We start from the raw sequence: 55936 nt of genomic DNA, 5'->3' as shown, positions 1-55936 counted from the left end.
GAAGACGCAGAAACCATTCGCCAGTTCGCCGACCGCCTCCAGGCCGACGTGCGGCGCCCGGGCTTCCGTACCGCCTTCGCCCAGTCCCCCGCCGGCGTCGACGGCTTCGCCACGGCGTGGCTGACCCAGGCCCCCCTCCCCGAAGGCCGCGGCTATCCCCAGGTCGCCGCACAACTCGGCCGGGACCGGGTGCGCGATCTGCTGATCGGGGCCCTGGAGATAGACGAACTGGCCGTACGGGCCTACGCGCGCGGCGCCGGAACCGGCCGGGCCCTCCTCGGCGAGATCACCGCGGACGCCCCGCAGCACCGGGCCTGGCTCCTCACCTCCCGCCTGGCCGAGGACACCGTCGCCACCTACCACCGCCTGGGCTGGCACGAGGTCCCCGCGCTCCCCGGCACCGAAACGAACGTGGTCGTCTTCCTCTCCCCAAACCACCCGGGCCACCCCTGACCCCCCCGGGCCCCGCGGCCGGGGCCGGGGCCGGGGCCCTGAACCCTCCCGGCCCCCGAACCACCGGGGCCGCCCCTGAGCGTCCGGCCCACCGAGGCAAGGCCTTGAGCACTGCGCGGGCCACCCAGCCCAGCCCCGAGCCTCCTCGGACCTGGCCCGGATCACCTGGGCCGCCCCTGGTACCCGCCATCCACAGCCACCCGAACGAGACGACTGGACACCCCCGCTCCGGGCATACCGGGGCCATGATCAACCACAAGGCATCCGCACCGATCGCCCGCCGCCAGCTGAACCTCGCCACCCGTCACCAGCTCACCGCGGCCGGCGTACCCGACACCACCATCACTTCCCGCACCCGCCCCGGCGGCCCCTGGCAACGCCTCCTGCCCCGCGTCTACCTCCTCCAGACGGGCCCGCCCGACCGGCGCCAACACGCCCTGGCCGCCGTCCTGTACGCCGCCGAACCCACCGCGGATCCCCTCACCGGCGACACCGCGGCCCTCACCGGCGGAGCCGCCCTCGCCCTCCTCGGCGTCCGGGACGCCCCGCACACCCCCACCGACGTCCTGATCCGCAGCCCGCGCCGGCTCACCGCCACCCCGCGGGTCCGCCCCGTGACGACCTCCCGCTGGCCCGGCACCCTGACCGTCGCCGGAGTGCCCAGCGCCCGCCCGGTCCGCGCCGCCGCAGACTTCGCGGCCCGCTGCCCGGACCCCGACCGGGTCCGCTCCGTCCTGGCCCAGGTCGTCCAGTCCGGCTGGTGCCACCCGCACGACCTCCACACCGAACTCCGCGGCGCCCGCCTCCTGTCCCGCCCGGCGGTCCGGGCCGCCGCCGGGGAACTCCTGGCCGGGGTCCGCTCGATCGCCGAGGCGCAGGCCCGCGACGTCCTCACCGCCACGGACCTCCCCACCCCGCTCTGGAACGCCCGCCTCCACACCCCGGACGGCGCCTTCCTGGCCAGCCCGGACGCCTACTGGCCCGACGAGGGCGTGGCCCTGGAGATCGACTCGGCGGAGTACCACTACACCCGCGACGCCTGGCACACCACCCTCCGCCGCCGCCTCCGCCTGGAGGCCCACGGCGTCCTGGTGGTCAGCGCCACCCCGTCGATGATCCGGGACACCCCCGAGGAAGTCCTCAACGCCCTCCGCACCCTCCTCACCCTCACCACCCCCCGCCCCACCCCACCCACCCTCACCGCCCGCGGCCACGTCCAGCTGGCCCTGTCGGTCTGACCGAAGGGGCGACGCGTGGCCGGCCCAGAATGGTGCCGTGGAGAAACTCGCGACGACGGCCGCTGTGCGGGCCCGGATGAGCAGGCAGAAGAGTCACGACACCTCCATGGAGGTATCGCTGCGCAAGGCGCTGCACGCGGCCGGGGTCCGTTACCGGATCCACCGCAAGCCGGTGAAGGGCGTACGACGGGAGGCGGACATCGTCTTCGGTCCCGCCCGCGTGGCGGTCTTCGTGGACGGCTGCTTCTGGCACGGATGCCCCGTCCACGCCACATGGCCCAAGAACAACGCCGATTTCTGGCGCACGAAGATCGAGGGCAACCGGCGACGGGACGTCGACACCGACGCCCGTTTCGCCGAGGCCGGTTGGTTGGTGCTTCGCGTCTGGGAGCACGAGAGCGTGGAGGAGGCGGCGGCACGCGTGCTTCGGGCTGTCGCCGACCGCCGCGCCGTCCGCCTCTCGCCGCGGCGCGGGACGGCCTGACCACCCGTCGGCTGGAGGGTGGTCCGGGGCGGACCCGTCCGGGACCGGATCAGGGCGTGTTGCCCCCGTGGCATTCCGTGTACGGCTTCCCCGAGGTGCACCAGCAGGGGGCGGTGGGGGTGGGGGGCCAGGGGGTGGCTTTGCCTCGGGCCGCCAGGGTGGTGGCGTATTCGGCCAGGAGGGACGGGGAGGCCGGGGAGGACTTCTCCGAGGCGGCGAACGCCTCGTACGAGGGGACGCTGCCCGTGACGATGCCGAGGTTCGTGGTGCCCGAGGCGGCCAGGGCGCGGAGGGAGGCTTCGACCTTGGTGAGGTGGGCCTCGTGGGAGGGGTACTCCGACGTGAGGGTGGGGTAGCTGGTCAGGAGCTCCGACAGTTCGCGGGCCGGCCAGTGGAGGATGGCCACCGGGAAGGGGCGCGAGAGGGCGGCGCGGCGGTCGCCGAGTTCGGCGCGCAGGCGGGCGATCTCGGCGCGGAGCTCGGCCGGGTCGTTGGAGCCGAGGGCCCAGATGCGCTTCGGGTCGTGGAGCTCGTCCAGCGGGATCGGGCCGATGTGGCGGGTGTCGGCGACCATGTCCCAGTCGTCGTGGGGGAGGGCCAGGAGCCGGCGGACGCGGTGGCGGCCCGTCAGGAGCGCGGTGGTGGCCTGCGTGAGGGGGGTGTCCTCCGAGGTGAGGAGGGTCGCCGCCTCCGTGAAGCACTCGTGGGAGGCCTCCAGCTCGTCGTGGGATTCGAGGGCTTCGGCGATCACCTCCCAGGGGGCCGGGTCGGTCGGGGCCGCGGCGCGGATGCCGGAGATCAGGGCGCGGGCCTCGGCCTCGTGGCCGTACTCCCACAGGTTCGCCGCCTGGCGGGCCTTGATCAGGTGGGGGTTGGCGGGGGAGGCGGAGAGCAGGCGGTCGTAGAGCGCGCTCGCGCGGTCCCTGGCGTCGCCCAGTTCGAGGTGGGCGGCGGCCTGGAGGAGCAGGGGCTCCTGGTCCTCGGGGTAGCGGGTCGCCGTGCGGATGAGGCGCTCGGCTTCGGCGATGTGCTCTGCAGGCGTGTCGGGGCGCATGGTTCACACCGTACTGCCGCTGGTCAGTTGAGGGGGGAAGTCTTAGGGTGCCGGCCGTGCGGGATCGGGTGCGTGTCGTGGTGCAGGGGCGCGGTCGGCGGGCGGGGCGGGCCGGGCTCGCACGGCTGCTGTGGGTGGGCGCCGAGGTGATCACCACGGTGGGCGTGGTGGTGGCGTTGCTGGTGGTGCACCAGGTGTGGTGGACGAATCGGCAGGCCGCGGCCGGTGCGCGGGAGCAGGTGCGGGCTCTGGAGAGGGGATGGGCGGACGGGGAGAGCGAGGGGAGCGGGGGCGAAGAGGTCGGTGAGCGGCCCGGGGAGGAGGTCCGGCAGGGGGAGGGGGCTGTCGAGGGGGGCTTGAGCGGTGGTTCGGGTGGTGGGTCCGGCGGGGGCGCGGTGGGGGGTGCGTCCGCGGCGAGCGGTGGCGGGGGGAAGGGCGGCGGGAAGCCCGCACCCGTGGCTTCCGCTCCGGCGCGGGACGAGGCGTACGGCGTGTTGCGCATCCCCCGGCTCGGGCTCGCCGTCCCCGTCGCGGAGGGGATCGACCGGCGGGCCGTGCTGGACAAGGGGTACGTCGGGCACTACCCGGGGACGGCCCAGCCGGGGGCGGAGGGGAACTTCGCGCTGGCCGGCCACCGGAACACCCACGGGGAGCCGTTCCGGTACCTGAACCGGCTGCGGGAGGGGGACGAGGTCTCCGTCGACCTGCGCGGGCGGCGGTACACGTACGTGGTGGGGAAGGTCTTGGCGGAGACCAGCCCGGGCGACGTGGGGGTCATCGCGCCGGTGCCGCGGAGCGCGGTCCGTCCCGGGTACGGGTATGAGGGCGCCGGGTCCTACATCACGCTGACGACGTGCACGCCCGAGTACACCTCCCGGTACCGGCTGGTGGTCTGGGGGACCCTCAGGAACGTTGTCAGTGCGACCCGTTAGTGTGGAGCAGCTGTCGGTCGCGAGTTCCGGTGAGGTGGGGGGTGGTTCGTGTGGGGCGCCGTGAGGTGCGTCGGTTCAGCGTGTCCTCCTTCCTGTTCCACGAGGGCTCCCGCGTCGCCCGGCTGCTCGTCGCGCTCCTGCTGCTCGGCGGGGTCCTCGGGCTGCTGTCCGGGGAGCCCGGGCTGGCGGCCGGAGTGGTCGTGCTGGCCGCGGCGGTCGCCATGGGCGCGGCCCTGCTGGCGGCGTGCCTCGTGCGGCCCGTGCCGCCGCACCGCATACGCACCGCGATCCGTGATCGCGAGCAGCGCACGGCCTTCCTGCCGCAGCGTGATCCCGACGCTTCGGGCCGGTCGCGGCCCAGGGCGCCCGGCCGTCTGGTCCTGACGGCCGCGTAGGGGCGCGCAGTGTCCACTGCCTTCCGCTCTTCCTTCGACTGAACGCTGTTGCCGCCCCTCGCGGGTCGTCACGCCGAAATGCCTCTTTTCGACGTTCGACGAGACCCCTCGGAGGGCCCGCGTGTCCGTTTTCACCCATCTTGTTGTCGAGCTGGGCCGGCTCCTGGAGCCGGTACTGGCCGAGTCCGCGACCGCTGCCGCGATCGTGCTGTTCACCCTGCTCGTACGGCTCGCCCTCTTCCCGCTGGGCCGGGCCGCCTTCCGTGCGGCGACCCCGGCGGCGGGGTGCCTGCCGGTGCTGCTCCAGCTGCCGGTGTTCTTCCTGATGTACCGGTCGTTCTCCTCGGGGGACGAGCTGCTCGCCCACCGGCTCTTCGCCGCGCCCCTCGGGGCCCGCTGGTCCGGGGCGCTGGAGGCGGGCGGTGTGTTCGGGGCGCAGGGGCTGGTGTTCCTGGGGCTGTTCGCCGCGATCGCGGTGGTGGCCGCCTGGAGTGCGGTACGGGGGCGGCGGGCCGCGGCGGCCGCGCCCGCCGTGGCGCCGGTGCCGCCCGCGGTGAAGGGCGCGGGGGCGGCGCCCGCCCCTACCGCGGAGCAGCTGGCGGCGGTGCGCAGGCTGGGCGGTGTCCTGCCCCTGCTGTCGTTCGGGACGCTGATCACGGCCGCCGTCGTACCGCTGGCCGCCGGGCTGTACCTGCTGACGACGACGGCCTGGTCGGTGGCCGAGCGTGCCTGGCTCCAGCGCCGGGCGGCGGGCGCGGCGGCGGGAACGGCGGCGGGGGCGAAGCCGGGGGTCTGAGCGGCGGTCCGCGGTGCCGCCCGGCCCGGCCCGGCGGGAACGGGGCGAGCCGGGTCGGAGGGGCGCGTTCCAGTACGTGAACAGGGTCTTGCGGATGGGGCGGACATCTTGGAGGATCAGCCAATCCTCCGATGGCCGCAACCCATCGGCCGGCCCCGGGCACGCCCGCGGGCCGACCACCCACGACCACGGGAGAATGCCCATGAAGCTGCTGCGTGTCGGACCCGCAGGGTCGGAGCGCCCCGCGCTGCTGGACCGGGACGGGACCCTTCGGGACCTGTCCGGCCTGATCACGGATGTGGACGGGGCCCTGCTGGCCGACGACTCCGTGCTGTCCCGCGTACGGGACGCCGCCGCGGGCGGGGAGCTTCCGGTGCTCGACGCGGAGGGGCTGCGCGTGGGCCCGCCGGTCGGCCGCATCGGCAAGGTCGTGGGCATCGGTCTGAACTACTTCGGGCACGCGGCCGAGATCGGCGCCGAGCCGCCGGCCGAGCCGATCCTGTTCCTGAAGGCCCCGGACACCGTGGGCGGCCCGGACGACACCGTGCTCATCCCGCGCGGCAGCGTGAAGACCGACTGGGAGGCCGAGCTCGGCGTCGTCATCGGCAGCACCGCCCGCTACCTGGGCTCCGCCGAGGAGGGCCTCGCGCACGTCGGCGGGTACGTGCTGGTCAACGACGTGTCGGAGCGCGAGTTCCAGATCGAGCGCGGCGGCACCTGGGACAAGGGCAAGAACTGCGAGACGTTCACCCCGCTCGGTCCCTGGCTGGTCACCGCCGACGAGATCCCGGACCCGCAGGTGCTGGACGTCAAGCTGTGGGTCAACGGCGAGCTCAAGCAGGACGGCAACACCTCGGACCAGATCTTCCCGGTGGGCGAGGTCGTGCGGTACCTGAGCCAGTTCATGACGCTCCACCCGGGTGACGTGATCGTCACGGGCACCCCGGGGGGCGTGGCCATGGGCCGGCCGGAGCCGAAGCCGTACCTGCGGGCCGGTGACGTCGTGGAGCTGGAGATCGAGGGGCTCGGGCGTCAGCGCCAGGAGTTCAAGGACGCGTAGGTGACGTAGCGCCGTACGGCAAGCAGGAGGGCCGGGCCGCCCGAGGCGGCCCGGCCCTTACCCGTGCGTGCGGTGTCAGCCTTCGGCGGACGCGCGACGGCGGCGTCCCGCCACCACCAGGCCGGCGCCCGCGGTGAGGGCGGCCGCCCCCGCGCCCGCGGCCCAGGTGGTCCCGGAACCGGCGCCGGTGCTCGCGAGCGGGGCGGAGGAGGAGCCCCCGGCCGGGGTGGTGCCGCCGTCGCCCTTGCCGCTGCCCGTGGCGACGGCCGGCCGGACGCCGCCCTGGCCCTGGCCCTGGGTGTCGCCGGTGCCGGTGCCGGTGCCGGTGCCCGTTCCGGTTCCCGTGCCGTGGCCCTCGTCCTTGGCCCGCGCCACGTGCTGGCCGGTCTTGAGGAACGCGGCGCGGTCCTCGGGCGTGCCCCCAAGGGCGGCGAGCGCGGCCTTCTTCAGCTCCGGGCCCGCCTTCCCGACCATGGCCGAGATCAGCACCTGGTTGTCGACGTCGCGCAGCTCGTGCTGGGTGGTCGCCACGAAGGTGCGCAGCTGCGCCGGGGTCGGGTTGCCCTCAAGGAGCTTGATGATCCCCTCCTTGAGACCCGGCCCCGCGTCCTTGATCATCCCGAACAGGGCGACCCGGTCGTCCTCGGCGCGGACCTGGTGCTGGCCGGTCGCGACGAACGCGCGGATCTGCTCGCGCGTGCCGTGGTCCAGCAGCTCGTTCACGGCCTTGGTCACGCCCCGGCCGGCGCCGTTGAGCATGCGGGTCAGCTCGGCCCGGTCGTCCTTGAGGCGGGCCGCGTGCTGACCCTCGTTCAGGAACGCGGTGTACGCCTCCTGGCTCTCCTTGCGGAGGGCCTCGACCGCGGCCGCCTTCACGGCCGGGCCGCCGGAGTTGTGGATCCGGGAGATCTTGACCTCGTCGTCGGTGAACTGCTCCTCCGCCAGCTCGACCGTCAGGAACCGCCGCATCTGCTCGGCCGTTCCCTTGAGCGCCTTCGCGGCCGCCTCGCGGACGCCGGGACCACGGTTCGGGTCGGCCAGGAGTGCCTCGATCGCCGCCCGGTCCTTCGCCGCCTGGGGGTCCTCGGCGGGCGTGCCGGCCGGCTTGTCCGCCGCCGGCTTCCCCTCGACACCCTGGTCGGGCGCGGTCGGGGACGACGGGTGGGACGGCCCGCCGGCCGCTCCCTCGGCGGCGAAGGCGGGCGAGGAGAGCAGGACGGCCGGCGCTATCGCGGCGGTGGCCACGATCGACGCGATCCGGGGCAGCTTCACAGGTGGGGTTTCCATTCTTCACATGCGTGATGATCGGCAGCCTGTGCAGGATAGATCGTTTGTTCGCATGGAAACCGTCGATTTTGCGACAAGGTGGATCAGAGGGTGACGACCGACCCCTCATGGGACGACGTGCGCGCGGCCTCCAGCACCGCCAGGCAGTCCGCCGCCTCGTGTGCCGTGACCGGGGCCGGGCCGCCCGTGCGCAGTGCCTCCGCGACCGCGGCGTAGTAGGCGGGGTAGTCGCCCGGAACCGTCGGCACCGGGTCCCCGCCGCCGGTCAGCGGGGATTCGCCGGACCCGACCCGCCCCCACAGGTGCTCGGGCTCCTCGCCCCACGCCGCCCCGTCGGGACCGCCCGGGCGCAGTCCCTCGCGCAGGGCGGCCTCCTGCGGGTCCAGGCCGTACTTGACGTAGCCGGCCCGCGAGCCGAGGACGCGGAAGCGCGGTCCGAGCTGGGCGGCGGTGGCGCTGACGTAGAGGTGCGAGCGGACGCCGTTCGCATGCGTGAGCGCGATGAACGTGTCGTCGTCGGCCTCGGCGCCCGGGCGCCGCACGTCGGTCTCCGCGTAGACCCGTACGGCCGGGCCGAACAGCACCAGCGCCTGGTCGACGACATGGCTGCCGAGGTCGTACAGCAGCCCGCCGATCTCCTCCGGCGCACCCGACTCGCGCCAGCCGCCCTTGAGCTGGGGGCGCCAGCGCTCGTAGCGGGACTCGAAGCGCTGGATCTCGCCGAGTTCGCCGTCGGCGAGGAGGCGGCGCACGGTGAGGAAGTCGTTGTCCCAGCGGCGGTTCTGGAAGACCGAGAGGAAGGTGCCGGTCCGCTCGGCGAGCGCGGCGAGTTCGCGCGCCTCGGCGGCGGTGGCGGCCAGCGGCTTGTCCACGACCACGGGGATCCCGGCGGTGAGGGCGGCGGTGGCGAGGGGGACGTGGGTCTTGTTGGGGGAGGCGATGACGACGAGGCCGAGCGGGTCCTCGGCGTCACCCGCCCGTTCCCACAGCGCGTCGGCGGTGGCGGCGACGCGGACGCCGGGGTGGGCGGCGCGGGCCTGCGCCTGCCGGCCGGGGTCGGAGGTGACGACGGTGTCGAGGACGAGGCCCTCGGTGGCGGAGACGAGCGGCGCGTGGAAGACCGAGCCGGCGAGTCCGTAGCCGATGAGCGCGACGCGCAGGGGTGTGCCGGGAGTCTGGGGGATGCGGGGGGAGGCGTTCATGCGTCCACTTTGGCAACAGTGTTGTGTAAGTGCAAGGAGGGTGGACAATGAGGGGGTGAACAGGGGAAACGTCGGGGGCGGTCGGAGTCGGGGCGGCGGGAGCGGTGGCGGCCGGGGCGGGGTGAACCTGCCGGTGCTGCGCGGGCACAACGAGGCCCTGCTGCTGGACCTGCTCCGCGCCGCGGGCCCGCCGGGCCTCGGGCGCGCCGAGCTGGCCGAACGGGCGGGGCTCACCCCCCAGGCCGTCAGCAAGATCACCGCCCGGCTCGCGGCGGAGGGCCTGGTGGCCGAGGCCGGCCGGGACGCGTCGACCGGAGGCAAGCCCCGGACCCGGTTGAGGCTGGTCCCGGACGCCCGGCACGCGGTGGGGGTGCACCTGGACCGCGACGAGCTGCGGGCCGTACGGGTCGACCTGGCGGGCGCCCTCGTCGCGGAATGGAGCGGCCCGCTGGACTTCGGGGCGGGGCCGGAGGCGGCGGTGGACGCGGCCGTACGGGCGGTCGCGCGCGTCTCGGGCGGCGCGGAGGCACCGCCGCTGGCGGGAGTGGGCGCGGCCGCGCCCGGGCCGCTGGACTGGCGGACCGGGGTCATGGGGCGGGTGACGGGGTTCCCGGAATGGGAGGGGTTCCCCTTGCGGGAGGCGCTGTCGGGGCGGCTGGGCGTGGCGGTGGTGGTGGACAAGGACACCAACGCCGCGGTCGCGGCGGGGGGATGGGCCCGCGCCGGCGGGGCCGATGGGGTTGAGGGGGCCGGAGAGGCTGGAGGGCCGGGCGGGGCTGGCAGGGCCGAGGGCGTTGGCACGTCCGGCTTCGGCGGGAGTCCGGACCCGGGCGGGCCGGACCCGGGCGGGCCGGACCTGGGCGGGCCGGACCTGGGCGGGCCGGACCTGGGCGGGCCGGACCCGGGCGGGCCGGGGTCGGGCCTGGGTGGAGCGGGCCTGGGCGGGCCGGGGTCGGGCCTGGGCGGGTCGGGTCTGGGCCGGGCGGGCTTCGGTGGGGCAGGCCTCGGCGGGGCGGACCTCGGTGGGCCGGGCGTGCGCGGGCCTGAGCAGGGCGGGCCGGGGCCGGCCTCGTCGGGCCGGGGCGGAGTGGACCCCGTGCGGCCGGGCCCGGGAGGGCTGGGGTCCGGCTCGTGCGTCTACCTGCACGTCGGGACCGGGCTCGGGGCGGGGTTGCGGCTCGACGGTGCGGTGTACCGGGGCGCGCGGTCGGGCGCGGGGGAGTTCGGGCACCAGGTGCTGCGGCTGGACGGCCCGCTCTGCCGGTGCGGGGGCCGGGGCTGCCTGGAGGTGCTCTGCCTGGAGGCGGTCGCCCGGGGTGACCTCGTGGAGGCGGCGCGGGTGCTGGGGGAGGGGGCGGCGAACCTGGTGGCGCTGCTGGACGTGGACCGGGTGCTGTTGGGGGGCCGGGTGGTTGCGGGGGCGCCGGAGGTGTTCGTCGGCGGGGTGCGGGAGGTGCTGGCGGGCCGCGCCCTGACGGCCGACCCGCCGGTGGTCGGCCTCGCACCGGCCGGGGTCGCGGAGGGGGCGGCGGAACTGGCCCTGGCACCGCTGTTCGGACACGGCTGACCCGAGCGACCCGTCCCCGGCCGGGGCGGTGCCGGTACCGCCGGGCCCCGCCGTGCGCGCCGGTGGTGCGGGACGTGTCGGGCACGCGGTGGCGGCCGGGGCGGGGTGTGCCGCGCCCGCTGCGGCGCGGCGGCTCGGGCCGATTGCCTGCCCCTGCCGCCCCCCCACCGCGCAGTCCCGCGCCCTGCCGCGCCGCCCCGCCCCGCGCCCGGGGGCGATACCGCTGGGGGCCGTTGCCGGGCCGTTGCCGGGCCGGGGTGGGCCGGGGCCATCCGGGGGGAAAGCGGGAGGTGTCGGGCGTGGGGGTGGGGCCTGGGGGTGGGGGCGTGGGAGGGTGCGGGCACGGCGGGGTGATTGTCGCCTCGTCCGATCATTACTCCGTCCGGCGAGCAGCGAGGTCTTCCATGCGACTGCGCAACGCCCCCGCCCTCACCGCCCTCCTTCTCGCCCTCTCCGCACCTCCCGCCACCGCGGACACCGGCACCGGCGGCGCCCCCCACCCCGCGCCCGCCCCCGCCATGCCCGCGCCGGCCCTCCCTTCGCGGGCCCGTGCCACCTGCGGGGACGGAAAGAGCAGCGCCTTCCCGATCGGGGCGCGGATCCGCGGGGGCCCGGCGGTCTACCGGGCCGGCGCCGGCCCGCAGAGCTGGCTGCTGGACCTGACGAACACCACCGGCGCCACCTGTACCGCCATCCACCCCGTCATCGTGTTCACCGATTCCGCCCGGGCCCTGCGCCCCGCGCACCTGCGCATGGAGTTCGAAGCCCCCGGCGGCCCCTTCCCCGTCAGCCTGGAGCGCAGCGACCGCGACGAGATCATCGCCGTGTTCGACGGCAAGGACGCCTTCCCGGGCTTCTCCGTACCGGCCGGCGGCTCCACCACCGTCAGGGTGCAGCTCGCCTTCGCCCCCGACGCCCCCCTGGGGGAGGTCGTCGCCGACGCCGCGCTGGTGCAGCGGAAGGGGGACGACGGGGAGTGGGTCGGCGAGGCCGGGGGGTACCGGTTCTCCGTCGAGGGCCCCGAGGAGCCGCAGGACACCGTCGCGGCGGGGTCGCTCGCGCACACGGGCCCCCGGGAGTGGGCGTACGGGGCCGGAGCCGTCGCCGCCGTGGCCGCCGGGGCCGGTCTGCTGCTCGGCGCCCGCCGTCTGCGCCGGAGCCCGCACGACCCCCGCCCGCCGCGCTGAACCCGAGTACCGCCGTGCCCGGCCGGGGTCGCCGGCCCCACCCCGCTGCCGCGCCCCCCGTACACCTCCCGCACGTACAGTCCGACCGTGGAAGAACAGATCCGGCACCCCGCCCCCCACCGTCCCGGCTCGCCCGTGCGGTCCGGGATTCCCGAGCACGGGCGCATCCCCAAGTACTACGCCGTCAAGGCCCGCATCGCCGATCTCCTCGACGAACTCGGCGAAGGCGGCGCGCTGCCCACCGAGCGGGATCTCGCCGAGCGGTACGAGGTGGCCCGCGAGACCGTGCGGCAGGCGCTGCGGGAACTGCTGCTGGAGGGGCGGCTGCGCCGCTCCGGCCGGGGTACCGTCGTCGCCGGACCCAAGTTGGAGCAGCCCCTCTCCCTCGCCAGCTACACCGAGGGCGTGCGCCGCCAGGGCCGCCGCCCCGGACGCCACCTCATCGGACTGGAGCGCTTCCCCTGCCCGCCCGAACTCGCCCCCGGCATCGGCGCCGGGGCCGGTGAGCCCGTCTGGCACCTGGAGCGGGTGCTCCTCGCCGACGACGAGCGCGTGGGGCTGGAGAGCACGTACGTCCGGGTCGCCCGCGCCCCCCGCCTCGACGTCGATTTCCAGCCGGACTCCTCCTTCTACGGATACCTCCGCGACAGCCTCGGGATCTCCTTCGGGGACGCCGACGAGAAGCTGGAGACCGTGTTGGCCACCCCCCGCGAGGCCCTGCTGATCGGCACCCCGCCGGCCCTCCCGATGCTGCTCATCCACCGCTTCTCGCGGGACCGGGACGGCCGGCCGCTGGAGCGGGTGCGTTCGCTCTACCGTGGCGACCGGTTCAGCTTCACGACCCGCCTGCGGCCCGAATAGGACCCCGAAAAAACAGAACAACACCGCCTGACCCAGACCCATTGACATCACGGAACGATAACGGGTCTAGTCCAAGCGTCGAGGGCTGTTCACCGCCCCGCTTCCCGCCCGATCCTCCGGGGTCACGGGCCGCCCCGACGGTGGACGGCGTGAGAGTCATAGTCGTCGGAGGCGGCGTGGTCGGCACCATGCACGCCTGGCAGGCAGTCCAACGCGGCCACGAGGTCGTCCAGATCGAGCGCGAGGCCGAGGCGCGCGGCGCCTCGCTGCGCAATTTCGGCCAGATCTGGGTCAGCGGCCGGGCCGGGGGCGAGGAGCTCGACACCGCCCTGCGGGCCCGCGAGCTCTGGGAGCGGATCGGCGCGGAGGTGCCCGGCCTGGGCTTCCGGGCGATCGGCTCCCTCACCCCCGTCCGCAACGCCCGCGAGTACGCGGTCGCCGAGGCGGCCGCCGCCCGCCCCGACGCCGCCGCCCGCGGCTACGAGCTGGTCACCGCGGCCGAGGCGCGGGCGGTCAACCCGGCCCTGCGCGGCGCCTTCGAGGCCGCCCTGTGGTGCGAGCGGGACGCGGCCGTCGAACCGCGCACCGCCCAGCTCCACCTCCGCGAGGCCCTCCGCGCCTCCGGCCGCTACACCTTCCTGCCCGGCCGCGAGGTCCGCGACCTGGCCGGCCCCGCCGCCGTCCGCGACGACCACGGAGACGTCCACCGCGGCGACGCCGTCGTCCTCGCCACCGGCGCCTGGCTCTCCGGCCTGGTCCGTGAACTCGTCCCCGACCTGCCGGTGCGCCGCGTCCGGCTCCAGATGATGCAGACCGCCCCCCTCGGCGAACCGCTCACCACCTCCGTCGCCGACGCCGACAGCTTCCGCTACTACCCCGCCTACCGGGGCGACGCCCTCGACGCCCTCAACGCCGAGCAGGCCCAGTCGCCCGTCGCCGCCGCGCACCGGATGCAGCTGCTGATGGTCCAGCGCCACGACGGCGGCCTGACCATCGGCGACACCCACGAGTACGAGCACCCCTTCGCGTTCGACACCCTCGAAGACCCCTACGACCACCTCACGGGGGTCGTCGAGTCCTTCCTGGGCCGCCCGCTGCCGAAGATCAGGCACCGCTGGGCGGGCGTGTACGCGCAGTGCACCGACACCGGCCGCGTCGTCCACCGCCAGCGGGTCGGCGAAGGGGTCTGGCTCGTCACCGGACCGGGCGGCCGGGGCATGACCTGCTCGCCCGCCATCGCCGAAACCACCGCGAACGAACTGGGCTGGTGAGCCGTATGACCGAAACCCGCACCCCCGGGAAGCTGATCGTCCTCGACATGGCCGGTACCACCGTGGCCGACGGCGGACTCGTCGAGCGCGCCTTCGCACGCGCCGCCGAACGCCTCGGCGTCGAGCCCGGCACCCCCGCCCACACCGAGCAGCTCCGGTACGTCCGCGACACCATGGGCGAGTCGAAGATCTCCGTCTTCCGCCACCTCTTCGGTACGGAGGACCGCGCGCGGCTCGCCAACACCGCCTTCGAGCAGGCCTACGCGCAGCTCGTCGACGACGGCCTCGTGACCGAGGTACCCGGCGCCCGCGCGACCGTCGAGCGGCTGCGGGCCGACGGCCACACCGTCGCCCTCACCACCGGCTTCGCCCGCGTCACCCAGGACGCCATCCTCGACGCCCTCGGCTGGCGGGACCTGGCCGACCTCACCCTCTGCCCCGCCGACGCGGGCGGCCGCGGCCGCCCCTACCCCGACATGGTGCTGGCCGCGTTCCTGCGCACCGGCGCCGTCGCCGACGTCCGCGAGACCGTCGTCGCCGGGGACACGGCCTACGACATGCTCAGCGGCCGCCGCGCCGGAGCCGGCACCGTCGCCGGCGTCCTCACCGGCGCCCACGACCGCGCCGCGCTCACCGCTCACGGCGCCACGCACGTCCTCGGCTCCGTCGCCGAACTCCCCGCCCTGCTCACGGAGTCGTCGTGAGCGGCATCCGCTTCGACTCCGTCTCGGTCGCCTACCACGGCACCACCGTCCTGGACCGTCTCGACCTGACCGTCGAGCCCGGGGAGGTCATGGCCCTCCTCGGGCCCTCCGGCTCCGGCAAGACCACCGCCCTGCGCGCGGTCGCCGGGTTCGTCCGGCCCGCCTCCGGGCGGGTGCTGATCGGCGGCCGGGACGTCACCGCCCTGCCCCCGCACAAGCGGGGCATCGGGATGGTCGTCCAGCAGTACGCGCTCTTCCCGCACATGCGGGTCGCGGACAACGTGGCCTTCGGCCTGCGCGCCCGGAAGACCCCCAGGGCCGAGATCCCGGCCCGGGTCACCGAGGCCCTGGAGATGACGGGGATGGCCGCCTACGCCCGTCGCCACCCCCGCGAGCTCTCCGGCGGACAGCAGCAGCGGGTGGCCATCGCCCGCGCCCTCGCCATCCGCCCCGGGGTCCTCCTGCTGGACGAGCCCCTCTCGGCGCTCGACGCGCAGCTGCGCTCCGGGATGCTGGCCGAACTGGCCCGGCTGCACCGCGAACTCCCGCACGTCTCCATCCTGTACGTCACCCACGACCAGATCGAGGCCCTCACCCTGGCCGACCGGATCGCCGTCATGGACCGCGCCCGCCTCCAGGACTGCGGTACCCCGCAGCAGCTGTACCGGGCACCGCGTACGGAGTTCACCGCGTCCTTCGTCGGCAACGCCAACCTGCTCCCGGTGACGGTCGCCGACGGCGGCGCGGTCTTCGCGGGGCGCCCGCTGACCCTCGACCGGGGCCGCGCGGCCCCCGGATCGACCGCGACCCTGTGCGTACGGCCGCACCTGCTGGGGCTCGGCGAGGGCCCCAACGCCCTGCGCGGCACCCTCGCCGAGGTGCAGTGGCGCGGCGCGACGCACCGGCTGTACGTCGACATCGGCGGGCACCGCGTCAAGGCCGACCTCCCCGAGCTGAAGGAGACCCCGGCCCTGGGGGACGAGGTCACCCTCCACTTCGAGCCCCGCGACGCGGTGCTCCTGACGGCGGGGGTCACCGATGCCTGAACCCGCCCTCCCCCCACCCACCCCACCCCCGGCCGCGCCACCCGCCGCCGAGCCTGGCGCCGTACCGGCCGCGGCGCCGGCTGCCGTACCGGCTGCCCTGCCGGCCGCGGCGCCGGCTGCCGGAGCGGCGCCCGTGCCCGGTCCGGGAGCGGGCCGCCCGGCCCGGCCCGCCGTGCCCGAGCCCGTACGGCCCGAGGCGCCGACGGCCACCCCGCCACCGGCCCCGGCCCGCACCGCGGCCCCGCCCGGGCCCCGGAAGCCGCCCCGGGAAGCGCCCCCGCAGGGGAGTCGGCGTCCGGCCCGGGCCGTGTGGGCGCTGCCGCCCGTGGCCCTGCTCGGGCTCGTCTTCCTCTACCCCCTCGCCCTGGTCGTCCGGCAGTCCCTGACCCCCGACAACGGTGGCGGCCCCTTCGACGCCTACTCCGCCGTCCTCGCCTCCCACGCCTTCCGCGAAGCCCTCGGCACCACCGTCTGGCTGGCCCTCGCCTCCACGGCCGGCTGCCTCCTCCTCGGCTTCACCCTGGCCCTGATCATCGCCTTCGTGCCCTTCCCCGGAGCCAGGGCCGTCGCCAAGTTCATCGACGTCTTCCTCTCCTTCCCCTCTTTCCTCATCACCCTCGCCCTCCTCTTCATCTACGGCACCGTCGGCATGGCCAACGGCCTCTGGACGGAGGTCCTGGGCGGCGCCGAAGGCCCGTTCCGCTTCCTCACCACCCCCTGGGGCGTCCTCCTGGCGGAGGTCACGTACTTCACCCCCTTCGTGATGCGCCCCCTGCTCGCCGCCTTCTCCCAACTGGACACCGCGCAGCTGGAGGTGGCCGCGGGCCTCGGCGCCCGCCCCGCCCGGATCGTCCGGCAGGTGGTCCTCCCCGAGGCCCTCCCCGCCCTCGCGGCGGGCGGCAGCCTCGTCCTCGTCCTGTGCCTCAACGAGTTCGGGATCGTCCTGTTCACCGGCGCCAAGGGCGTCACGACCCTCCCGATGCTCGTCTACGGCAAGGCCATCCTCGAATCCGACTACCCGGCCGCCTGCGTCGCCGCCGTCGTCAACATCGCCCTGTCCATCGGCCTGTTCGGCCTCTACCGGGGAGTGGGCAAGCGTGCTGGTGCATAGCAGGGGCGGCCGCCGGGCCGCCTGGTTCCTGTTCGGGATCCTCTTCGTCCCCCTCTTCGCCCTGCCCCTCCTCGTGGTCGTGGCCGCCTCCTTCGCCACCCACTGGTCCGGCGCCTTCCCCTCGGGCCCCACCACCGAGAACTACGCCTCCGCCGTCCGGGGCGAATCCCTCCAGGCCCTGACCACCTCCCTGGTCACGGCCCTGGCCGCCGGCCTCCTCGCGCTCGCCGCCGGCACCTGGGCCGCCCTGGCCGCCGCAGCCCTGGGCCGGCGCGGAAAGCGGCTCCTGGACGCCCTGTTCATGCTGCCGGTGGCCGTGCCGTCCGTGGCCGTCGGCCTCGCCGTCCTCGTCGCGTTCAGCAAGCCCCCGCTGCTGCTCAACGGCACGAGCACGATCGTCGTCCTGGCGCACACCGTCCTCGTCACGGCGTTCGCCTACCAGTCGGTCTCGGCGGCCCTCGTGCGTCTCGACCCCGCGTACGAGCAGGCGGCCGCCTCCCTCGGCGCCCGTCCCGCGTACGTGCTGTGGCGGGTCAGGCTGCCCCTCCTGCTGCCGTCCCTCACGGCGGCCGCAGGACTCTGCTTCGCCCTGTCCATGGGCGAGCTGAGCGCCACGATGATGCTCTACCCGCCGGACTGGACGCCCCTCCCGGTCCGGATCTTCACCGCCACCGACCGGGGTTCGCTCTTCGCCGGATCCGCCGTCGCCGTGGTGCTGATGGCCACCACCCTGCTGGTCCTCCTGGCCGTCTCCCGGATCCGCACCCGGGCCTCCTACCGCTGACCCCCGCCTTCCCCCCGCCCCCTTCCCCCGTAAGGAATCCCCGTGTCCAGAGCGCTCCTGCTCCGTACCGCCACCGCCCTCACCGCCGGCCTCGCCCTCGCCGGCACCCTCACCGCCTGCGGCGGCTCCTCCACCGCCGCAGGCTCCGGCTCAACGGGCGGCGGCGAGAAGACCGTGACCGTCTACAGCGCCGACGGCCTCAAGAGCGACAAGGGCGACGGCTGGTACGACAAGGTCTTCGCCGACTTCACCAAGAAGACGGGCATCGAGGTCAAGTACGTCGAAGGCGGCTCCGGCGAGATGGTCCAGCGGGCCCTGCGCGAGAAGACCAACACCCGGGCCGACGTGCTGATCACCCTGCCGCCCTTCATCCAGCAGGCCGACGGGAAGGGCCTGCTCCAGGCCTACGCCCCGCAGGGCTCCGAGAAGGTCAGCGGCGCCGTCAAGTCCGCCGACTCCAAGTGGACCTCCGTCGTCAACAACTACTTCGGCTTCGTCTACAACAAGAAGGAGCTGAGCTCCGCCCCCAGGACCTGGGAGGAGCTCCTCGACACCAAGTACAAGGGCAGGATCCAGTACTACCCCCGGCGTCGCGGGCGACGGCACGGCCGTCCTCGTCAAGTCCCTGCACGACTTCGGCGGCAAGGACCAGGCGATGGACTTCCTCAGGAAGCTCCAGGCCAACAACGTCGGCCCGTCCTCCTCCACCAGCAAGCTCGCGCCCAAGACCGACAAGGGCGAGCTGCTGGTCGCCAACGGCGACGTCCAGATGAACTTCGCCCAGTCCAGGTCCATGCCCAACCTCGGCATCTGGTTCCCCGCCAAGGACGGCGGCAAGCCCACCACCTTCGCCCTGCCGTACGCGGCCGGCCTGGTCGCCGGGGCCCCGCACGCCGACAACGGCCGGAAGCTCCTCGACCACCTGCTCGGCGAGGACGCCCAGAGGCTGGTCAGCGAGGTCGGCGGCGGCTTCCCCGCCCGTACGGACGTCAAGCCCACCGACGCCAACGCCATCGCGCTCACCCGGCTGATGACCGGCGTCGAGGTCTTCGAGCCGGACTGGGCCGACATCGACAAGAACCTCACGGGCTACGTCGACGCCTGGAAGTCCGCGACCGGCAGCTGAGCGGCCCCGCCGCCACGAGGACCGAGTACGCCCGCCCCCGCTGGGCCGTCCGGGCCGTGGACGCCCCCGGCGCCCGCGGCCCGCGCCCGCTAGGGTGGTGGTACAGACCACAGACCCACAGGTCAGAGGCGACCAGAGCGGAGAGAAATCCGTGGCAGAGCGCAAGCCGATCGAATCCTGGCTCACCGACATGGACGGGGTCCTCATCCACGAGGGCACCCCGATCCCGGGCGCCGATGCCTTCATCAAGCGGCTGCGCGAGTCCGGCAAGCCCTTCCTGGTCCTGACCAACAACTCCATCTACACCCCGCGCGACCTCCAGGCCCGGCTCAGCCGCATGGGCCTGGACGTGCCCGTGGACAACATCTGGACCTCGGCCCTCGCCACCGCGAAGTTCCTCGACGACCAGCGCCCGGGCGGCACGGCGTACGTCATCGGCGAGGCGGGCCTGACCACCGCCCTGCACGACATCGGCTACATCCTCACCGACCACGAGCCCGACTACGTCGTCCTCGGCGAGACCCGCACCTACAGCTTCGAGGCCATGACCAAGGCCGTCCGCCTGATCAACGACGGCGCCCGCTTCATCTGCACCAACCCCGACGAGACCGGCCCCTCCACCGAGGGCCCGCTCCCGGCCACGGGCGCGGTCGCCGCGCTGATCACCAAGGCGACCGGCAAGCAGCCGTACTTCGCCGGCAAGCCCAACCCGCTCATGATGCGCACGGGCCTCAACGCCATCGGGGCCCATTCCGAGACCAGCGCGATGATCGGCGACCGGATGGACACCGACGTGCTGGCCGGCCTGGAGGCGGGCATGGAGACCTTCCTCGTCCTCACCGGGCTCACCACGGTGGAGGACACCGAGAAGTTCCCCTACCGCCCGACCCACACGGTCGACTCCATCGCGGACCTCGTCGACCTGGTGTAGCCGTCGGCCCGATGTGGCCGTTGGTGCGTACGGCTGACACGTACGGGCCAAGAGAGCGCCGCTCCGGATGCGGAGCGGCGTGCCGCGCGTGAACCTCCTCATGAGGAGGTTCACCATGCGAAGTTCTCTGCTCGCTCTCCGTGCCGCGACGGTGGCCGTGACCCTGGCGGCCTGCGCCGCCGTGACCGCCCCCGCCGCCCTCGGGTTCGAAGGGGACCGCGGCGGTGTCTCCGTCGAGCCGAACCCGGTCGGACCGGGGGAGCGGGTCAAGATCCGCGTCCGGGCCTGCGAGGGCGACTGGGCCGTGGCCCGTTCTCCCGTCTTCGACTCGGAGGTCCGGCTGCGCAAGGGCCACGAGGACCCCCGCACGCTCTTCGGCGAGGCCGAGATCCGTCACCACGCCGACCCCGGTTGGCACGAGGTCCGGGTCCGGTGCGAGGGGCGGGACGAGGGTCCGCGCGGCTCCCTGGAGATCCGTCGCGGCCACCACCCCGAACCGCACCACTCGCCCGTCTGGCCGGTCCACGCGGGTGGCGGTGCGATGGCCGCCCAGGTCGCCGAGACCACCCGGCTGGCGTCCGCCTCCGCCGCGAAGAAGAGCCACCACGGCGACGGCCCCGGCCTGCCGCAGACCGTGGTCGGCGCGGTCCTGGCCGCCGCGGCCACCCTCGCCGTCGCCGGGCGCGCCCTGGCCCTGCGCCGCCGCCGCAACCACGGATGAGCGGGCTCGGGTCCGCCGCCGGCGGCCGGCTGCTGACCTTCACCGCCTGGTCGGTGCTGGTGCTCGGCCTCTGGCTGTGGGGCAAGGAGGTCACCGGGGTGCCGTCCGGCCCGCTCCCGGGCCGGGCCGGCGGCCAGTCCGGCCCGGGCCTGCCGGCCGCGCGGGCCCCGCTGACAGCGGCGATGCCCGCACGGGTCGACGTGCCGTCGCTGGGGGTGCAGGCGCCGGTCATCGCGCGGGGCCTGGACCGTCAGGGGGCGGTGGAGCCGCCGCCGTACGAACTGCCCGGCACGGTGGGCTGGTGGGGCGCGGGACCCGCGCCCGGCGCGGCGGGGGCGGCGCTGATGGTGGGGCACGTGGACACGAAGTCCAAGCCGGCGGTCTTCTTCGGCCTGAGCACGGTCAAGCCGGGGGCGAAGATCCGCGTGGCGCGGGCGGACGGGACGGTCGCCGAGTTCACCGTCGAGGACGTACGGGTCTACGAGCGGGCCGGCTTCGACCCGCACGCGGCGTACGGGCCCCGGGTGGGGGGTCGCGCGGAGCTGAGGCTGGTGACCTGCGGGGGGAGCTACGACAAGGCGGCCGGGCAGTACTCGGCGAACGTCGTGGTCTCTGCGTACCTGACGGGTGCGGGGACCCGGGCGGGCGCGGCGGCCTAGCGTCGGCGGCCCGTCGCCCTCATGGAACGAGGAAACCCCCGCAGCTTTCGCTGCGGGGGTTTCCCCTTGTCTGTGCGCCGCCAGGGACTCGAACCCCGGACCCGCTGATTAAGAGTCAGCTGCTCTAACCAACTGAGCTAGCGGCGCTTGCTGACAGGGAAAACTCTACCCCACTTCCAGGGGTGCTCGTGACCAGCCGCGCCCGCGCTGTCCGATTAACCCATGTTTGAGGGTTTTGTCGTGCACGATATGTCTGGGCCGCACCTCATCTGACGCTCCGTCGGGTGCGTGAGCGGCCCGGACCGCCGACGAGCAGGAGCGATCGGGCCCGATCCGGACCGATCAGGGGAGTGGACGGAACCGCATGACGACGCAGCCTCCGGTGCACGTACAGATGCCGATGCCGATGCCGATGCCTGTCTTCGAGGAGTACGAGCCCGCCCGGGACTGCGCCTGTCCCGGCTGCGTGCGGCGGCGCCGGACCCTGGTGCGGGGGCGGGCCATAGCGCTGCGGGAATGCGGGCTCCCGGCCGTGCGCGGGGCCCGCCGGGCGCTGGTACTGGCCACGGCGGCCGGGGTGGTCCTGGGCGGCGGGCCGGCGGCCGCGCTGGCGGCGGACCACCCGGCCCCGCGGGACCCCCGGCCGTCCGAACCCCTGCCGGGCCCGGAGCGCGCGGCGCCCCCCGCTCACGGGGCGGGTGCCGCGCACGCGGCCGGACCCGGCCCGTCCGCCCGTGACACCCCGGGCAGCCCGCAGGGCGGCCGGGCCCCGCTGCACGGGCGCCCGCGCCCCCCGGCCTCCGGGCCGGGCCGGCCGGGCGCGCCGTCGCTGGCGCGCCGCATCGACCGGGCCACGATCATCAACCGGGCGAAGCTGTGGCTGGAGGCGCAGGTCCCGTACAGCATGTCCGAGTACTGGACGGACGGGTACCGCCAGGACTGCTCGGGCTACGTCTCCATGGCCTGGAACCTGGGGACGAACGAGTGGACCGGCAGCCTCGACACCTTCGCCACGAAGATCACGAAGGAGGAGCTGCTGCCGGGGGACATGCTCCTCTTCCACAACCCGGCGGACCCCAACAAGGGCTCGCACGTGGTCCTCTTCGGCGGCTGGGTCGACGAGACGCACACCCACTACACCGCCTACGAGCAGACCCCGCCGGTGACGCGGCGGCTGGCCACCCCGTACGGGTACTGGGAGAACGGCGCCAGGTACATCCCGTACCGGTACAACGGGGTCACCGGCGGGATCCTCCCGGGCGACTCGGTGCCGCCCGCGCCGCAGCCCGCGGCGGCCTTCCCCGGGGTGGCGAAGTTCGGGCCCGGCGCGGACAACAAGTACGTCGCCGAGCTGGGCCGGATGCTGATCGACCGGGGCGGTCTGCGGTTCTACCCCAAGGGGCCCAGCACCAAGTGGAGCGAGGCCGACCGGCGGGCCACGGAGGCGTTCCAGCAGGCGCAGGGCTGGACCGGCGCCGACGCGGACGGCATCCCGGGGCCGGACACCTGGCGGCTGCTGGTCCAGCGGCAGGGCAACGACATCGTGCCGACGGGCCGCACGACACCCCCGCCGGCCCCGCGCCCGGCCCCCCGGCCGGCCCCTCACCCGGGCCCCGTCGGGGTCCCCGCCACGGTGCCCGCCTACCCCGGCCCGGGGGTCTTCCGGCCCGGCCGGTCCCACCCGGCGATCGCCGCGCTGGGGCGGCAACTGCTGAAGAAGGGCTTCGGCACGCACTACACCTCCGGCCCGGGCGCGACCTGGACGGAGGCCGACCGCCGCAACGTCGAGGCCTTCCAGCGCGCGCAGGGCTGGCGCGGCGCCCTGGCCGACGGCTACCCGGGCCCGGAAACCTGGCGCCGGCTGTTCGCATGACGGAGGCAACCATGTACCCCACCCGCACCACGTCCACGACGGGCACGTTCCACCCCGTTCCCCCCTCCGCCCTCCGGCACCCGACCCGCCCCGCCGGCCCCGCGGCGGCACACGCCACCCCGCCGGCCCCGGCCCCCGTACGGGCGGCCCCCGCCGGGGACGCGCCCCCGCGGCGGAACGGGTCGGCGCCGGTCGATGCCCGCGCCGAGGACGTCGGCGGCCCGCAGGACGCCCCCCGGCCGTACGTGGCCCCCTCGGCGTGGGCCCCCGACCCGACGCGCGTGGCCCCCTCGGCGTGGGCCCCCGACCCGACGCGCGTGGTCCGGGCCGGGGACACCGCCCGGCAGCAGCCGTCCGGGGCCGCCGGGACGCCCCGCCCCACGGGAGCCACCGGCTTCGCCTCGGGCCCCGTCGCCCCGGCCCGCACGCCCCACCCGGAGCCACAGGCTTCCGCCGAGCCCCGCCCGCCCCGGGAGACGCCGCCGGCGGCCCGGCCGGTGGAACACCCCGCCGGGCTGGACCCGGTGGCCCGGCCGAGGACCGCGGAGGGCACGGGCCCGCTGACGACCCCGCCCGGCGCCACGACCTCCGGGACGGATCCCCGTGCGCAGGCGGAGCAACTCCGGCCCGGGGCGCCGGAGCCCGGCCATGCGACGGCCCCGCTGCTCCGCACCCACCCCCCGGCACCCCCGACCACACCCCCGGCCCACCCCGGCACCCCCACTCCCCCACCGCAGGCGACGACCCCACCCGCCCCCCTCCCGGAGGCGGCACCCCCGACCCCCGCGACCGCTCCGGCCCCGGAGGCAGCTGCTCCGACCCGCGCGGCCGTGCCCGTCCGGGAGATGGCCGCTCCGGTCCCGGAGGCGGCGGATCCGACCCTTCCCCCGGGTCCCGTTCGGGAGGCGGCGGCATCGGCCGGTTCGCCCGTTCCCGTGGCGGAGACCGCGGTCCCGCGCCGTACGGCCGTTCCCGTGTGGGAGGCGGGGGTGGCCGGTGAGGCCGTTCCCGTTCCGGAGGGAGCGGGTCCGGCCCGTACGGGGCGGGGTGTCGGGGAGGCGGAGGAGCCCGTCCCTGCGGTCGTGCGCGTCCGGGAGGCGGCGGCTCCTGCCCGTGCGGCCGTGCCCGTCCGGGAGGCGGCTGCTGCGGTCGTTCCCCTCCCGGACGCGGCGGCTCCGGTGCGTCCGTCGGGTCCCGTTCGGGAGGCGGAGGCTTCGGCCCGTGCGTCCGTCCCCGGCCTGGGGGCGGGGGTGGCCGGTGAGGCCGTTCCCGTTCCGGAGGGAGCGGGTTCGGCCCGTACGGGGCGGGGCGTTCGGGAGGCGGAGGAGCCCGTCCCGGTGGTCGTGCCCCTCCCGGAGGCAGCGGTCCCGGCCCGTGCGGCCGCTCCGGTCCCGGAGGCGGAGGGGTTCTGGCGGGGTGTCGCGGACCCGGCGGAGACGGCCGGCTCCGTCCGCCGCGCGGAGGTGGCCTTCGGCGAGGTGCCGCTGGTTCCGCCCCGGTCCGCGGGCGGGGAGGCGGGCCCCGGGGAGCCGGAGCACCCGACCACCCCGGCCCCCCGGCCCGAACCGCACCCCCTCGCCACCCGAACCGGCCCGCAGCACCACGCGGACCCGGCCCACCGGCCGGCCCCGCACGCCGGCGCCGAGCCGCCCCACCGGGCGGCCCCGCAGGCCCCCGTCACCCCGAGGGGGGACGTGCCCGCCGCGCGGGACGGTGGGGAGGAGGGCCCGCAGGGGTCGGGGGTGCCCGGACCCGGGGTGGCCGAGATCGTCGCCCAGGCCGTCGCCCGCGGCATCGGGGGCCGGGCGGGGGCGCGGGGGGACGGGGAGGCCGGACCCCTCGCGCCGCGCGGGCCCGTGCGGGGGGCCGCCGTGACCGAGGTACCCGTACACCTGCCGTTCCGGGCCCAGCCCATGGCCCCCGCCCCCGCCCCCGCCCGGCGCCCCGCCGAGCGCGCGGTGTCCGGGGGGCGGCGGGTGCCCCGCGGGGACGATCGGCTGCGGGAGCACCGCGGCCCGGTGCTGCCCGGGTGGATCGCCGTGGCCGTCGGCGCCCTCGCCCTCACCGGCTGCGCGGCCGTGCTCTGGCGGGCCGGGGTGGTCCCCGCCACCCTCGTCGCCGCCTTCGGGGTGCCGCCCCGCCCCTACCAGGGGCTGCGCGTCACCCACTGGCCCCCGCTCGCCTTCCTCGGCGTCGTCACCCTCCTCGCCCTCGGCGGCCTCGGCCGCGCCAAGGCGGGCCACGCCTGGGTGCTCACCCTCTTCGGCAGCTACCGCGGCACCGTCCGCCGTACCGGCCTGACCTGGATCAGCCCCCTCCTGCTGCGCCGGCGCGTGGACGTCCGGCTGCGCCACTGGCGCAGCGAGCCCATGCCCGCCGTCGACTCCGGCGGCCTCGCGCTGCAGGTGGTCGTCCAGGTCGTCTGGCAGGTCCGGGACACCGCCCGCGCCACCCTGGCCGTCGAGGACCACATCGAGTACCTCGCCGAGCAGGTCGAATCGGCCACGGCCCGGGTGCTGTCCCGGCTCCCGGCCGACGCCTTCCACGAGGACGCCCCGACCCTGCGCGACGCCGAGGCCGTCGGCGAGGCCCTGACCCGGACCCTCGCCGCCGAGACCGAGGCCGTCGGCATCGAGGTGTTCTCCGCCCAGCCCACCCGCATCGAGTACGCCCCGGAGGTCGCGGAGGCGATGCGCCGCCGCCGGATCGCGGCGATCGACGCCAAGCACCGGGACACCGTCCTCACCGCCGTCGTCGACGCCGTGGACGACACCGTCCACCGGCTGACCTCGCGCGGGATCGTCGATCTGGACGACTATGAGCGCAAGGCCCTCGTGAAGGACCTCACCGTCGCCTTCTACACCGGCAGGTCCGACCAGTAACAGCCGTACCTGACGCTCACCAGCCGAAACGGGTGGCCGGCAACGACCGGACCGCCCGTTTCGGCATTGGTATAGACATGGCCAACTCCCGTCAATACTGTGGGACTTGGTCTAGACCTAGCCCGTCTCCGGAAGCCCGCGCCCTCCCCAGCGCGCCCCTCCCCACCGTGCGCACGCCCCGCCAGGCACTCCCCCCACACCCAAGGAGCATCATGCGCCCCTTCCGCATACCCGGCCGCGCCGCCGGCGCCACCGCACTCGGCGCCGCCCTCCTCGCCGGCGCGACCCTGTTCACCGCGCCCACCGCGAGCGGCCACGGCTACACCGACACCCCCATCAGCCGCCAGAAGCTCTGCGCCAACAAGACCGTCCCCGACTGCGGCCCCATCCAGTGGGAGCCGCAGAGCGTCGAGGGCTACAAGGGCTTCCCCGCGGCCGGCCCGGCCGACGGCCAGATCTGTTCCGGCGGCCACAGCGAGTTCGCCCAGCTCGACGACCCCCGCGGCGGCACCTGGCCCGCCACCCGCGTGACCTCCGGCCAGAGCTTCGACTTCCGCTGGCAGTTCACCGCGAACCACTCCACCACCGACTTCAGGTACTACGTCACCAAGAACGGCTGGGACCCCACCAAGCCCCTCACCCGGGCCTCCCTCGACCCCCAGCCCTTCCTCGTCGTCCCCTACAACGGCGGCCGCCCGGACATGACCACCATCCACCGCGGCACCATGCCCGGCGGCAAGACCGGGCGGCACATGATCCTCGCCGTCTGGACGGTCAACGACACCGCGATGGCGTTCTACGCCTGTTCCGACGTTCAGTTCTGACGCAACGTCAGTTACCCTCCGGCGGCATGCGGACGACGAGCACGACCGAAGCCGGAACCGTCGCGGAGCTCATCGCGCGCCAGTGGGGTGACCACCGGCCCGGCCTGAAGTACGGTGCGGAAGCCGGCCCCGGCGGCATCCGGACGCCGGCCGTCGTCCTCAGCCGCCACCGGGCCGCCCAGGAGGCCGCGGCCCGCGCCGCGCTCCTCGCCGACCTCCTGCCGCCCGGAGCGGAGCCGCACGTGGGGGTGCTGCTCGACAACACCCCCGAGTTCCCCGCCTGGCTCGGCGCGGCGGCCCTCGCCGGGGCCGCCGTCGCCGGGATCAACCCCACCCGGCGCGGCCCCGAACTGGCCCGCGACATCCTCCACACCGACTGCCGCCTCCTCGTCACCGAACCCACCCACCTCCCGCTCCTGCGCGGCCTCGACCTGCCCGGCGTGCGGATCCTCGTCACCGGCACCGAGGAGTACGACGCCCTCCTCGCCCCCTACGCCGCCGCCGCGCCCGGCGAGGCCCGCGTCCGCCCGGGCGGCCCCCGCCCCGACAGCCGGCTGCTCCTCTACTTCACCTCCGGCTCCACCGGCGCGCCCAAGGCCGCCGTCTGCAGCCAGGGCCGCCTCGCCGCGGCCGGACACTCCCTGGCCCGCCACTTCGACGTCACCCCCGACGACGTCCACTACGTCTGCATGCCGCTCTTCCACGGCAACGCCGTCATGGCCTGCTGGCTGCCCGCCCTCGCCGCCGGCGCGCCCGTCGCGCTGCGCCGCCGCTTCTCCGCCTCCGCGTTCCTGGACGACGTGCGCGCGTACGGGGCCACCTACTTCACCTACGTCGGCCGGGCCGTCCAGTACCTCCTCGCCACCGGCCCCCGCCCCGACGACCGCGAGCACACCCTGCGCCTCGGCTTCGGCACCGAGGCCGGCGCCGTGGACGCGGCCCGCTTCGCCGAGCGGTTCGGGGTCCGGCTGGTCGAGGGGTACGGGGCCACCGAGGGCGGCGCCTCGATCCAGCGGACCCCCGACACCCCGCCGGGCGCCCTCGGCCGGGCCGGCGCGGGCGACGACCTGGCCGTCGTCGACCCGGAGACGGGCCGTCCGTGCCCGCCGGCCGTCCTGGACGCGCGGGGCCGCCTGTACAACGGCGAGGAGGCCATAGGCGAGCTGGTCAACCGGGGCCGCAACCACTTCGAGGGCTACTGGCGCAACCCCGACGCCGAGGCCGCCCGCACCCGGGACGGCTGGTACTGGACCGGCGACCTGTTCTTCCGCGACCCCGACGGCTTCCTCTACTTCGCGGGCCGCACGGACGACCGGCTGCGCGTCGACAGCGAGAACCTGGCCGCCGCGGTGATCGAGAACATCCTGGCCCGCTGGGAGGCCGCGGCCGCCGTCGCCGTCCACGCGGTCCCGGACGAGGTGGCGGGGGACCAGGTGATGGCCGCCGTGGCCCTGCGCGAGGGTGCGGCCTTCGACCCGGACGCCTTCGCCGCCTTCCTCGCCGCACAGCCGGACCTGGGCACGAAGATGGCCCCGCGCTACGTCAGGATCCTCGACGCCCTGCCCGTCACCGCGACGAACAAGATCCACCGGGCCGCCCTGCGCCGCACCGGCTTCCTGTGCCCCGAGCCCGTCTGGCACCGCGTCGCCGGCGCCTACCGCCCGCTCGACGCGCCGGCCCTGGAGGCGCTGCTGTCGGTGTACGGGGACCAGGGCCGCCGGGACCTCCTGGGCCGCTGAGCGGAACCGGGAGGCGCGCGGAGCCCTCTTCCTCCGGGAGGGGGGTTCCCATGACGACGACCACGACGACCATGACGACCACACCGCCCACCGCGCCGTCGGCCGCGAAGGCCTGCGCGGCCGCGGCGGCCCTGCTCCTGAGCCTCGCCCTGGCGGCCTGCGGCACGCACCCGGCGGGCCGGGCGGCCCCGCCCCCGCCGGCGCCCTCCCCGTCCTGCGCCGCGGCCGCCCCGAACCTCCCCACGGAGGAGGACCCGGGCACACCCGAGCCCCCGACGGACGAGGACACCGGCACCCCGCAGCCCCCGACGGACGAGGACACCGGCACCCCGCAGCCCCCGACGGACGAGGACACCGGCACCCCGCAGCCCCCGACCGACCAGGACACCGGCACCCCCGGCCCGCCCACCGACGGCGGCGCCGCGCGCCCCTGCCCGGTCGTGGACGGCTGGTACGACATGACCCGGGAGTTCAACGCCTACTACGCCCGCCACCGCGCCGACGCGGACCGGCTCGTGCCCGCCACGGGAGCCCAGGAGGTCCGGGTCCGCAAGGACGGGGGGACCGGCCAGGCCCGGATCGCCTTCACCACCGGCTCCGTCGGCAAGGGCCTCGGTGAGGACGGCCGCCGGCTCGCGCACGTCTTCGCGGACTGGCGCCACGAGGTCTACGGGGACACCGGCACGGTCAGCGTCCGCACCCCCGACGGGACCGAGATCGCGGCCCTCTCCTGGTGACCGGCGGACCTGGTTTGGAGCACCCCTCGGGACCAGGTAGTATTTTCTCTGTCAGCAAGCGCCGCTAGCTCAGTTGGTTAGAGCAGCTGACTCTTAATCAGCGGGTCCGGGGTTCGAGTCCCTGGCGGCGCACCTGATCTTCGGGCGGTTTCCGGTTCACCGGGAACCGCCCGAAGTGCTTTCCGGGCCCTGCCCAGCAGAACCCCCCGCGCCCCTTGCCCCTGTGCTCTTCGCCCCTTCCCGTGCTCAGAGCGTCAGCGACAGCAGCAGCGGCGCGGCCTTCCGGTTCAGTGCGTCCGCGGCGGCGCGCAGCCGGTGCGCGTGCTCGACGGGCATGGACAGCGCCAGGCAGCCCACGGCCGCGCCGGCGGTGATCGGGACCGCCGCGCAGACGGTACCCACGGCGTACTCCTGGAGGTCCAGCACGGGCACGGTGGCGGGCTGGCTGTCGAGCTTCGAGAACAGGACCCGCTCGTTCACGATGGTCTTCGACGTCAGCCGGGCGATCTTGTGGCGGGACAGGTGGTCGCGGCGCCCGTTCTGGTCGAGCTGGGTGAGCAGGCACTTGCCGACCGCGCTGGCGTGCGCCGCCGAACGGAAGTCGACCCACTCGTGGACCTTCGGGGTGCGCGGGCTGTCCGCGAACTGGGTGATCCGGACCTCGCCGTCCACGTAGCGGCTGATGTAGACGGCCGCGCCGACCGAGTCGCGCAGGCGGTCCAGGGTGTCCTGGAGCTTCTCCTGGAGGGCCTGCTGCCGGTCGCTCCCGGAGCCGAGCAGGACGAGGGAATCCCCTATGGCGTAGGCGCCGTCGGAGACCTGGAGGACGTACCCCTCGCGGCGCAGCATGAGCAGCATCGGGGCGAGATGGACCGCGGGCAGGCCGGTCTCACGCGCGATCTGGACGTCGGTCACACCGCCGGTGTGCCGCGAGATCGTTTCGAGCACGCGCAGGGCGTACTGCACCGAGTGGAACGGCGCGGTCGGCTCGGGCTTCAGCGCCACGGTTTCCCCCTACCAGGTTGTTACCGCTTGCTCTACCACGATAGCCATCAAGGGGCCCACGTGGAGCGTGTGTTGAGCAGATTGATGGCTCAATCGGGCCCCTCCGCCTGGGTCTACTCGTCTGGCATATGCCAGAGTCATGGACCTGTCCCGGTCTGCCGGGAATGACCCGCGGCCACCCGCCGTTCCCCTTCTCCGTACGGACGCCGCGTGGGGCGTACGAGCCGGACGGAACGGGAGCGACGACGATGAGCGACAGCGAGGCGGCCAGGGGCGCCGAGGGTACGGGACCCGGTCCGGCGGGAGCCCCCGCGGACGGTGCCGCCGCGGGTGCGCCGCAGGCCCCCGCGGCCGATCCCGTCCGCGGGACCGTCCGGGGCGCGGCGCCGGTGCCGCTGTCGGTCCTCGACCTGGTCACCGTCGGCGCCGGCAGCACCGCCCGCGCCTCCCTGCGCACCAGCGTGGAGATATCCCGGCTCGCCGAGTCCCGCGGCTACCACCGCCACTGGGTCGCCGAACACCACTCCATGCCCGGAGTCGCCAGCTCCTCCCCGGCGGTGATCCTGGCCCACCTGGCCGCCCACACCTCCCGCGTCCGCCTCGGCTCGGGCGGGGTGATGCTGCCCAACCACGCGCCGCTGGCCGTCGCCGAGCAGTTCGGCACCCTGGAGGCACTCGCCCCCGGCCGGGTGGACCTGGGGCTCGGCCGGGCGCCGGGCACCGACCCCCGCACGGCCGCCGCGCTGCGCGGGCCCGGGCGGCTGGACGAGGCGGCGGACGAGTTCCCCCGGCGGCTCGCGGAGCTGACCCGCTTCCTCGACGACGACTTCCCCGACGGGCACCCGTACGCCCGCGTGCACGCCGTCCCCGGCCCGGTGCAGGGGCCCGGCGCCCGGCCGCCGATCTGGCTCCTGGGCTCCTCCGGCTTCAGCGCCCGCCTCGCGGGGGAGCTCGGGCTGCCGTTCGCGTACGCCCACCACTTCTCCGCCGCCGGGACCCTGCCGGCTCTGGACCTCTACCGCCAGAGCTTCCGCCCCTCGGCCGTGCTCGACGCCCCGTACGCCCTGATCGGGGTCTCGGCGCTCGCCGCCGACACGGAGGCGGAGGCCCGCGCGCAGGTGCTCACCGGCGCGCTGTCGATGCTGCGGCTGCGCAGCGGCCGGCCCGGGCTGGTGCCGACGCCGGAGGAGGCGGCCGCGTACCCCTTCACGCCGCTGGAGCGGGAGTTCGTCGACGGCTGGCTCGCGAACGTCGTCCACGGCACTCCCGACGAGGTCCGCTCCGGCCTGGACGCGCTGGTGAAGCGGACGGGCGCGGACGAGCTGATGCTGACCGCCAACGCGCACGGCGGGGCCGCCCGGGTGCGCTCGTACGGGCTCGTCGCGGACGCGTACGGCCTGCCCGCGGAGGCCTGACCCGGGGGCTGATCCGAACCGCGCGCAGGCGAACGGGGTTTGGCTGGTTTGTTGCCGAAAGCTTGCCGGAGCATGACCCAAGACATCCTTAAACCGCTCGTCACCCGGGGTGGCTGGCGGTTTCTGGCCTGCCGCCACGCCTCTGACGAGGGGATTTACCGGCTCAGTGGTCTAGTCCTTCTTTGGTCCAAACCATTGACTGGGGTGTGCCGTGATCGCTATCACTTCTCTCACCCGAAAGCCGAGCCCTCACCTCCCACCCCCCGGAGGCAGTTCATGCACATCCGTAAACCCCTCGTCGCGGCCGCCGCCACGGCCGCGCTGGCAGCCGGGGCACTGGCCGCCTTCGCGGGAATCGGCACCGCCCAGGCGGCCGGGGCCGCCACCGCCGCCGCCTCCGGAACCGCCGCCGGCGGCGTGCGGATCGCCTACTACGACCAGTGGAGCGTGTACGGCAACGCGTTTTACCCCAAGCACCTGGACACCCGGGGCATCGCGGGCAAGCTCGATGTCATCAACTACTCCTTCGGCAACATCCACCCCACCGACCTCACCTGCTTCGAGGCGAACAAGGCGGCGGGCGACGACAACAACCCCAACGCCGGTGACGGGGCGGGCGACTCCTACGCCGACTACAGCAAGTCCTTCGGCGCGGCCGACAGCGTCAGCGGGACCGCCGACAAGTGGGACCAGCCGATCGTGGGCGTCTTCAACCAGTTCAAGCAGCTCAAGGCGAAGTACCCCAACCTGAAGATCAACATATCGATCGGCGGCTGGACCTACTCGAAGTACTTCAGCGACGCGGCGAAGACCGACGCCTCCCGCAAGAAGTTCGTGTCCTCCTGCATCGACCAGTACATCAAGGGCAACCTCCCCAAGGCCGACGGCTACGGCGGCCCCGGCACGGCGGCCGGGATCTTCGACGGCATCGACATCGACTGGGAGTACCCCGGCTCCTCCGGCGGCCACCTCGGCAACCACTACGCCCCCGAGGACAAGCAGAACTTCACGCTGCTGCTCAAGGAGTTCCGCGACCAGCTCGACGCCTACGGCCAGGCCAACGGCGGCAAGAAGTACCTGCTGACCGCGGCCCTCCCGGCGGGCCAGGACAAGATCAAATACATCGAGACGGACAAAATCGGTTCGTACCTCGACTACGCGAACATCATGACGTACGACATGCACGGCGCCTGGGACGGCGACGGGCCGACGTACCACCAGTCCCCGCTGCTGGACTCGGCCGCCGACCCGACCGACCCAATCGCGCCCGGTACGCAGAAGTACGGCATCAAGAACGCCATCGACTCCTGGCTCGACGGCAACCCGGCCTACGGCATCGCCGGCGGCTTCCCCGCGGGCAAGCTGACCCTGGGCTACGAGTTCTACTACCGCGGCTGGAAGGGCGTCCCGGCCGGCACCACCAACGGCCTCGCCCAGACCGCCACCGGCCCCTCCGGCGCCCGCCCGACCTCCCAGCAGGCCGGCATCGCCAACTACAAGGAGCTCGGCGGCATCGTCGACAACCCGGCCACCACCTTCTGGGACGACCGGGCCAAGGCCTCGTACTTCTACAAGGACGGCGAGTTCTTCACCGGCCTGAACCAGAAGTCCATCCAGGCCCGGGTCGACTACGGCAAGAGCCGCGGCCTGGCCGGCGCGATGATGTACTCCCTGCTCGGCCTGGACGACAAGACCACCCTGCTGAACCAGATCAACGACGCCCTCGGCGGCGCCACCACGCCCCCCACCACGCCCCCCACCACCCCGCCCACGACCCCGCCGACCACCCCGCCCACGACGCCCCCGACCACCCCGCCGACCACGCCGCCGAGCAGCGGCTGCGGCAGCACCCCGGCCTACGTCGCGGGCCAGGTCTACACCGGCGGCAGCGAGGTCGCGTACAACGGCCACAAGTGGAAGGCCCAGTGGTGGACCCAGAACGAGGTGCCCGGCACCACCGGTGAATGGGGCGTCTGGAAGGACCTCGGCGCCTGCTGATCCCCCCACCCGGCGCCGAGCGCCGGCCGCCCCCGCGCCCGACCCCGGGCCGGGGGCGGCCGTGCGCCCGTCAGCGGTGGCGCGTGTTCGGGCGGGCGCCGATCATCTCGGCGATCCGCTCCGGGGCCACCGCGCGCGAGTACAGCCACCCCTGCCCCGTGTCGCACCCCACCCGCCGCAGCCGGGCCGCCTGCCCGGCCGTCTCCACGCACTCGGCGGTCACCGTCAGCCCCAGCCGGTGCGCCAGCTGCACCAGGGCCTCCACGATGGTCTCGTCGGCCGGGTTCGGGTGCGTGCCCTCCTCGTAGCGGAAGCCGCGCACGAAGGACCCGTCCAGCTTCAGCACCGACACCGGCAGCCGCGACAGGTAGGCCAGGTTCGAGTAGCCGGTGCCGAAGTCGTCGATGGCGATCCGCACGCCCATGTCGCTGAGCGCCTGGAGGGCCTGCAGGGGCCGCCCCGCCGAGCCCATCACCGCGGACTCCGTCAGCTCCAGCTGGAGCAGCTGCGGGGCCAGGCCGGTCTCGGCGAGGATCTCCGCGACGTCGCCCACCAGGTCCGAGTCCCACACCTGGCGCACGGCCACGTTCACCGACACGAACACCGGCGAGTCGCTGGGCTGCTCGATCTGCCAGCGCCGCGCCTGCCGGCAGGCGGTGCGCAGCACCCACTGGCCCAGCTGGACGATCGAGCCGTCCTCCTCGGCGATGCCGATGAACCGATTCGGCGTCAACGTGCCGAACTGCGGGTGGTTCCAGCGCACCAGGGCCTCCACCCCGCGCACCACCCCGCTCTCCAGGTCCACCAGCGGCTGGTACTCCAGCTCGAACTCGCCCCCCTCCACGGCCGGCCGCAGCGAACTGGACAGGGCCTGGCGGGTCATCCGGTGCGCGTTGCGCTCGGGGTCGAAGAGGGTCCAGCGGGCCTTGCCGTCCGCCTTGGCCCAGTACAGGGTCGTGTCGGCCGCCTGCATCAGGCCCGTCGCCGAGGTCCCGGCCGCGTCCCGCTCGACCACGCCGATCGACGCGGACACCGACAGCCGCTGGCCGGCCAGGTCGAAGGGCTCCTGGACGGCGGCCAGCACGCTGCGCGCCAGGTCCGCGAGCTGCTCGGTGCCGGTGGAGTCCTCGACCAGCAGCGCGAACTCGTCGCCGCCGAGGCGGGCGACGAGGTGGCCGCCCGAACGCCCGTACCCGGACTGGTCGGCGCAGTGGGTCAGCCGGGCGGCGACGGCGGTCAGCAGCCGGTCGCCGACCCGGTGGCCCAGGGTGTCGTTGACGGCCTTGAAGCCGTCGAGGTCCAGGTAGCACAGGCCGATCCGGCCGGTCCCGCCGCCGCCGTACGCGGACGCCTCCAGGGCCGCGGAGAGCCGCTCGAAGAACAGGGCCCGGTTGGGCAGCCGGGTCACGGGGTCGTGCATCTGGAGGTGGCGCAGCCGGGCCTGGAGGTCGCGCCGGTCGCTGATGTCGGCGACCGACAGCAGGACGTCCGGGGTGCCGGGTACCGGGCCGAGGGTGACCTCGGTCCACAGGGAGTGCCCGTCGGGGTGCTTGAGGCGGCGGGTGCACCGCAGCCGGGCCTGCCGGCCGCGCAGCACCTCCTGGTAGGCCTGCCAGGTGCGGGCCTCGGCGGCCAGGTCCACCAGGTCGGCGGCGCACTGTCCGGTGAGCTCGTGCGGCTCGCCGCCCAGCAGGGCGGCCAGGGCCCGGTTGGCGGCGATGACGTCGCCGCCCCGGCCGACGAGGGCCATGGGGAGGTGGGCGGCGTCGAAGGCGGCGCGGTAGTCGTGCGGTTCGCCCGCCGCCCCGCCGATGGCCGCGGCGGCTCTGACGTCCGAAGGCGGGGCCGACATGCCCGGCACGGCCGGCACTGCCGGGTGACGCTCCGTAAGGGCCGATCGGATGCTGTCGGCCGCCGAACCGGTTCCCTCTGAGCTTCCGCTCACCGTTGGCTCCCGCAGTGCTCGTGAGTGTCCGTGCAGGAAAGTGTGCCGATCATAGAGGCTGACGGGGGCCCTATCCAGCGGCGTCGCCGTGTGGGGCACGGGCCGTCACCGTGCTGACGCCCCCTCGGCCCGTTGCTGACGCCGCGTCGGCCACGGCGGGGCGATCGATTGCGCACACCTCTGAGCGCGGCGGGCCCTCCCCTGTTCTCGGGTGACCGTTCGTGACGACCCGTAGGTGGGGGCGTGAACTCCGGGGGTCACCGGCTTGCCGTAGTGCTCACCCGTGTGGGGCAGGGGAACCGCGCATAAGTAAGACAATCACCTCAAGGTGGATGGAACAGGACGAATCCACCACCGGAGGTCGATGTGCCGCGACAGCTGACACCCGGGGGAGTGGACCGCTCCCGCATGCGAAGTACGGCGGCCATCCTCACCTCGATGACGGCGCTCGCCGCCATGTCGCTCGTCGCGGGACCCGCCGTCGCCGCCGGACCCGCCACCGGCGGGCCCTGTGCGCTGCCCCGCACGGCCGCCCACCACTCCCTCGGCCTGGACACCTGGAACCGGGCCTATCCCAAGCCGGTGCGCACGCTCCACGCGGTGATGGTCTTCCTCTCCTTCCCCGACCACCAGCCCGCCGTCACCCCCGGGGAGCTGACGGCCGACTACTTCCCCGCGACCGGGGACTTCTTCGAGCGGGCCTCCTACGGCCGCTTCCGGCTGGTCCCGCACCCGCAGCGGCAGTGGGTCCGGATGCCCAGGCCGTCGACGGCGTACGGGATACAGCGCGACTGGGCCCCGGACGCCCGGGCCGCCTACCTGCGGGAGGCGGTCGCCGCCGCCGATCCGCAGGTGGACTTCAGCGCGTACGACATCGTGTACTTCGTCGCCGACCCCAACGCCCCCGGCGTGGACTCCGACGCCACCAAGGTCGTCAACTTCGACCGCCCCCTGCGGGCCGACGGCACGGACCTGCGGCGGATCGTCACCGTCTTCGAACGGCACCCGCCGGACCGCAACGTGCTGGCGCACGAGACCGGGCACGTCTTCGACCTGCCCGACCTCTACCACCGCCCGACGGACGGGAAGGGCGACTGGGACACGTACGTCGGCGACTGGGACGTCATGGGCAGCCAGTTCGGGATGGCCCCCGACCTCTTCGGCTGGCAGAAGTGGAAGCTGGGCTGGCTGGACGCCTCCCAGGTCGACTGCGTGCGCTCCGGGACCTCCCTGCACACCCTCCAGCCGCTCTCGCAGCCGCTGAAGCCCGGCGGTACGGGCGGCACCCGGCTGGCGGTGATCCGTACCGGCGCGGGCAGCGCGATCGCGGTCGAGGCGCGGGGTTCCGCCGGCAACGACGGGGACACCTGCACGGAAGGGGTCCTGGTCTACCGGGTCCGCAACGAGGCGGCGTCGGGCGGCGGCCCGATCGAGGTGCTGGACGGGCATCCGCGCACGGAGGCCTGCTGGGACCGCTCGGTGTACCCGCCGCTGGCCGACGCCCCGCTGGAGGTCGGCGAGACCTTCACCGTTCCGGGGGAGCGGATCACCATCGAGGTCGCGGACCGGACGCTGTCGGGCGCCTACACGGTGAAGATCACGACCTGACGCCGCCGGCGCGGGAACGAAGAAGGCCCCCACTCTGATGAGTGGGGGCCTTCTCCCGTCTGTGCGCCGCCAGGGACTCGAACCCCGGACCCGCTGATTAAGAGTCAGCTGCTCTAACCAACTGAGCTAGCGGCGCTTGCTGACGTCGTAGACACTAGCATCCGAATCCGCCGAACCAAAAATCGATACCGGGGCCGGACCCCGCGTAGCGTGCAGGAACGCCCACAGCAGGCAGTCCGGGCCGGGCAGCCAGGGCAGTCGGGCGTCGGGTGCCACCAGCCACCGCGAGGGCCCGGGGCCCGGCCGCAGCGGGGGCACGGTGACGGTGTCGCCGTGGCCGTGGCACAGGGGTGCCGGCGTCGGGGCGGCGGGCCCCCACTCCTCCCACGCGAGCAGTGCGGGCAGCCGCTGGGCGGTGCCGGGCGAGGCGAAGAGCAGCATCCGTCCCCGGTGCACGGCGGCGGGTCCGGAGCCGGGCCCGCGCTCCCAGAGCAGGTCGAGCATGCGCCGGCCGAGGACGAGGGGGACGTTGACGACGTCGAAGGCGGTCCCGCAGGGCAGGACGGCGGGCGCGTCGGGCCGGGCCTCCCAGGCGTCGAGGGTGTTCCCCGGCCGCGCGGAGGCGGAGGCGAGCCAGGCGGCGCCCTGCGGGGTGACCCGGGTGGCGGGCGCAGTGGGCGCGTCGATGCCGTCGAGGGCGGGGCGGTGGGCGGCCGTCGTCAGGATCGTCATATGCCAATGTCTACCGCCCGTAGTGTGTCGGTTCCCACGAGTTACCGAAAACCGGGACGGGGCGGGGTCGGCTGCGCTATGGTGCGCGCCGCACCCGGCCCCGGCGCCGGGTCAGGGCTCGGTCGGAGTGCCGCGCTGGAGGTCCTGGCCGAACTCGATCATGCGGCGGGCGTAGTCCTCGGTCCACTCCGCCGCCTCGGCGATCGCGGACGCGGAGAGGCGGTCGAAGCGGCGCGGGTCGGCCAGCTGGGCCGCCGCCAGGGCCTGGAACTCCTCCGCCCGGTTCTGCGCGGCCCGGAACGCCAGCGTCAGTTCGGTCGCGCGGGCCAGCAGTTCCCGGGGGTCCTCGATCGACTCCAGGTCGAAGAAGTGCTCCGGGTCCGCGACGGCCTCCGAGGGCTCGAAGAGCAGCGGTGCGGGCCGCTGCCTCCGCTCGGTCCGCTCGGGCTCTGCCATGCGTGTCCTCCTGCGCGTACGGGTTTCTCCGGGGCCACCCTCCATTGTCCAATGCCGCGCAAGGGCGCGGTCGGCCCTCAGGTCGTCGCGGGCTCCTTCACCAGGGCCGCGATGTCGTCGAGGACGCCCGTCACCTCGGCCGCCAGGCCCTCCGGGGCCTCGAACCCCTCGGCGCCGAGCAGGCCGAGGACGCCGGGGACGGCCACCGAGCGGGCGGCCGGCACCAGGCCGACCCGGGTGAGCACCGGCAGCAGCATCTCGGCGGCCGGGGCGCCGCCGGTGCCGCCCGCGCTGTAGCTGACGATGCCGACGGGCTTGCCCTGCCACTCGCGGTAGAGGAAGTCGACGGCGTTCTTGAACGGGGCGGTGAAGCCGCCGTTGTACATCGGCAGGACGAACACGAACGCGTCGGCGGAGTCGACGAGCGCGCTCCAGTCGCGGGTGTGCTGGTGGGCGTAGGTGCCGCTGGAGGGGAACTCCGGCTCGTCCAGGAACGGCAGTGCGATCTGCGCGAGGTCGACCGGGGTGACCTCGAAGGTGCCGTGCTCGCGGGCGAGGTCCGCCACCCACCGGGCGAGGGGGCGGCCGGCGGAGGTGGGGCGGTGGCCGGAGGAGATGACGTGCAGGCGGGTCACGAGGTGAACTCCCTTGCGGTGCGGGTGTGATGTGCGGTGTGGAGTCTCGTTGCCGACGAGTCATCCGGGGAAGCCGGCGGTGCGTGATATGTCACTCACCGAGGCCGCACCGCGCCACCGGGTTCACGGGCGCCAGCTGATGCGGTGTTCGGACAGGTGGGACAGGACCGAGTGGTTGGCCTCCCAGCCGTCCGGAAACTTGATCGTCGTTCCCAGCTGGACCGGCTCCATGGACGGGTGGTCGTCCAGGAGTTCCGCTATGCCCGCGCGCGCCACCACGACGCAGGCGTGCCGGTGGCGCGAGGCCAGGACGCACAGGCGGCCCGTCTCCAGGTGGAAGGCCGTCGCGTCGGGGCGCCCCGACAGGGGGTGGAGGACCACCGTCAGGTCGTACTCGCGGCCCTGGAGGCGGTTCGCCGTGTCCACCGTCACCCCCGCCACGCCCAGGGAGGCCAGGGCCGAGCGCACGGCCGCCGCCTGGTCGCGGTGGGCGGTGCCCACGGCGATGCGGGCCGGGGTCAGCGGGGTGGGGGCCGGGGTCTGCTCGTCCGAGGTCACCGCCCCGCGGTCCAGGGCGCGGCGGACCACCAGCGCCACCGCCCGCACCGCCTCCGGATCCGTGCGCGGGGTGTGCCGGGCGGGCAGCTCCAGCAGGCCCCACCCGGCCTCGGCCGCCTCGTCCAGCACCCGGTCCGGGCCCGACCCGTCCGAGCGCACCCCGTACGCGAGCCTCCGCTCACCCGGACCGGTACCGCTGCGGAACTGCGAGTACGGGTAGAAGGCGCGCGAGACCAGCGGCGCGGCCGTCGCCGGCAGCCGCCACGACACCGGCAGCCGGTGCTGCGGCAGCCGGGGGTTGTGGGCGAGGAGGGTGCTCACCGCCGAGGCCGAGGGGTCGTAGGACAGCCCGGCCCACTGCTCCGCCCCGACCACGCTGAACGGGTCCAGCTGCCCCGGATCGCCCACGAACAGCGCCCGCTCGAACAGCCCGGCCACGGCCAGCAGCGCGTCGGAGCGCATCTGGTAGGCCTCGTCGACGATCGCGTGCTCCCAGGGCTCCGCCTTCACGTACGCCCACTTCGCCGCCGTCGAGATGGTGACGGGCAGCTCGGCCAGGTCCGCCGGCTTCGCGGACAGGGTCACCGAAGGCAGCTCCCGCAGCGCCGGATCGTAGGCGTCGGCGTCACTGCTGTGCAGCCGGCCGACCTTCAGCTCCGGATCCTTGGCGGCGAGCCGCAGCACCAGGTCGTCGACCTGCGCGTTGGTCTGCGCCACCACCATCAGCCGGCGCCCCGCGGCGGCCAGCTCCCGGGCAGCGCGCACCACGAGCGTCGACTTTCCGGCCCCGGGCGGGGAATCGACGACCACGCCCCGCTCCGTGCCGTGCAGGGTGTCCCGGAGGATGGCGGCGGTCGCCCGGTCGGCGGCCGCGCCCGGGTCGAAGGCGGTGGTCACAGGAGGTCCTCTTCGGTCACGGCGTCCAGGGCGGGGGCGGTCGCGGATCCCGGCGGACCGCCGTGCGTCCACGGGGTGTCCTCCGGGTCGGGCAGCTTCGGGCCGCCGCGCGGATCATGCTCGAACAGGGTCCAGCACACCCGGTCGCCCTTCTCCGGCACCGACCCGGCCACCGGCTCGCGGCCCGCGCCCATCTTGTCCAGGACGCGCAGCACCAGCTGGCCGTCCTCCTCCCGGCGGACGAACTCGAAGGCCTGCTGGCGCCCGTCCAGCGAGCGGAACACCTTGCCGCCGCCCGCGTCGGCGAGCTGCGGCCGGTCCTCGGTGGCCACTCTCAGCAGCGGGCGCGGCCGGGGCCGCTTGCCCTCCGTCCACTCCATCACCACCTCGGTGACCTCACCGGCGAAGGCCTCGCCCGCGAACCGCCGGCCCGCCATGACCAGCGGGTCGTCCAGCGCCTCCTGAGCGTCGAGCCGCACCTGCTCGGTCTCCCGGGTGGCCAGCTTCTGCGCCGCCGTCACCGCGTCGTCACGGCGCGGCTGCGGCGGCTCGCCGGCACGGACCCGGTCGCGGTGGCCGGTGAAGGACCAGCGGTCGCGGGTCCAGCGCTCCTCGGTCCGCTCCCCGGGCGGCAGGGCCCGCAGCAGGTCGATCGCCTCCCAGGTCTGCCACCACGCGCTCTGCATCTGGTCCACGACCAGCCGCCGGATCGCCCGCTCGGCCGCCCGCGCGGCGTCCCCGTCACGGGGTTCCCCCGCCGCGCGGGCCGCGTCGAACCTGCCGATCGCCGGCGCCAGCAGCCTGTTGTCGAAGGCCGGGTCGGTGGCCGGGCCGGCGGGCGGGAACAGCAGCTGGCCGTCCTTGTCCCGTTCGAGCTCCACCCGCAGCGCCCACTCGGCGCCCGAGACCCCCTCGGGCGGGGCGATCCAGCCCAGCAGCGCGCCCAGGTGCTGGTCCTCCAGGTTGCTCTGGCCGGTCGCCCAGTGCCGCGAGAGCAGGTCGGTGGCGGACACCAGCATCGAGGAGCCCGGCACCCGGGAGCGTTCGGCGAGGTGGGTGAACCACCGGCCCAGCAGCGGGATCTGGGCGGGTACCGGGTAGGGGTTCTCCGGGTCCTCCTCGGCGGTCCGCCGGAACCGCATGGACCGGCCCAGCAGCCGCACGTACTCGATGCCCGCCCGGCTCGGGACGACGATCTGCGGCGCGTCCGTGCACAGCTCGGCCTCGACCTTGGTCCTGCGGCCCGTCTCCGGGTCGGTCTCGGTGCGCTCGGCCGGCTCGACGACCTCCGTGTAGGCCTCGATGTACGGCATCATCCGCTGCGCCAGGTCGCCCAGGAAGCCCCAGCGCAGGTCCCGGTCCCGGGGCTGCGGTATGACGAGGACCGTCGGCTCGTGCCGGTCGGTCCCCACCATGGCGCCGAGCGGCGCGCCGGCCTCACCGGCGGTGGTCAGCGGCACGAAGACCAGCGGCTCCGCGCTCAGGTGGCGGTGGCGTACGGTCGCCAGCGGCCGGGCGCGGCCCGCGCGGACCGCCTCCAGCCGGGCGAGGGTGCTCAGCAGGGGCATGCGGGGCTCTCCGGGGCCTGGTGCGGGGGTCGGGCGGCGGCGAGCTCCAGCGCCTCGGCGCGCAGCCGGGCCGCCTGGCGCAGCGCGTCCGCCGTGGGGTCGCCTTCGGGGCCGGCGCCGCCGGCCGCCGCGAGGGCCTCGTCCACGGTGGCCAGACCGCCCAGCTCTGCGCGTACCGACCGGCCGAGCGCGGCGGGGTCCCCGGCGGCGCGGGAGCGCTCGCGGCAGTGGAAGGCCAGCTCGCAGGCGGCCAGGCACTCGGGGGCGTAGGCGGCGGACACGGCGGAGACGGCCTCGGTCAGCTCCTCGGCGGGGCGGGCCGGGTCGAAGCAGAGCCCCTCGGGCAGGCCCGCCGTCAGGTCTTCGATGCGGGTCAGCCGCTCCAGCCGGCGGCGGGTGACCGCGTGCTCGCGGCGGACGTCGACGGCTTCGGCGGCGGGCAGGTTGGAGAAGTCCTTGGGGCAGACCAGCAGGATCCGGTGGTCGACGGAGGCCCCGGAGAGCTTCGCCGCGGTCTGCTCCAGGGCCAGCACGTACACGGCGGCCTGCCGCGCGGCGGCCCCCACCTTCGCCGCGTCGGCGGCCCCGTCGATCATCGGGAACGACTTGATCTCGACCACGCTCCAGCGGCCGTCCGGATGCACCACCACGGCGTCCGGCTCCAGGTAGGCGGGGGTGCCCGCCACCTCCAGGGCCAGCATCGGATGGTCCAGCAGCGTCCACGTCCGTGCGGCGGTGGCCTCCCGCAGGGCCAGCGCCGTGCGGGCGGCCCGGCCCTCCGGTCCGGCGGCGGTGAGGTCGGGCACCCGGGCGTCCGGCCCGGGCGGCTCGGCCCCGGCGCCGAGGCGGGCGTGCGCCAGGCGCAGCAGCTCGGCCCCGCCGTCGCCCTTGACCTTGGCCTCGAAGGAGTTCCCGCGGATGATCGCGAACTGCGACTGGCCGAAAGCGGCCGGTGCGCCGAGGGCCGCGGCGAGGGCGGTCTTGTCCACTCCGGCACCGTCGAGGACGGCCCGTCTGCCGCAGCCCGGGTTCGCGGCGAGCGCGGCGAGCGCCCGGGCGTCGAGCGGACGGGGCGGTACGGCGGGGCCGCGCAGGTCAGCGAGCCGCTGCCGCAGTGTCGTCGTCTGGGGCGGGCTGCTGGGCGGGTAGGAGCTCACGGGCGGAAGTGTCCCATCCGCCGCTGACAATCGTGGACTTACGGCTGAAACGGATCGGTTCCCGCCGTCCCGGCCGGTCCCCGCCCGGCCCCAGCGCGCGGGCGAGGAGCCGGCCGGCGCCCATCACGGCGGCCCCGGCGAGGGCGTCGAGGAGGTAGTGGTTCGCCGTGCCCATGACCACCACCGCCGTCAGGGCCGGATACGCCAGGCCCAGGGCCCGCACCAGCGGCCGCCGCGCGTGCCGCCACAGCATGATCCCGCACCACAGCGCCCAGCCCACGTGCAGGCTCGGCATGGCGGCGTACTGGTTGGTCAGCGTCCCCAGCCCGCGCGGGGCACTGGCCTCGGCGCCCCACCAGCCGTACGAGCTGAAGCGGGCCATCGTGTCCGTGAAGCCGTACGGGGCGGCCAGCAGCCGCGGCGGGCAGGTGGGCAGCAGGCTGAACCCGACCAGCCCGAGCAGCGTGGAGGCCACCAGCCAGCCCCGCGCGGCCCGGTAGTGCGCGGCCCGCCGGTGGTAGAGCCACAGCAGCACGGCCGGCGTGACCAGGTAGTGCAGGGAGGCGTAGACGAAGTCGGCGGGTATGCCGAGCGCGCCCTCCCGGGAGAAGAGACGATTCAGCGGCCGCTCGACGTCGAGCCCGAGGACCTCCTCGATCCGCAGGATCGCCAGCCCGTTCCCGACGGCGAGGTCCGTGTCGCCCCTGACGAGGAGCCTCCCGCAGGAGTACGCGCCGTAGACGAGCACCAGGAGCAGCAGCTCCACCCGCCACCGTAAGGGCCGCTGCCGTGTGGTCATACGGTGTAAGACGCTCGACGGGCGGCCGGAGTTGCCCCGTGTTCACGTCATGGATGATGGACGGACGACGGATTCGCGCATCCCTGGGCGAACCACCACGGACCGGGAGAAACACAGATGGCCCCCCGCATCCTGCTGGCCCGCCACGGCCAGACGGCATGGTCCCTGCTCGGCAAGCACACCGGACGCACGGACGTGCCCCTGCTGGAGGAGGGCAGGCAGGGGGCGAAGCGGCTGGGCGAGCGGCTCGCCGGCGAGCCCTGGGCCTCGCTCCGGGGGCTGGAGGTGCGCACCAGTCCGCTGGTGCGCGCGAGCGAGAGCTGCGACCTCGCCGGGTTCGGGGCACAGGCGGACCCCTGGGACACCCTCATGGAGTGGGACTACGGCGACTACGAGGGGATGACCCCGGCCGAGATCCAGGCGGTCCGGCCGGGCTGGCTGATCTGGCGCGACGGGGTTCCCGGCGGGGAGTCCGTCGCCGACGTGGCGGCCCGCGCGGACGAGGTGGTGGCCTGGGCCCGCTCCGCCGAGCGGGACGTCCTGGTCTTCGCGCACGGGCACGTCCTGCGCACCCTCGCCGCCCGCTGGCTCGGCTTCGACGCCTCCTTCGGCGCCCGCATCCGGCTGGACCCGACCTCCCTGTCGGTGCTGGGCTGGGCGTACGGGGCGCCGGCGCTGGAGCGCTGGAACGACACCGGGCACCTGGAGGGGTAGCCGGGGCGGGGCCCCGGGCGTGCCGTCCCGGCCGCCGCGCGGCGGACGGGACTTCGGCGCCACGCCCTACACCTGGGCGTGCCGGGTCAGGAAGGCGCCGACGCGCGGGGAGCGCTGGTGCGGGACCAGGATGCGGGCGGTGCCCGCCAGCATGGAGCGGATCCGGGTCGACTGGACCCCCGCCAGCAGGTCCAGGACCCGCCCGCCCGCCCAGGCGGCCTCGTCCGGTGCCCCGGCGCGGGCCAGGTCGTCGGCGAGCTCCGCGGTGTAGAGGGCCACGTTCCGGGCGAAGTGCGGATCCTGGAGGTCGGCCGCGCGGCGGGCGTGCCGGGCCGCGCGGGCGTGCTCCCCGAGCGCCGCCCAGCAGCGGGACTCCAGGGACTCCAGTTCGGCCTCGCCGAAGAAGGACATCCACTCCGGGTCCGCGGCGCGGGCCCCCCGGGCGAACTCGGTGTGCGCGCGGGTCAGCGCCTCCTCGCAGGCCCTGCGGTCCCCCAGTCCCGACCAGCCGCCCGCCTCCCGCAGCGACAGCAGCGACAGCAGCCGGGGGGAGCCGAGTGAGCGCGCCGCCCGCCGTCCCGCCTGGGCGGCCCGTACCGATTCCCGGGGGCGGCCGCGGTCCCGGGCGAGGAAGGCCATGTTGCTGAAGGCGTGCGCCTCCAGGCCCGCGTCCCCCGCCACCCGGGCGGTGGCCAGGGCTTCGGCGTAGTGCGAGCGGGCGTCCTCGAAACGGCCCGAGTCGTGGGCCAGCCAGCCCACCGAGACGGCCAGCTCCCCGGCCCCCGCGTGCAGCCGGTCCTCGGTGGACTGCCGGGTGGCCCCCGCGTCGAGGAGGGCGTAGGCGGTGCGCAGGGGCTGCGCGGCCCGCCGGTAGAGGGCGTCGGCGCCGTGCCGGTCGTCCAGCAGCCGGATCTGGCGTACGGCGTCCTCGACGGCGGCGGCCTCGGCCTCGCCGGCGCGGGAGGGGATCCGGCGGCTGTCGCCGAGCAGGGTGAGGCCGAGCGTCGCGGCCGCCACGGTCGCGGAGCCGCCCGCCATGAAGGCGCGGCGCTGCACGTCGCTCTCCTTGGAACGGTGGATGAGGTGGGTGAAGGCGGGAGGAGTGGGCAGGGCGCGCTGGGCGGCCCGCCCGCGGACGGCTTCGCGGGGTGAGAAGCCCAGGTCGGCCAGGGTGCGGCCGGGGAACATGTGGAGGAAGACGCGTTCGTAGGCGTAGTTGGGGCAGCGGATCTCGCCCGATTCCACGCGTCCGATGTAGCGGGCGTCGCAGGAAACCGTTTCGCCGATCTCCCGTGCGGCCCGGCGGACCATGGCCGCGAACTCGGCAGGGGAGTGTGTTCCGCGCAGCCGCCGGAAGCTGGAGTTGGGTGAGTGGGATGACGCCGCCATGGACGCTGCCTCTCTGGACAAGCCCGCCCCGGAGTCAGGCGCTCCGGCGCGCATGAAGGTACCGCCGACGAGTGGGCTCCCACGCGGTGTTTGGCTACAAAACGGATATCTCACCCGCGATCCGCCATGAACTGCCATCCTTTGCGGCGTCTTGCCGCCGCACCTGTTGACGCTTCGCCGCGTTGAACCCATGCGGATACGGATCGAGGAGGGGTTCCCCTTGGTGGAGGCCGGCATGGACAGCATTGGTACGAACACCGCGCCCGGTGCCGGCGCGATCCCGTTCACCGCGCAGGTTCCGGGGGCCCCCGCCCCGGACCTGGTGACCGTGTCCGTACGGCAGGGCCTGGAGGCCGTGGACATCATCCGCCGGGGTGCCGGGCAGGCGGTGCCCGCGGTCGGTCCCGTGCTGCACGACGGCTCGGGCGACACCCTCGGCTTCCTGGTCCCGCCGGGGACGGCCGACGCCTGGGACCTGCCCGGCAGTGCCTGCACCCAGACCAGCGGGCGCGGGATGCGCTTCGGCGACCTGGCCGCCGCGCCCACGGCAGGGGGTACGGGCTGGCTGCTGCCGCCCGAGGCGGTGGGGCCGGTGACCGACCCGGAGGTGCTGCGGGCGGCGCTCGGCGAGGCGGCCCGGCTGATCGAGGCGGCCGACAACTGTCGGTGATGCTCTGGCCAGCGATAATGGGGGCGTGGCAGGCAAGGGTACGGGCAGGGACAAGGGCAGGAACCGCGATGCCGGCCGGCGGGGCGCCGCCGAGCCGGTCGCCGGGCAGGTGGGCGGCGGCCTGGCCGAGCTGGTCCCGGACCGCGAGCGCGCCCGCGCCTGGACCCTGCTGGTCGACGGGGCCCCGCAGTCCCACGTGGACCTGGACGACCCCGGCCACCTGGACTTCGCCTACCAGCGCCGCATCGGCCACCTGATCGACCTCATCGCCCCCGCACGGCAGCCCCTGAACGTGGTGCACCTGGGCGGCGGCGCCCTCACCCTGGCCCGCTACACCGCCGCCGCGCGCCCCCGTTCCGCGCAGCAGGTGGTGGAGATCGACGCGGCCCTGGTGGCCTTCGTACGGGAGCACCTGCCGCTGGACCCCCAGGCGCGGGTCCGGGTCCGGGCGGTGGACGCGCGGGCGGGGCTGGCGAAGGTGCCGGACGGCTGGGCGGACCTGGTCATCGCGGACGTGTTCAGCGGGGCGCGCACCCCGGCGCACCTGACCAGCGCCGAGTTCCTGGACGACGTGCGCCGGGCGCTGTCGCCCACCGGGTGGTACGCCGCCAACCTCGCGGACGGGCCGCCGCTGGCGCACCTGCGCGGCCAGGTCGCCACGGCCGCCTCCCGGTTCGAGCGGCTGGCGCTGGCCGCGGATCCCGTCGTCTGGCGGGGGAAACGTTTCGGCAACGCGGTGCTCGTGGCCTCCGACCAGGAGCTTCCGGTGGCCGAGTTCACCCGCCGGGTGGCGAGCGACCCGCACCCGGGCCGGGTGGAGCACGGCCGGGCCCTGGCGGACTTCACCGGCGGCGCGCTCCCGGTCCGCGACGCCTCGGCGACGGCCTCGCCGCAGCCCCCGGCCTCGGTGTTCCGGTAGGAACGGCCGGGGGGAGCGGGACCGCGCCTACGGGTCGACGGTCTCCACCGTCGGAGGGTGGTCGTGCCAGGTGCAGAACACCGACACCTCGCGGCCGTCACGGGTGAAGGTCACCCGGATCCAGAAGTCCTGCTTCCACACCTGCACCCGCCACCCCGCCTCCGGGGTCGCCGACACCAGCGCGGCCGAGGAGGCGCCGAGGTCGAAGACGACCCGCCCGCCCGAGACCGAGTACCCCTTCACCTCGCCCGGGGCACCCCCCTGGTTCTGGCGCTGCTGCCCGGACGGCGGCGCGGGCTTCGACCTCGCGGGCGCCGGCGGCGCGGGCGCGGAGGAGGACGGCACCGACGAGGCCCCCGGCGCGGACGGTGAGGACGGCGCCGGGGACGGGGGCGACGCGGACGGACCGGGCGGGGGAGGCGGCTCCGCGCCCCGCGTCGAGGAGGACAGCGGCCGGGTCGCCAGCGGGACCGCGAGCGGAGGATCGTACGCCGTCCCGGACATGACGGTGTGCACACCCCACCACGACAGGGTCACGGCGGCCGCGGTGGCCACCACCCAGGCCATGGCATGTACAAGTCCTCTGCGCATCAGGGCACATACTGCACCACACGTCACAAGCCCGTCCCCGCACCTCCCGGGGTCGCCCGAATGGACTACCGTGCGCCCATGGCTAGTGTGCTCGTGGTCGAGGACGACCAGTTCGTACGTTCCGCCCTGATCCGGCACCTGACCGAGGCCTCCCACACCGTACGGAGCGTCGGCACGGCCCTGGAGGCCCTGCGCGAGGTCGCCCACCACCGCTTCGACGTGGTCATCCTCGATCTCGGGCTGCCCGACCTCGACGGCTCCGAAGCCCTGAAGATGCTGCGCGGCATCACCGACGTACCGGTCATCATCGCCACCGCCCGCGACGACGAGGCCGAGATCGTCCGGCTGCTCAACGACGGCGCCGACGACTACCTCACCAAGCCGTTCTCGGTGGAGCACCTCTCCGCCCGGATGGCCGCCGTCCTGCGCCGCTCGCAGGCCGCCGCGGCCGAACCGCCCCCGCGCGTGCTGCGCGTCGGCGGCCTCGCCATCGACCCGCTGCGCCGTCAGGCCGAACTGGACGGGGCCGTACTCGACCTGACCAGGCGGGAGTTCGACCTGCTGGCCTTCCTCGCCGGACGGCCCGGGGTGGTCGTGGCCCGGCGCGAACTGCTCGCGGAGGTCTGGCAGCAGTCGTACGGGGACGACCAGACCATCGACGTGCACCTGTCGTGGCTGCGCCGCAAACTCGGCGAGACCGCCGCCCGGCCCCGCTACCTGCACACCCTGAGGGGCGTCGGGGTGAAGCTGGAGCCGCCGCTGTGAGATGGGCGCTGGTCAAGGTCTGCCTCGCCGTGACCACCATGGTGGTCGTGGCCTTCGCGGTGCCCCTGGGGCTGGTGGTGCAGGAGATGGCCAGCGACCGGGCCTTCTCCAACGCCGAGCGGCAGGCCGCCACCATGGGGCCGACCCTGTCCATCACCACCGACCCCGTGCAGCTGCGCAAGGCCGTCGAGTCCACCGAGATGGGCGCCGCCCGGCGGATGGCCGTCCACGTCCCCGCCATCGGCGGCGCCGCCCCCGTGGACATCGGCGAGGGCTGGGCGGGCGCGCACGCGGTGGCCGAGACCCGCTCCATGGGACGGGCCACCACCGCCGAGGCCGCCGGCGGGGGCTCGGCGCTGCTCCAGCCCATCGCCCTCGGCTCCGGGGACATCGCCGTCATCGAGATCTACGTACCGGAGAGCGAGGTCAGCAACGGGGTCGCCACCGCCTGGCTGGTCCTCGCCGGCGTCGGCCTCGCCCTGGTCGTCGGCTCGGTGGCGGTCGCCGACCGGCTCGGCGCCCGCCTGGTCCGCCCGGCCGAACGGCTCGCGGACGCCGCCCACCAGCTGGGGGAGGGGCGGCTCGGGGCCCGGGTGCCCGAGGACGGCCCGAAGGAGCTCCGGTCGGCGGCCGTCGCGTTCAACTCGATGGCCGACCAGGTCGTCGAACTCCTCGCCAACGAGCGGGAGCTCGCCGCCGACCTCTCCCACCGGCTGCGCACCCCGCTGACCGTGCTGCGGCTCAACGCGGCCTCGCTCGGCGACGGTCCCGCAGCCGAACACACCCGGGCGGCCGTCGAGCAGCTGGAGCGCGAGGTCGACACGATCATCCGCACCGCCCGCGAACAGCGCCCGCCCGCCGCGGCGGCCACGGCGGGGTGCGACGCCTCGGAGGTGATCCGCGACCGGATGGCCTTCTGGTCCGCGCTCGCCGAGGACGAGGGCCGCGAGGTGCGGCTGGCGGGCGTGGACCGCACCGTACGAGTCCCGGTGGCCCGGCCCGAGCTCGCGGCCGCCCTGGACGCCCTGCTCGGCAACGTCTTCCGGCACACCCCCGAGGCCACCCCCTTCGCGGTCGACGTCCACGACGCGGGGGACGCCGTCATCGTCCTGGTCTCCGACGCGGGCCCCGGCATCGCCGACCCGGACGCGGCCCTGCGGCGCGGCAACGACGGCGCCCGCGACGGCTCCACCGGGCTCGGCCTGGACATCGTGCGCCGCGTCGCCGAATCCACCGGCGGTGACGTACGGCTGGGGCGCTCGGTGCTCGGGGGGACCGAGGTGCGGGTGTGGCTCGCCCTGGACGACCGTGCCCGGCGCGGCGGCCGCCGCCCGGGCGGCCGTCGCGCCCGCCGCGCACGCGGCCGGCGACGCGGCGAACGGACCGACCCGGCCGGGTGAGGCACGGGCCGGGGGCCCGGTGCGTGGAATAGCGTACGTTCCCGGCCAGTTGGGGGCCGGTGAGCACCGGCCGCACCGCCCGGCCGCATCCCGCGCACGGCCCGTGTCACACCTTCTGGAAAAGGACATCCGCATGCGTTACGCAGTTCTCGGCACCGGCGTCGTCGGCCGTACGGTGGCCGCCCGCCTCGCCTCCCTGGGCCACGAGGTGGTCATCGGCACCCGCGACCCGCGCTCCACCCTCGACCGGGCGGAGTACGCCGCATGGCAGGAGGCCCACCCGTCGATCGGCCTCGCCGCCTTCCCGGAGGCCGCGCGGCACGGGGAGACCCTGGTCAACGCCACCGGCGGACGGGTCAGCGTCGAGGCGCTGAACGAGGCCGACGCCGCCCACCTCGACGGCAAGGTACTCATCGACATCGCGAACCCGCTGGACTTCTCCCACGGCTTCCCGCCCCGCCTGGACCCCGTCGACGACGACAGCCTCGGCGAGCTGATCCAGCGGACCTTCCCCCGGCTGAGGGTGGTCAAGACCCTCAACACCATGAACTGCCAGATCATGGTCGACCCGGCCCGCGTCCCCGGCGACCACACCGTCTTCCTCTCCGGGGACGACGCCGACGCGAAGAAGGCCGTCCACGGCCTGCTGAGCTCCTTCGGCTGGCCGGACCGGTCGATCATCGACCTCGGCGGCATCGAGACCGCCCGCGGCACGGAGATGCTCCTGCCGGTGTGGCTGCGCCTGATGAACGCCCTGGGCCACGCGGACTTCAACTTCCACATCCAGACGGCCCGCCCCTCCTCCTGACCCGCGGGCCCGCACGGACGGGGGCGCAGATGTTGCCGCGCCCCCGGCCCGTGCGGAGGGTGGGGGTGACGGAGGGAGGCACGGATGAGAGTCATGCTCAGGGCCCACCTGGACACGGCCGCCGGCAACGAGGCCATCAAGACCGGGGCCCTGGTCCAGGCCATGAGGAAGTTCATGGAGAGGGTCCGGCCGGAGGCCGCCTATTTCGGCCTCCACGAGGGCGTGCGCTCCTGCTGGATCGTCTTCGACCTCCAGGACAGCGCCCAGGTGCCGCTGCTGACCTGGGACCTGTTCGACCGCTTCCACGCCGAGGTCGAGATCACCCCGGTCACGACGGGGGAGGAGCTGGCCGAGATCCTCTCCGAGGTCCGCACCCTGACCTAGCCGGCCCCGGACACGCGGAAGGCCCCGGCTCGCTCGCGCGAACCGGGGCCTTCCCACAGGGTGAGTGACGGGACTCGAACCCGCGGCCACCTGGACCACAACCAGGTGCTCTACCAACTGAGCTACACCCACCATGTCCGGTCGCGGAACGACCGGCCGAAGAAAAGGGTACAGGGTCCGGGAGGGTGCTCGCTCCCCCCTTCTCCCGCACCCCCTCCCGCGGTGTCCCGGGCGGTCCTACTCGCCGGTGACGACGTGCTTGGCGGCGATGGCCTTGGCCGTGTCCGAGTCCGGCCCGGGCTGCGGCACGAAGATCGCCTCGCGGTAGTACCGCAGCTCGGCGATGGACTCCTTGATGTCCGCGAGCGCCCGGTGGTTGCCGTTCTTCGGAGGGCTGTTGAAGTACGCCCGCGGGTACCAGCGGCGCGCCAGCTCCTTGACCGAGGACACGTCGACGATCCGGTAGTGCAGGTGGGCCTCCAGCGCCGGCATGTCGCGCGACAGGAAGCCGCGGTCGGTGCCGACGGAGTTCCCGCACAGCGGAGCCTTGCGCGGCTCCTTGACGTGCTCGCGGACGTACGCCAGGACCTGCGCCTCCGCGTCGGCCAGGGTCGTGCCGCCGGCCAGCTCGTCGAGCAGACCGGAGGCGGTGTGCATCTCGCGCACCACGTCCGGCATGTTCTCCAGGGCCGCGTCCGGCGGGCGGATCACGATGTCCACCCCTTCGCCGAGCACGTTGAGCTCCGAGTCGGTGACCAGCGCGGCCACCTCGATAAGTGCGTCGTCCGTCAACGAGAGCCCGGTCATCTCGCAGTCGATCCACACCATGCGGTCGTTCATGCGCCCCACCTTATGCCGAAGGCCCCCCGCCGTGGTGTCCGGCCGATGCGGGGGGCCTTCGTCATGCGTCGTCCGGTTCCGCGGCTACGCGTGTTCGCGCAGCACCCGGCCCGGGGCGTACAGCTCCGTCACGCTCGGACCGGAGGCGGCCAGGGCCGCCGCGGCCCGCTGGGGCTGCGGGGTGCGCTGGTGCGGCAGCGGGGCCCCCGACATCTCCGAGACCGGGGAGACGTCGGCCTGCGGCCGACGCGCCCGGTAGGCGGAGCGGTAGGCGGCCGGGGAGGAGCCCAGCTGCCGGCGGAAGTGGCCGCGCAGGGCGACCGGGGACCGGAAGCCGCAGCGTCCGGCGACCTCGTCGACCGAGTAGTCGGAGGTCTCCAGCAGCCGCTGCGCCTGGAGCACCCGCTGGGTGATCAGCCACTGGAGCGGCGCGCTGCCGGTGAGCGAGCGGAACCGCCGGTCGAAGGTGCGCCGGCTCATGTAGGCGCGGGCGGCCAGCGTCTCCACGTCGAACTGCTCGTGCAGGTGCTCCAGCGCCCAGGCGACGACCTCGGCGAGCGGGTCGGCGCCGATCTCCTCGGGCAGCGACCGGTCGAGGTAGCGCTCCTGGCCACCGGTGCGGCGCGGCGGGACGACGAGCCGGCGGGCCAGGGCCCCGGCCGCCTCGCTGCCGTGGTCCGTGCGCACGATGTGCAGGCACAGGTCGATTCCGGCCGCGGTGCCGGCGGACGTCAGCACGTCGCCGTCGTCGACGAACAGCTCGCGCGGGTCGACGTGCACGGACGGGTAGCGCTTGGCCAGCGTCGGCGCGTACATCCAGTGCGTCGTCGCGGGCCGGCCGTCCAGCAGACCGGCGGCGGCGAGCACGAACGCACCCGTGCACAGGCCGACGATCCGGGCGCCCTCCTCGTGCGCCAGCCGCAGGGCGTCGAGCGCCTCCGGCGGCGGCGGGGAGGTGATGGAGCGCCAGGCCGGGACGACGACCGTGCCCGCGCGGGCGATGGCCTCCAGCCCGTACGGCGCGCTCAGTTCGAGTCCGCCGGTGGTCCGCAGCGGACCGTCCTCCCCGGCGCACACGAGCAGTCGGTAGCGCGGCACTCCGGCGTCCTGGCGGTCGATGCCGAAGACGGACAGCGGAATGGAACTCTCGAAGATCGGGCCGCCGCTGAACAGCAGCACGGCGACGATCTCTCTGCGGCGACGCCCCGCGAGCTTCCTGCCCGCGTCGGCGATGACTGCGGTGGAATCCTGGCTCATGGCGCTAAGCCCCCCTTGGGTGTCGCGACTCCTTGGTCTGGTCGCACCTGCACGTTTCCCCTCGGCCTTGCACGTGGATCCCCCGCCGTAAATACATGATCGAATCTACTGCGTCCCGTGGTGTCGGCGTGACAAGTTCAGCACGCACCGCTATGTCGACTTGGCAACTTGGCGAAAAGCATTCGATCAGGATCCGTTCCACTCCGCTACCCGTACGGGAACCTCGCGATCCGGTCGTGGCCAGTACCCATGGGGTGTTTTCGCCCCCTTCGCTCTGTCGTCCCTGGTGGTGGGGGGGTTGGGGGGACATTCCGGCAAGGGAAGCGCTCAGTCCGGAAGTTGGCCGAAAACAACCGGGTGTGTACGTGCGAATCGGTCAGTCGTGAGGGGAGGGGCCCGGCGAGCCGTGGCATCCGCGGTGCGCACCGGACCCGCTGCGGGAGTGCCGGCCGCGGTGCCCGTGCGGAACCGGATCCTCCGACAGGAGCCGGGCGGCGGACCGTCCGGCCTTCTCCGAGTGCCGCAGCAGCACCCGGCAGGCGGCCGTGACGGCGGCCAGCCCCAGGGTCGCCACGGCGGCCCCGCCGTACGAGGTCCCGTAGACCACCAGGACGACGGGGACGAGCAGGCAGCTGAAGACGGCCCAGCGCACCACGTCACCCGCGGGGTCGTCATGCGGCCCGCCCGAGGGGGACCGCACGGACGGGTGAAGATGGGAGCGGGCCGGGGGGTGGGCCGGTGGGGCCGACCGTGCCGGCTGAGCGGGCTGGTCGGGCTGGACGGGGTGAACCGGATGGCCGGGCACGGCGTACTCCCTGCGGGCTCTTCCTGGACGGTCGGACGCCTGTCCAACGCCCGCGCGCGGGTCCCGGTCACTGCGCGCACGGGTGGCGCGAGGGCCTTCCGTCACTGGCTGTAGGGGCCAGCGGCCATTGCCAAGGTGGCTCCGCTCCGGCATGCTCCCTTGGACGCTCTCCAAGGGCGGCATGCCCTGTGCAGGACGGGAGTGTCGCCGTACCCTGGTGGGTAAGGGCTTGGAAAGATGCTTCCAGGACAGAGCTCCGTCACACAGCGTCGCCAAAACGCCCGCCTCGTCGTCAGAAAGCCCGAGTCGCCGAAACCGCCCCTGTCGCTTCCCCCGAGGACTTTTCGCCGAGACATCCATGGCCGGTCACGAATTCTTCGAACCCGCGGACCGCAAGCGCAAGCACCACATCGCCGATTCCGTTTCGAGCGACCTGCGCGCGGTGGAACAGACACGCCTGCCCTGCGACCCGGCCTTCCGGCACGGAGTGGTGGTGGGCTTCGACGGCTCCACGTCCAGTGAGCGCGCCCTCGCCTACGCGATCGGCATGGCCCGGCGCTCCGGCTCCGGCCTGATCATCGTGCACGTCGCGAACCGGCTTCCCACCACGGTCTGGGCCGGCTGCGAGCCGCCGGTGTTCGTGGACGTGCCGGACCACCGCACCGAGGTGCTGGGCCTGGAGCTCGCCTGCGCGGACTACCTCACGGAGGTGCCGTGGATCCTCGTCGAGCGGGGCGGGGACATCTGCCACGAGCTGGAGGAGGTCGGCCGGGAGTACTCGGCGGACGCGATCGTGGTGGGGTCCACCCACGGCATCGTCGGCCGGATCTTCGGCTCGGTCGCGGGCCGTCTGGCCAAGCGCGCACAGCGACCGGTCGTTGTCATTCCGTGACCCCGTGTATTCCGGTTGTGCGGTTGTGAACCCGTGTAAAGGGTAGATAAGTGCTGCTGGGACGCAGCAACAACTGCAGATCGAAGGGAGCCCGCCGTGGACAATGGTGTCTCTGCGGGAAGCACGGCCTCGACCTCGACCCTGGGGAACATCGCCCTGGGTCTCACCCTTCTCGCGTTCGGTACCGGCCACACCGGAGTCCTCTCCGGTGTCACCGCTGCCAACTCCGTGTCGCTCGCGATGTACGTCGGCGGCGCGGCCCTCTTCCTCCTCGGCCTCCTGGAGTACCGGGGCGGCAACGGGTTCAACGGCACCGCCTTCGCGGGCCTGGGCGTCTTCTGGTTCACCTGGGCCAAGGGCGCGGGCTCCGCGGTGTCCGACGAGGCGGCCGGAACGTTTCTGGTCCTCTTCGCGATGCTCGCGCTGACCCTCGCGCTCGCCGCCGCGAGCGGGCTGTTCGGGCAGGGCGTCTACGGCCTGCTCACCCTCTCCCTCCTGCTCCTGGCGATAGCCTCCTTCGCGGGCAGCGCGAGCCTGGCCAAGGCGGGCGGCTGGGTCGCGGCCGTGGCCGGGCTGCTGGCCTGGTACGGGGCCACCGCCGCGCTGGCCCACTGGCCCGTGGCCCTCGGCAAGGCGTCCGGAAGGGGTGCGGTCGCGGCGGGCTGAGGCCCCCGCTCCGCGGCTGGACGGGCAGGGGGGGCCCCCCCCCCCCCCGGGGGGGCCCCCCACCCCGCCCCCTTCACGGGGCCAGCAACCCGATGGCCTCGTACGCCCGGTCCACCACCGGCCGCGCGATGCCCCGCGC

At 74.7% G+C, this 55936-nt stretch carries 52 protein-coding genes, 4 tRNA genes and 1 pseudogene (1 of these 57 cut by a window edge); 37 read left to right on the top strand and 20 right to left on the bottom strand.

Annotation, left to right across the window (positions count from 1 at the left end; genetic code table 11):
• The 3 genes from WDV06_RS08625 to WDV06_RS08615 all read left to right on the top strand — a co-directional run.
• Positions 1 to 453, top strand: partial view of an N-acetyltransferase gene (locus WDV06_RS08625; RefSeq protein WP_395509045.1) — the 3' portion only. Its footprint begins 87 nt before the window's first position; the window shows 453 of its 540 coding nt (coding positions 88-540); its start codon lies off the left edge, out of view; its stop codon occupies positions 451 to 453.
• A 245-nt stretch (positions 454 to 698) separates the two neighbouring features.
• Entirely contained in the window at positions 699 to 1691 is a 993-nt protein-coding gene (locus tag WDV06_RS08620) for a hypothetical protein (protein ID WP_395509044.1), read from the top strand.
• A gap of 37 nt (positions 1692 to 1728) precedes the next feature.
• On the top strand, positions 1729 to 2175 hold the full coding sequence (locus WDV06_RS08615; RefSeq protein WP_395509043.1) for a very short patch repair endonuclease: 447 nt from the start codon (positions 1729 to 1731) through the stop codon (positions 2173 to 2175).
• A gap of 49 nt (positions 2176 to 2224) precedes the next feature.
• Here the strand turns inward: WDV06_RS08615 and WDV06_RS08610 are convergent, their stop codons facing one another.
• Positions 2225 to 3229 (bottom strand): tetratricopeptide repeat protein, encoded by a 1005-nt coding sequence (locus WDV06_RS08610; RefSeq protein ID WP_395509042.1) that lies wholly within the window; start codon positions 3227 to 3229, stop codon positions 2225 to 2227.
• Between the two features lie 47 nt (positions 3230 to 3276).
• Between WDV06_RS08610 and WDV06_RS08605 the strand changes: the two genes are divergently transcribed.
• From WDV06_RS08605 to WDV06_RS08590, 4 genes are all read left to right on the top strand, one after another.
• Positions 3277 to 4161 (top strand): class E sortase, encoded by an 885-nt coding sequence (locus WDV06_RS08605; RefSeq protein WP_463668209.1) that lies wholly within the window; start codon positions 3277 to 3279, stop codon positions 4159 to 4161.
• A gap of 80 nt (positions 4162 to 4241) precedes the next feature.
• The gene (locus WDV06_RS08600; protein WP_395509040.1) at positions 4242 to 4556 is read left to right on the top strand and encodes a DUF6412 domain-containing protein; all 315 of its coding nucleotides are present in this window, start codon (positions 4242 to 4244) and stop codon (positions 4554 to 4556) included.
• 121 nt (positions 4557 to 4677) lie between these two features.
• On the top strand, positions 4678 to 5352 hold the full coding sequence (locus tag WDV06_RS08595; RefSeq protein ID WP_395509039.1) for a YidC/Oxa1 family membrane protein insertase: 675 nt from the start codon (positions 4678 to 4680) through the stop codon (positions 5350 to 5352).
• A 202-nt stretch (positions 5353 to 5554) separates the two neighbouring features.
• Positions 5555 to 6412: a fumarylacetoacetate hydrolase family protein gene (locus WDV06_RS08590; protein WP_395509038.1), complete on the top strand. Its 858-nt coding sequence runs from the start codon at positions 5555 to 5557 to the stop codon at positions 6410 to 6412.
• 75 nt (positions 6413 to 6487) lie between these two features.
• On the opposite strand, the gene WDV06_RS08585 is transcribed toward WDV06_RS08590, so the two are convergent.
• Positions 6488 to 7684 (bottom strand): ALF repeat-containing protein, encoded by a 1197-nt coding sequence (locus WDV06_RS08585; RefSeq protein ID WP_395509037.1) that lies wholly within the window; start codon positions 7682 to 7684, stop codon positions 6488 to 6490.
• A 98-nt stretch (positions 7685 to 7782) separates the two neighbouring features.
• Positions 7783 to 8901, bottom strand: a complete 1119-nt coding sequence (locus WDV06_RS08580; protein ID WP_395509036.1) for a Gfo/Idh/MocA family oxidoreductase — start codon at positions 8899 to 8901, stop codon at positions 7783 to 7785.
• 121 nt (positions 8902 to 9022) lie between these two features.
• On the opposite strand from WDV06_RS08580, the gene WDV06_RS08575 reads away from it, so the two are divergent.
• The 12 genes and pseudogenes from WDV06_RS08575 (at position 9023) to WDV06_RS08520 (ending at position 20869) form a co-directional block, all read left to right on the top strand.
• Complete coding sequence (locus WDV06_RS08575) at positions 9023 to 10468, top strand: ROK family transcriptional regulator (protein ID WP_395509035.1); 1446 nt, start codon at positions 9023 to 9025, stop codon at positions 10466 to 10468.
• A gap of 404 nt (positions 10469 to 10872) precedes the next feature.
• Positions 10873 to 11655, top strand: a complete 783-nt coding sequence (locus WDV06_RS08570; RefSeq protein ID WP_395509034.1) for a hypothetical protein — start codon at positions 10873 to 10875, stop codon at positions 11653 to 11655.
• A gap of 87 nt (positions 11656 to 11742) precedes the next feature.
• Positions 11743 to 12516 (top strand): GntR family transcriptional regulator, encoded by a 774-nt coding sequence (locus tag WDV06_RS08565; protein ID WP_395509033.1) that lies wholly within the window; start codon positions 11743 to 11745, stop codon positions 12514 to 12516.
• A 149-nt stretch (positions 12517 to 12665) separates the two neighbouring features.
• Positions 12666 to 13787 carry a TIGR03364 family FAD-dependent oxidoreductase gene (locus WDV06_RS08560; protein WP_395509032.1) on the top strand — a complete coding sequence of 374 codons (1122 nt, stop codon included), beginning with the start codon at positions 12666 to 12668 and terminating at the stop codon, positions 13785 to 13787.
• A 5-nt stretch (positions 13788 to 13792) separates the two neighbouring features.
• A complete protein-coding gene (locus WDV06_RS08555) occupies positions 13793 to 14491 on the top strand; it encodes a phosphonatase-like hydrolase (RefSeq protein ID WP_395509031.1) in 699 nt (232 codons plus the stop codon).
• Complete coding sequence (locus WDV06_RS08550) at positions 14488 to 15537, top strand: ABC transporter ATP-binding protein (protein ID WP_395509030.1); 1050 nt, start codon at positions 14488 to 14490, stop codon at positions 15535 to 15537. The genes WDV06_RS08555 and WDV06_RS08550 overlap by 4 nt, the downstream gene beginning before the upstream one ends.
• Before the next feature lie 172 nt (positions 15538 to 15709).
• On the top strand, positions 15710 to 16648 hold the full coding sequence (locus tag WDV06_RS08545; RefSeq protein WP_395509083.1) for a 2-aminoethylphosphonate ABC transporter permease subunit: 939 nt from the start codon (positions 15710 to 15712) through the stop codon (positions 16646 to 16648).
• Entirely contained in the window at positions 16635 to 17432 is a 798-nt protein-coding gene (locus tag WDV06_RS08540; protein ID WP_395509029.1) for an ABC transporter permease, read from the top strand. Before WDV06_RS08545 ends, WDV06_RS08540 begins: the two co-directional genes overlap by 14 nt.
• Before the next feature lie 57 nt (positions 17433 to 17489).
• Positions 17490 to 18558, top strand: a pseudogene (locus tag WDV06_RS08535) (2-aminoethylphosphonate ABC transporter substrate-binding protein).
• Between the two features lie 151 nt (positions 18559 to 18709).
• Entirely contained in the window at positions 18710 to 19489 is a 780-nt protein-coding gene (locus WDV06_RS08530) for an HAD-IIA family hydrolase (protein ID WP_395509028.1), read from the top strand.
• Between the two features lie 115 nt (positions 19490 to 19604).
• Positions 19605 to 20210, top strand: coding sequence for a hypothetical protein (locus WDV06_RS08525; RefSeq protein WP_395509027.1), 606 nt, complete (start codon positions 19605 to 19607; stop codon positions 20208 to 20210).
• The gene (locus tag WDV06_RS08520; protein WP_395509026.1) at positions 20207 to 20869 is read left to right on the top strand and encodes a class F sortase; all 663 of its coding nucleotides are present in this window, start codon (positions 20207 to 20209) and stop codon (positions 20867 to 20869) included. The genes WDV06_RS08525 and WDV06_RS08520 overlap by 4 nt, the downstream gene beginning before the upstream one ends.
• Before the next feature lie 73 nt (positions 20870 to 20942).
• Here WDV06_RS08520 and WDV06_RS08515 read toward each other — a convergent pair.
• Positions 20943 to 21016 (bottom strand) — tRNA-Lys (locus WDV06_RS08515).
• 259 nt (positions 21017 to 21275) lie between these two features.
• On the opposite strand from WDV06_RS08515, the gene WDV06_RS08510 reads away from it, so the two are divergent.
• The 6 genes from WDV06_RS08510 (at position 21276) to WDV06_RS08485 (ending at position 29056) form a co-directional block, all read left to right on the top strand.
• Positions 21276 to 22742 (top strand): peptidoglycan-binding protein, encoded by a 1467-nt coding sequence (locus WDV06_RS08510; protein ID WP_395509082.1) that lies wholly within the window; start codon positions 21276 to 21278, stop codon positions 22740 to 22742.
• 1337 nt (positions 22743 to 24079) lie between these two features.
• Positions 24080 to 25624, top strand: coding sequence for an SPFH domain-containing protein (locus WDV06_RS08505; RefSeq protein ID WP_395509025.1), 1545 nt, complete (start codon positions 24080 to 24082; stop codon positions 25622 to 25624).
• Positions 25625 to 25836: 212 nt separating this feature from the next.
• The gene (locus WDV06_RS08500; RefSeq protein ID WP_395509024.1) at positions 25837 to 26448 is read left to right on the top strand and encodes a lytic polysaccharide monooxygenase auxiliary activity family 9 protein; all 612 of its coding nucleotides are present in this window, start codon (positions 25837 to 25839) and stop codon (positions 26446 to 26448) included.
• 26 nt (positions 26449 to 26474) lie between these two features.
• A complete protein-coding gene (locus WDV06_RS08495) occupies positions 26475 to 28187 on the top strand; it encodes an AMP-binding protein (RefSeq protein WP_395509023.1) in 1713 nt (570 codons plus the stop codon).
• Between the two features lie 50 nt (positions 28188 to 28237).
• On the top strand, positions 28238 to 28924 hold the full coding sequence (locus WDV06_RS08490) for a hypothetical protein (RefSeq protein ID WP_395509022.1): 687 nt from the start codon (positions 28238 to 28240) through the stop codon (positions 28922 to 28924).
• 58 nt (positions 28925 to 28982) lie between these two features.
• Positions 28983 to 29056: transfer RNA gene (locus tag WDV06_RS08485), tRNA-Lys, on the top strand.
• Between the two features lie 114 nt (positions 29057 to 29170).
• Here the strand turns inward: WDV06_RS08485 and WDV06_RS08480 are convergent.
• Positions 29171 to 29929, bottom strand: a complete 759-nt coding sequence (locus tag WDV06_RS08480; protein ID WP_395509021.1) for an IclR family transcriptional regulator — start codon at positions 29927 to 29929, stop codon at positions 29171 to 29173.
• Between the two features lie 248 nt (positions 29930 to 30177).
• Between WDV06_RS08480 and WDV06_RS08475 the strand changes: the two genes are divergently transcribed.
• Positions 30178 to 31344, top strand: coding sequence for an LLM class flavin-dependent oxidoreductase (locus WDV06_RS08475; RefSeq protein ID WP_395509020.1), 1167 nt, complete (start codon positions 30178 to 30180; stop codon positions 31342 to 31344).
• A gap of 276 nt (positions 31345 to 31620) precedes the next feature.
• Positions 31621 to 33342 carry a glycosyl hydrolase family 18 protein gene (locus WDV06_RS08470; protein WP_395509019.1) on the top strand — a complete coding sequence of 574 codons (1722 nt, stop codon included), beginning with the start codon at positions 31621 to 31623 and terminating at the stop codon, positions 33340 to 33342.
• A gap of 70 nt (positions 33343 to 33412) precedes the next feature.
• Here the strand turns inward: WDV06_RS08470 and WDV06_RS08465 are convergent, their stop codons facing one another.
• A complete protein-coding gene (locus WDV06_RS08465; RefSeq protein WP_395509018.1) occupies positions 33413 to 35194 on the bottom strand; it encodes a putative bifunctional diguanylate cyclase/phosphodiesterase in 1782 nt (593 codons plus the stop codon).
• Positions 35195 to 35695: 501 nt separating this feature from the next.
• Here WDV06_RS08465 and WDV06_RS08460 point away from each other — a divergent pair.
• Positions 35696 to 36895, top strand: coding sequence for a M6 family metalloprotease domain-containing protein (locus WDV06_RS08460; RefSeq protein WP_395509017.1), 1200 nt, complete (start codon positions 35696 to 35698; stop codon positions 36893 to 36895).
• A 62-nt stretch (positions 36896 to 36957) separates the two neighbouring features.
• Here WDV06_RS08460 and WDV06_RS08455 read toward each other — a convergent pair.
• The 8 genes from WDV06_RS08455 to WDV06_RS08420 all read right to left on the bottom strand — a co-directional run bounded on the left by WDV06_RS08455 (position 36958) and on the right by WDV06_RS08420 (position 43697).
• Positions 36958 to 37031, bottom strand: a tRNA-Lys gene (locus WDV06_RS08455).
• Entirely contained in the window at positions 37022 to 37627 is a 606-nt protein-coding gene (locus WDV06_RS08450) for a bifunctional DNA primase/polymerase (RefSeq protein ID WP_395509016.1), read from the bottom strand. Before WDV06_RS08450 ends, WDV06_RS08455 begins: the two co-directional genes overlap by 10 nt.
• A gap of 111 nt (positions 37628 to 37738) precedes the next feature.
• Complete coding sequence (locus WDV06_RS08445; RefSeq protein WP_395509015.1) at positions 37739 to 38083, bottom strand: hypothetical protein; 345 nt, start codon at positions 38081 to 38083, stop codon at positions 37739 to 37741.
• Between the two features lie 77 nt (positions 38084 to 38160).
• Positions 38161 to 38718, bottom strand: coding sequence for an NADPH-dependent FMN reductase (locus WDV06_RS08440; protein WP_395509014.1), 558 nt, complete (start codon positions 38716 to 38718; stop codon positions 38161 to 38163).
• 123 nt (positions 38719 to 38841) lie between these two features.
• Positions 38842 to 40173 (bottom strand): AAA domain-containing protein, encoded by a 1332-nt coding sequence (locus tag WDV06_RS08435; RefSeq protein WP_395509013.1) that lies wholly within the window; start codon positions 40171 to 40173, stop codon positions 38842 to 38844.
• Complete coding sequence (locus WDV06_RS08430; protein WP_395509012.1) at positions 40170 to 41741, bottom strand: hypothetical protein; 1572 nt, start codon at positions 41739 to 41741, stop codon at positions 40170 to 40172. The genes WDV06_RS08435 and WDV06_RS08430 overlap by 4 nt, the downstream gene beginning before the upstream one ends.
• Positions 41729 to 42898, bottom strand: a complete 1170-nt coding sequence (locus WDV06_RS08425; protein WP_395509011.1) for a hypothetical protein — start codon at positions 42896 to 42898, stop codon at positions 41729 to 41731. The genes WDV06_RS08430 and WDV06_RS08425 overlap by 13 nt, the downstream gene beginning before the upstream one ends.
• On the bottom strand, positions 42837 to 43697 hold the full coding sequence (locus tag WDV06_RS08420; protein ID WP_395509010.1) for a phosphatase PAP2 family protein: 861 nt from the start codon (positions 43695 to 43697) through the stop codon (positions 42837 to 42839). Before WDV06_RS08420 ends, WDV06_RS08425 begins: the two co-directional genes overlap by 62 nt.
• A gap of 117 nt (positions 43698 to 43814) precedes the next feature.
• Here WDV06_RS08420 and WDV06_RS08415 point away from each other — a divergent pair, with 117 nt between their 5' ends.
• On the top strand, positions 43815 to 44411 hold the full coding sequence (locus tag WDV06_RS08415) for a histidine phosphatase family protein (RefSeq protein WP_395509009.1): 597 nt from the start codon (positions 43815 to 43817) through the stop codon (positions 44409 to 44411).
• A gap of 66 nt (positions 44412 to 44477) precedes the next feature.
• Here WDV06_RS08415 and WDV06_RS08410 read toward each other — a convergent pair whose 3' ends face one another.
• Positions 44478 to 45800, bottom strand: coding sequence for a tetratricopeptide repeat protein (locus WDV06_RS08410; protein WP_395509008.1), 1323 nt, complete (start codon positions 45798 to 45800; stop codon positions 44478 to 44480).
• Positions 45801 to 46035: 235 nt separating this feature from the next.
• On the opposite strand from WDV06_RS08410, the gene WDV06_RS08405 reads away from it, so the two are divergent.
• Both WDV06_RS08405 and WDV06_RS08400 read left to right on the top strand, forming a co-directional pair.
• Complete coding sequence (locus tag WDV06_RS08405) at positions 46036 to 46470, top strand: hypothetical protein (RefSeq protein WP_395509007.1); 435 nt, start codon at positions 46036 to 46038, stop codon at positions 46468 to 46470.
• Between the two features lie 25 nt (positions 46471 to 46495).
• Positions 46496 to 47389 (top strand): spermidine synthase, encoded by an 894-nt coding sequence (locus WDV06_RS08400; RefSeq protein ID WP_395509006.1) that lies wholly within the window; start codon positions 46496 to 46498, stop codon positions 47387 to 47389.
• A gap of 27 nt (positions 47390 to 47416) precedes the next feature.
• On the opposite strand, the gene WDV06_RS08395 is transcribed toward WDV06_RS08400, so the two are convergent.
• On the bottom strand, positions 47417 to 47980 hold the full coding sequence (locus tag WDV06_RS08395; RefSeq protein WP_395509005.1) for a hypothetical protein: 564 nt from the start codon (positions 47978 to 47980) through the stop codon (positions 47417 to 47419).
• A 78-nt stretch (positions 47981 to 48058) separates the two neighbouring features.
• Here WDV06_RS08395 and WDV06_RS08390 point away from each other — a divergent pair, with 78 nt between their 5' ends.
• The 4 genes from WDV06_RS08390 (at position 48059) to WDV06_RS08375 (ending at position 51337) form a co-directional block, all read left to right on the top strand.
• On the top strand, positions 48059 to 48745 hold the full coding sequence (locus WDV06_RS08390) for a response regulator transcription factor (RefSeq protein WP_185117278.1): 687 nt from the start codon (positions 48059 to 48061) through the stop codon (positions 48743 to 48745).
• Entirely contained in the window at positions 48742 to 50145 is a 1404-nt protein-coding gene (locus tag WDV06_RS08385) for a sensor histidine kinase (RefSeq protein ID WP_395509004.1), read from the top strand. Before WDV06_RS08390 ends, WDV06_RS08385 begins: the two co-directional genes overlap by 4 nt.
• A gap of 133 nt (positions 50146 to 50278) precedes the next feature.
• A complete protein-coding gene (locus WDV06_RS08380; protein ID WP_395509003.1) occupies positions 50279 to 50953 on the top strand; it encodes an NADPH-dependent F420 reductase in 675 nt (224 codons plus the stop codon).
• Positions 50954 to 51037: 84 nt separating this feature from the next.
• On the top strand, positions 51038 to 51337 hold the full coding sequence (locus WDV06_RS08375; protein ID WP_395509002.1) for a hypothetical protein: 300 nt from the start codon (positions 51038 to 51040) through the stop codon (positions 51335 to 51337).
• Positions 51338 to 51396: 59 nt separating this feature from the next.
• Here the strand turns inward: WDV06_RS08375 and WDV06_RS08370 are convergent.
• The 4 genes from WDV06_RS08370 to WDV06_RS08355 all read right to left on the bottom strand — a co-directional run bounded on the left by WDV06_RS08370 (position 51397) and on the right by WDV06_RS08355 (position 54134).
• A tRNA-His gene (locus tag WDV06_RS08370) sits at positions 51397 to 51469 on the bottom strand.
• A 105-nt stretch (positions 51470 to 51574) separates the two neighbouring features.
• Positions 51575 to 52177 carry an oligoribonuclease gene (orn, locus tag WDV06_RS08365; protein ID WP_395509001.1) on the bottom strand — a complete coding sequence of 201 codons (603 nt, stop codon included), beginning with the start codon at positions 52175 to 52177 and terminating at the stop codon, positions 51575 to 51577.
• 84 nt (positions 52178 to 52261) lie between these two features.
• Complete coding sequence (locus WDV06_RS08360) at positions 52262 to 53434, bottom strand: helix-turn-helix domain-containing protein (RefSeq protein WP_395509000.1); 1173 nt, start codon at positions 53432 to 53434, stop codon at positions 52262 to 52264.
• Positions 53435 to 53810: 376 nt separating this feature from the next.
• Positions 53811 to 54134, bottom strand: a complete 324-nt coding sequence (locus WDV06_RS08355) for a hypothetical protein (RefSeq protein ID WP_395508999.1) — start codon at positions 54132 to 54134, stop codon at positions 53811 to 53813.
• Positions 54135 to 54597: 463 nt separating this feature from the next.
• Between WDV06_RS08355 and WDV06_RS08350 the strand changes: the two genes are divergently transcribed.
• A complete protein-coding gene (locus tag WDV06_RS08350) occupies positions 54598 to 55131 on the top strand; it encodes a universal stress protein (protein ID WP_395508998.1) in 534 nt (177 codons plus the stop codon).
• 96 nt (positions 55132 to 55227) lie between these two features.
• Entirely contained in the window at positions 55228 to 55797 is a 570-nt protein-coding gene (locus WDV06_RS08345; protein WP_395508997.1) for a GPR1/FUN34/YaaH family transporter, read from the top strand.
• Positions 55798 to 55936: the final 139 nt, after the last annotated feature.

The organism is Streptomyces racemochromogenes, from assembly GCF_044129415.1.
GTDB lineage: Bacteria > Actinomycetota > Actinomycetes > Streptomycetales > Streptomycetaceae > Streptomyces > Streptomyces racemochromogenes_A.
The sequence above is the reverse complement of the archived record's forward strand: the minus strand, read 5'-3'. Positions and strand labels throughout refer to the sequence as shown.

Bases quoted from the DNA above. Each gene is read 5' to 3' on its own strand.
- WDV06_RS08620 (WP_395509044.1), top strand. From the start codon at position 699: ATGATCAACCACAAGGCATCCGCACCGATCGCCCGCCGCCAGCTGAAC.
- WDV06_RS08610 (WP_395509042.1), bottom strand. From the start codon at position 3,229: ATGCGCCCCGACACGCCTGCAGAGCACATCGCCGAAGCCGAGCGCCTC.
- WDV06_RS08590 (WP_395509038.1), top strand. From the start codon at position 5,555: ATGAAGCTGCTGCGTGTCGGACCCGCAGGGTCGGAGCGCCCCGCGCTG.
- WDV06_RS08580 (WP_395509036.1), bottom strand. From the start codon at position 8,901: ATGAACGCCTCCCCCCGCATCCCCCAGACTCCCGGCACACCCCTGCGC.
- WDV06_RS08570 (WP_395509034.1), top strand. From the start codon at position 10,873: ATGCGACTGCGCAACGCCCCCGCCCTCACCGCCCTCCTTCTCGCCCTC.
- WDV06_RS08555 (WP_395509031.1), top strand. From the start codon at position 13,793: ATGACCGAAACCCGCACCCCCGGGAAGCTGATCGTCCTCGACATGGCC.
- WDV06_RS08525 (WP_395509027.1), top strand. From the start codon at position 19,605: ATGCGAAGTTCTCTGCTCGCTCTCCGTGCCGCGACGGTGGCCGTGACC.
- WDV06_RS08520 (WP_395509026.1), top strand. From the start codon at position 20,207: ATGAGCGGGCTCGGGTCCGCCGCCGGCGGCCGGCTGCTGACCTTCACC.
- WDV06_RS08510 (WP_395509082.1), top strand. From the start codon at position 21,276: ATGCCGATGCCTGTCTTCGAGGAGTACGAGCCCGCCCGGGACTGCGCC.
- WDV06_RS08500 (WP_395509024.1), top strand. From the start codon at position 25,837: ATGCGCCCCTTCCGCATACCCGGCCGCGCCGCCGGCGCCACCGCACTC.
- WDV06_RS08495 (WP_395509023.1), top strand. From the start codon at position 26,475: ATGCGGACGACGAGCACGACCGAAGCCGGAACCGTCGCGGAGCTCATC.
- WDV06_RS08490 (WP_395509022.1), top strand. From the start codon at position 28,238: ATGACGACGACCACGACGACCATGACGACCACACCGCCCACCGCGCCG.
- WDV06_RS08475 (WP_395509020.1), top strand. From the start codon at position 30,178: ATGAGCGACAGCGAGGCGGCCAGGGGCGCCGAGGGTACGGGACCCGGT.
- WDV06_RS08470 (WP_395509019.1), top strand. From the start codon at position 31,621: ATGCACATCCGTAAACCCCTCGTCGCGGCCGCCGCCACGGCCGCGCTG.
- WDV06_RS08465 (WP_395509018.1), bottom strand. From the start codon at position 35,194: ATGTCGGCCCCGCCTTCGGACGTCAGAGCCGCCGCGGCCATCGGCGGG.
- WDV06_RS08460 (WP_395509017.1), top strand. From the start codon at position 35,696: ATGCGAAGTACGGCGGCCATCCTCACCTCGATGACGGCGCTCGCCGCC.
- WDV06_RS08450 (WP_395509016.1), bottom strand. From the start codon at position 37,627: ATGACGATCCTGACGACGGCCGCCCACCGCCCCGCCCTCGACGGCATC.
- WDV06_RS08445 (WP_395509015.1), bottom strand. From the start codon at position 38,083: ATGGCAGAGCCCGAGCGGACCGAGCGGAGGCAGCGGCCCGCACCGCTG.
- WDV06_RS08430 (WP_395509012.1), bottom strand. From the start codon at position 41,741: ATGCCCCTGCTGAGCACCCTCGCCCGGCTGGAGGCGGTCCGCGCGGGC.
- WDV06_RS08420 (WP_395509010.1), bottom strand. From the start codon at position 43,697: ATGACCACACGGCAGCGGCCCTTACGGTGGCGGGTGGAGCTGCTGCTC.
- WDV06_RS08415 (WP_395509009.1), top strand. From the start codon at position 43,815: ATGGCCCCCCGCATCCTGCTGGCCCGCCACGGCCAGACGGCATGGTCC.
- WDV06_RS08410 (WP_395509008.1), bottom strand. From the start codon at position 45,800: ATGGCGGCGTCATCCCACTCACCCAACTCCAGCTTCCGGCGGCTGCGC.
- WDV06_RS08405 (WP_395509007.1), top strand. From the start codon at position 46,036: ATGGACAGCATTGGTACGAACACCGCGCCCGGTGCCGGCGCGATCCCG.
- WDV06_RS08395 (WP_395509005.1), bottom strand. From the start codon at position 47,980: ATGCGCAGAGGACTTGTACATGCCATGGCCTGGGTGGTGGCCACCGCG.
- WDV06_RS08390 (WP_185117278.1), top strand. From the start codon at position 48,059: ATGGCTAGTGTGCTCGTGGTCGAGGACGACCAGTTCGTACGTTCCGCC.
- WDV06_RS08380 (WP_395509003.1), top strand. From the start codon at position 50,279: ATGCGTTACGCAGTTCTCGGCACCGGCGTCGTCGGCCGTACGGTGGCC.
- WDV06_RS08375 (WP_395509002.1), top strand. From the start codon at position 51,038: ATGAGAGTCATGCTCAGGGCCCACCTGGACACGGCCGCCGGCAACGAG.
- orn (WP_395509001.1), bottom strand. From the start codon at position 52,177: ATGAACGACCGCATGGTGTGGATCGACTGCGAGATGACCGGGCTCTCG.
- WDV06_RS08360 (WP_395509000.1), bottom strand. From the start codon at position 53,434: ATGAGCCAGGATTCCACCGCAGTCATCGCCGACGCGGGCAGGAAGCTC.
- WDV06_RS08350 (WP_395508998.1), top strand. From the start codon at position 54,598: ATGGCCGGTCACGAATTCTTCGAACCCGCGGACCGCAAGCGCAAGCAC.